This window comes from Paenibacillus sp. VTT E-133280 (assembly GCF_002264385.1).
Lineage (GTDB): Bacteria > Bacillota > Bacilli > Paenibacillales > Paenibacillaceae > Paenibacillus_AQ > Paenibacillus_AQ nitricinens.
In genome coordinates, this window is record NZ_NFUX01000018.1 from 1 (window position 1) to 57,671 (window position 57,671).

Genomic DNA, 57,671 nt, shown 5'->3' on the forward strand with positions numbered 1-57,671 from the left:
TCCAATGTCTATTCTAAGGGGTGCACTTCAATTTAATCTCAGGAGGTTTTTTGTTGTTACTCTTGATTATTTGAATATTGATAATTCGGCTGTTGTTGTACATAAGGCTGTTGGCGATAGTGCTGTTCATAGCCTTGAGTGTAGTATCCTTGCATTGGGTAAGGCTGATAATTAAATGCTTGCGTCGCTGGAGGCATTTGTGAAGCTATAGGAATGGGCTGAGCTTGCATATGAGTATATGGCTGCATGTTTGGATGCATGTTAGGTTGCATATTTGGTTTCATATTTGCATGCATATTCATATTAGGAGCCATATTCGGGGCCATATTATTGACTCCCTTTACTTTATCTTCCTCACAGCAGTCGGCAGGTGGGCCGATAAAGGTGCCAGGTTTAATAGGAGCTAACGCTTCCTTTACCAATGCTTCATTCAAACAGTAAGTATGGGCCAATACATTTGCCGGAGTTTTGCTCAAAATATCCGAACCTAAGATAACCTCAGGAATAGGTGCGTCAAAAATGGCAAGCAGATGTGTATTATCGACAGTAGCTACTTCATAATGCCACCAGCCTTGCGGCACATTCGCCACTTGACCTGGACATATTGGGAAATGAAGAAGTTCATTTGTAAACGGATTGAGTATAGACACTACTGCTGAACCGCAGATACAATAGACAAGCTCTGCCGCATTTTGATGATAATGAGGCTCCACCACATTCGATTTGCTAAGAAAAATATCAAGGAGTGAGGTATTCTCCAGTGTGTTCAACTGCTTAACCGACAGTAAATTAATGTAGTTGTTGGCATCCTTTTTAAAGAGAGTATTAGTGTTCACATCGAAAGTAAATTGTGTATTAGGGGACGTATAATCCATGTATGAAGTCACTGTTTATTCCTACCCTTCTGTTCCCGTAAATTTTTGATTTCCTAGAACAACATATGCATTTGCCTATGCCTAGGTGCCGGAGATTCACTGACTCCAATAAAAATTCATCTTTCTCTGTCAATCGGGGCATCCTCTATAATGTTAAATTCTCACACTATACAGGAGGCAAAGTATGAAATCGATTCACATTAAAATAGTATTAGCGTTATGTATCTCTATCTTCACCATTATGGGGTTGCAGCCTTTGAATCAACACTCCACGGTTGCAGCCGCTAACCACAAATCCTCTACTAAACAGACTCCATTAACCTTTGTTCTGATTCATGGGTCTTGGGCTACTGCAGGTTTTTGGGATGAAACAGCCTCTGAGCTTCGTAAGTTAGGGCACACCGTCTACACACCGGAATATGCAGGACATGGCGCTGATAAGAATAATAATGTAACACATGAGCAAATCACAAAGTCCGTTGTCGACTATATTAAACAAAAAGACTTGAAGGATTTTATTCTGCTCGGACATAGCTTCGGCGGATCAGTCATTCAAACAGTTTCCCAGCAAGTACCTGATCGGATCAAACGGATCGTGTTCTTTGATGCCTTCGCGCCGCTTGACGGGCAAAGTGTGGCAGATCAATTTCCTGCTGAGTCACTTAAATCCTTTGAACAGCTAAGAGACGCTTCCGGTAATAACACCATCACGCTCCCTTTCCCGCTCTTCCGGGATACCTTCGTCAACACTGCCAGTCTTGCGCAAGCACAAGCCTTTTATAAACAAGCTCCGCCTGAACCAGCTACCCCACTGTTTGAAAAGCTGGATCTCAAGAAATTCTACAGTCTCCAAATCCCTAAAAGTTATCTTTATCTGACGGAAGACACGGCTATCCCACAAGGTCCATATGGGTTTCACCCAACTCAATCCAGTCATTTGGGCGTTTTCCGCTTCATCGAGGGCAAAGGTGATCATATGACCACTGTCCGAACCGAGCCAAAAATGATGGCGGAATTGATGGTCAAGGCGGGTAGAGATTAGAGGGTAGCTCGCTTCGTTGACCGACACAAAAACACCTCCAAGAAATCATTCTCTTGAAGGTGTTTTGATTTTTTCTCGTGATAGGGCTGTTACGTAGATAAAATTATTAGATTAGGATTACTTCAAATGATTCAACATCCTCTGTAGTAGAGATCCATGATAAAAATACCCTTATTCAAAATATAAGATCTCACCACTCTTTGGAAAACTAAAACAAGTTCATCAAGATCAAATCCATGTCCTAGGCGTCGGCATAATGTAATACATTCAGGTCTTATCGATATTGGTTAGGCGGTCACGTAACAAGGGATTATTGATGATGTGACAATTTCAATAGTTGTTTTTATACTCATGTCTGTCTGGTGTGATTATGGTCTGTAGAGTGTCTAACCTATTAGGGATGACAATTACGAAAGGAGCGATCATGAATGAATCATCCAGTTAACGAATGCATTCAGAAATTTCTGATTGGATTCACATTATCGTTGAAATGAATAACTGAAATAGCTTGGCTTCGTCCTCTCCTGCCCGTCTGAAGATCGATGCATGGTGTGCCGGGTGAACGGTATTAAAAAAGACAAAATAAAAAAAACACAGAGCTATTACACTCGTATGTGGCTAAAGCTACTATTCTTCCAAACAAGGTGATTCAAAATTCTCAACAATTAAACTTGAACTACTGATTTTTATTAACGAATCATTACATTCCTTCACACTTCCAATATACACGTAATTATCAAATCCAAAGGGAACAAACATCTCCCTACTTTGAAATTTACACCAAATCCTTTCTCTTAATATTAATTGAGAGAGTTTCTCCAATTCAGTTTCTAAATAATGTTCTAGCAGAAATTTCTAAGTTGAATATACTCTTCCCACTTCACTTATTGAAGTCCATTCTACATTTTTCTAAACTCCTTTAATACGATTAGTTGGATCATATTTAGTAATCCTCCAAGAGTATTTGTACATTTTAATCTCCGATCCTATTTAATAGCGAATCATAAGTACCCAGACGAGTTTTTACTAGGTAGATATTCAGGTTTTGTCGCTATTTTCCATACCCTTCCGATATGCGAATCAAGATCTAAGACAATATAGTTTTTACCATCAGTATTCACTGGTTTATCCTTAATTATTTATTTTTGTCTTTGTAAAACCCAAATATTACGCTAACATATCTGTTTCTTTATTTATTAGTTTCAAGGCTTGACCTTTTAATTAGTTTTAATGAAATAAGATCACTACGAGTATCCCAATAGAGTTGTGACTTACTCCAAGTAATTCATGCAGTTGTAAGCATCAAATTCACGTGGTTCTCAGTATTATATCCCATTAGATCAACACGAGTTAACGAATTATTCTCCAAATACGTATACAGATTCAAACTCAGCGGATTATTAATCTGGGCTTCATACGTATCCTAGTATATAAAGCGACTATTCACCCTTTCTAAAAAGTGCTGTTATATGATTCAAGACTATTCTTGGTTGGTTTTGCTTGATGTGGGTCGGGGTATTCTCTCAGCCACCACGATGGTGTAAACGAAAAGAAAATAACCACAGGCAGAAGAATTCACCTGTGGTTAGATATTCTTGCTTTAATTCACGTCATATTTAAGTAGCTAGAAGTGTCCTGATCATGGATAGAACTCTCACTTCTACTATACCATGTTTCTTGGGTACAGCTACATTATTCAACATCCCAAGAATCATCTATTATGTTACCTTGAATATCAAAGACAAGTTTATAAACTCCATGTTCTTTTCCTTTATACATTATAGTTGCATAACTAATCAAATAGACATTGTCCTCAATTAACCATTGGCTTAAATAAGCACCAATCTTGAAACATTCAACAACCATACTCTTCTTATCAAAATTACTCTCGAAGTATTTGATTAGATTTTCCGATTGTTCCATTTCCATACTCTCAATATACTTCCACCAACTTTCAATTGTTTTTTCAGAAATTTGATGATGATTTGACCATTCTTTTATATTAGTTTGAAAATTCATTCTTACCTCCTATTTATGTAGTCCCTTAGCAAAATAATCAAATATATATTGTCCAGTACCTTTATCCTGATAACCAAAAATTCTGTAGTTACTCAATTCTTTGGTAAAAACTTTGACTTCGTGTGTGTAATCAATACCATTTTTCGAAAATCCCTTACTCAAAATCTTTATCCCGCTTTGTCCTTCAGGTCCTACAATCCCTTTTTGCATTGCCTTTACAAACTCATATGCAGCATCTTGATTCCACTTATCTCTCACAGCACTAAATGCTGAATGCTTAATATAGGGTAACAATTTCTGGCCATTTCTAAATCCAATCGACGCTGAATTATTACCACCACCCAAAAACAGGCTGCCAGCAAACGACATCAATTCAACTTTACTATCAAATGCATCCTGTGATGCTTCCAAAGAATTTAACAACTGCCCCTTTGCCCAAGAAGCCTTGCCCATTGAATTTGAATAGGCACTCGTCTGTGTTACTAAGCCATATAAATACTTAAATTGATTTCCGTTGTCGCTATATACATTACTGAAAAGATTTTTCAAATTAGATTGGTAGTGATGATCACCATTCATAGAAGCTTTTAACATCATTTCTATCTCATAATATGATTCCGTTTTCCTATGACCAGTTGGATCAAAATACCGCTGCGGATTATTCTCCACATACGTATACAAATTCAAACTCAGCGGATTATTAATCTGACCTTCATACGTATCCTCATTTATAAAGCGCCCCAAACTCGGATCATACCAACGAGCTCGAAGGTATTGCAAGTTTGTTGTATCATCCCACAGTTCTCCTGAATAGCGGAACGGATTATGAACCTCCTCTTTCTTGCTAGTGATTTTTCCCCACATATCATAAGTGTAACTATTGAGTAATGCTCCCTGACCATTGCGTAACTCTACGATATCTCCATGTCCATTATATACTGGGTAAGCTTTTGATCCGTCAGGGTATTGGATGGCTTCCAGCCGGTTGCCACGGATATAGCTCGCGACCAATTGTGGTGTTCCGTTCACAACTTTTGCTTCAGCTATAATTTGATCACCGTCGTAATAATAGCGTGTGATAACCCCATCTTCCGTACGATTAACCAATAAACCGTCTCCGTTATAACCGTACTTCACAGTTTTACCATTTATCTTCGCTTGTACTAGGCGGTTTTGCTTGTCGTATTCATACTCGTATTCCTGAATAGATTCTGGGTCATAAGATTTCATGCTCTGTCGGTTACCACGGTTGTCATATCCGTAACTTTCATTATTACTACCCTTAGATGTGGATATTCGATTTAACCTATCGTATTTTAATTGTTCTCCTATGCCATTTTGCGACCAACTTGTAATATTTTTGTTTCTATCATATCTATAATAGTACTCTAAGGTATCTCCTGCATTATTATATTTAAGGGTACTTAAATCCATCCCTATATGCTTATAACTACCAATAATCCCACCATCTGTTATGGTTTCTTTTATTAGTCCGTTATTATAGTAATTATAACTAGCTGTTGGTGTTACAGGAGAAGTTCCTACATTCTTTAATTGATTTAACGTATCATAAGAATAATAAGTGACTACTCCAAATGGATTAATCATTTGTTTTCGATTCCCATTAGCGTTATATTCAGTAATTTCTAAATCCAAACCATCTGGGTATTTCATACTTGATAACATTCCAGTATTAGGATTGTAATTATAATCAGTTGCACCAGTGTTGTCAGTCATTTTTGTTCGTCTTCCAGCTGTATCGTAAGTAAAACTCACAGTTTCATTGTCATTCGACTTTTCTGTCAGTCGATTCATACTATCATATGAATTAACTGTCATATTTCCATTACGATCTGTATAAGTTGTTAGATTTCCGTTTTTATCATAGCTATAAGTTTCGTTCCTCCCAAGCTCATCAATCGAGCGAATAACTGTGCCCAATTCATCATATTCTTTCGTTATTGTTGATCCATCAGCAAAAATTGTCTTAATTTGATTGCCAAGCATATCATACCCATATTGCGTTACTTCACCCATTGCATTCGTCACAGATATCAAGTTACCGCTATAATCATAATTATAAAGTGTCCCATAACCTTCACCGTCATAATGTTCAGTGACCATATCTCTAGTGTCGTATACAAAGCGTTCCAAAGTAGTTTTGTAAGAATCGTTTATGTGCAACTTTTCTTCTTTTCTCTCTAAACGCCCCCACTTATCATACGTTTTTAATGTCGAATAACCTTCGGCGTCTGTTGTAGTAACGATATGAGACACATCGTTATACACGTTAACGACTTCCGACATATCCTGACTAACCGTTGCTTTAAGACGACCCCATGCATCAAAACGATTAATTGTTTTATTGCCTATAGCATCTTCATTAACGACTACTCTTCCGAATTTATCGTATTCTGATTTGGCTGTTGCCTTGTAACGACCATCATCATAGATACTGGTTTCAGTCTGCATCCCCATAGCATTCCACTGAGTACGAGATTTAAGACCTGTTTCGTCCGTGACAGTACTTGTATTATTCACATCATCATAAGCAGCTTCCAAAATAGATTTATCAGGGTGAGTTACAGTTAATATTCGCCCCAAATTATCATATTTATATTCTGTTCTTAGATTCTTCCCGTCAGTAAATGCTGTTATAAGTCCTGTTGTGATATCATATTCTGTTGCATTCAAAGTTTGGTTGATTTCACCTTTATAATTGGTAACATTGACTGATTGTAAGGTTGGAAATGCATATATCCCCTTAGCTCCATATTCCGTTGTAGTGGTAATTGTTTTACCATTATTCGAAATTTTTTGGACTGTCGGATTTCCATATATGTCATAACCCTCAAAACTAGTTTGCTTTAAAATTTCTCCTAACGTATTGTCTTTTCTGACAGTAATTTGGCTAATACTGCCCTTTGCGTTTCTAGTGTAATCAGTGTACTGATATTTACCAGAATTAATTGGTTCCAGTGCGGTTTTTAACAAATGGTTAATAGAATCATATGTAAAGGTGCTAGTCTGTCCTTTATCATCTGTAGTAGCTATAATATTTCCGAAATCATCGTAACTTCTGTTACTTGACAACAAGTCCCCATTCTGATTATTTGTCAAAGAAATTATCGTTGGTACCAAGGCTGGATAAGAACGACCATTAACATATTTATTGTAACTATAGGATGTTATCTTGTTTACACTATCAGCACTTTCAACTATTGATTCCAAATAAAATCGAGCTGATATCTGATCATCAATATAATCTTTCTTATATGAATACGTAGTCTCCGTTAACCCATTATTCAGTGTCGTTGAGAATTTAAAGTCCTGATTATACGAACTTCCAAGATCGGTATTGTTATAAAAGAAAGTATGTCGGTTATATTCTGCAGATCCGTTATTATCATAAGTCACATTATCTGCTCTTGAAAATATACGATATGCTTCGTTAAAAGAGTCTGTCCCTATATAACGCTTAACAGGCTGAGGTTCATAAACGTATTTAGTAGCTGCACCTGTAGGATGCTGAATTTCAGACAACAATGCGTAAGGATTAGATCTTGCTCTCTCTGGGTAAGAATTGAAAAGGTTGAACTGGGCATTCTTAATTAAATAGCTATATGTCGTTTTTCGTCCCTGCGTATCTGTTACAGAATCTAATAGCTCCTTACCGTCTTGTGTATGCTTCTTATATACGACCTTCTGATTTCCTTTGCTAAGAGTAACCTCAGTAGCAGAATAAGTGATATCTATAGTGTTACCTATTGGATCTTTCACTTGTCGAAGCAACTTCCTGCCGTAATAGCTATTATTTTCATATAAAAATTGAATTGTATTTTCGTAAGGATCAGAAATTTGCAAAAGTAATCCGTCATTCGAAAAATACTGGCGTCTTTGTCCATCAGGAGATGTCATGACGTACTGTGAGGTTTCACCGTTCAAATGAACTGAGGAATCTGAATTAAAGGTTGTCCCTTCCCAATCATCCCCCTTTAATTTATTTCCCTCGACTTCATATCTACCACCACCAGCTATATGGACGTAAGTCTTATTGTCTTTAGTCTCAATAAAAGGTAGACTCCATGACCATCCCTTACCAATAGGATATAATTTTTCATATAAAGGCTGATTTATATCATTGTAATACTCCACACCTTGGGCTGTGCCTGTCATTACAGCTTTTGTAGATGCACCTGGACTAGAGGAAATATAATAATTGTAAGTTACCCCGTTGGTATCTGTTTGAGTTGAAACCCGAGTTCCTGCATTATTGTTAATCCAATTTTTATGTGCTTCAGCATCTGTGTAAGACTTAAATAAGCCATCATAAAGCTGTATTGGTGTTCCACCACTTTCTACAGTTATAGGCGTAAGATAGATCGCGCCAAATCTCGTATATACATTCCGGCTCCGATCATTCCCCATAGAAGACCAACTATCATAACGGCTAGCGCTAGTGAACCCAGGCTTTGTGATTGGACCAGAATATTCTTGTCTATAATATCTTGTATCTTCTGTCGTCATAGACGGCGTTCCAGAATAATGAGCAAGGTATTGTTTGGTACAAACACCATTTGTCGCCGTGCTTGTTGGCGAAGGGCATTCTTTCAATGGATCAGTCACAGCTGTTCTTGTCAGTGTCCCCTTATAACCATTTACGTCATAAGGAATACTACTCGGACAGGGAGTTCCGGTACCAGTCGCCTTCCAAACACCTTTCGTATATAAACCAGGGATATTATTTTGGCAAGTATCTGTCTTATTAATATATTTTGTTTGTGGAGCTTCACCAGATATAATTGTAGAAGCACCAGTCCGATATAAAGTACCCGCGTATCCATTTGAGCTATAATCAATTGAATAATTAAACGAGGGAGATCTACTTTCAATAGAACTTCTACCAGTAATTGTATCAGATGGTGTAGTATATGTTGTATTTAAAAGTAGATTAGCTCTGTTCCGTGCTTCTTCTTCTGTATCGTATGGACCCTCTTTTCTCGTCTGTTGGGGAAGATTACCTCTGGAATTAATGCTCCCATCACTATTATTATCGTATTCAACTTCTACTGTTTCATTGATGTTGACATAGTACTTGTTCAATACGCTTTTCTTTATTCCATTATAATCGACTATCCATTCATAGGTATCATAATCAAATGTGCTGTAACCATAATCTGATTCATAAAACTGTGAATCTGCAGTATTATACTGTCTATTTAAACTAAAGGAAAGTCCGTTTCTACCCGGTAAAGTAAAATCAGTGTTTTGTAAGGATAAGCCTCCAGAAAGCGTCGAAACGGATTCGTCATTTATTCCAACCGAGTACGGCGCTTCATTAAAGGATGATTTATTATATACTGGTGGCTTCTCTATAACCGGTGTATCCCCAGGAGAAAGTGAAAATCTCATGATATCCGAAGTATTATAAACTTCTTCAGTTACCGAAGATTGCGAGATGTCCTCTCCTTTGTTAGGAAAGATTGGTTCCCCAGTAAGCGAATCAAATTCAGTTGGAGTAAACATATAAACATTTTGACTTACGCTTTCTGCTTCCATTACATTAATATCACGAATCATTGATGAAGGAAGTTCACTGTAGACTTCTGTAGTGACACTCGCTGATGTGTTAACTTCCTTTGGAAATAACAGGAATCGCGATTCATCATAGCTAATCTGCTTTTTGTTAGCTTGATAAAAGATGTGATAGATATCATTTAAGGAAAGTCCTTCATCTAACTGTTGCTGCACAAATACTTCAGACGTTTGAAACTGATCCACTAAATCTAGAATAGATAAAGGTTCATACTCCGTATCCTTAATGTCATAGTCTATCTCACTTTCTGATTCTGTGGATGCCGCTTGGGCAGTCTGTATTAACGCATCCGTGAAGATGCCCAAACATAGACTTATGCAGAGAAGAATTGCTGTAAACCCTCTTAACTTTTTCATCATTAACTCCATCGCTCCATTGTATTAGTAATTTAAATATTTATTGTCTAAGATTATTGCTCTTAATTACTTTCAAATAAAATGATAACCACTAGATCTACCAAGTAAAATCCACTATAATTTTACTCAGAAGTGACTTTCTTAGATATAAGATTTCCATTTTTGTCATATTGAAAAGTTATTATAAATACTTTACTTCCAAATGAAGTTTTGATAGTAGAAAGTCTCCCTGATTTATCATACGTATATTGAGAATCCTTAATTTGTAAGAATTCTAAGTTGGAAAACTCCTCACTACCAAACTCAGATATCCATACTTTATCATTGTTATCAGTTAGTGCAATGATTCCATCTCCGGAGGAAACTACAACAATATTCTGATCTAAGTTTAATTGGAGTGGCAGGTCGCCCCAAGATGCACCCCACGCCCAAACAGAGCCATCACTTTTTAAAGCGACTGCCTGACTAATTCCCCCTGCACTTACATCTACAACATCAGTCATTACTCCAGATCCTCCACTAAAATGGCTGTCTTTTACTTGTACTGGGGCATCTTCTGAAGAATCAAACCAACGAGTTCCATTCCCTAAAGTTCCATAATGATTAAATCCCCATGCCCATAACGTTCCATCCTTATGGACTGCTAACGTAAAGCCTCCACCAGAACTAATTTGATCAACGTTATTTATTAGAGCGAATTGCGGGAGAGTTGTATTCCCATATATTCCACCTACTCCTAAAGCACCATAGTCACTTTTCCCCCATGAAAGTACAGATCCATTATTATTAAGTGCAGTACTCGTTTCGTAACCAGCGCTTATAGATTTAATTTCTTTCAAATATCCTGAACCTGTTGTATCTAAAACTTTCACAATTTCATTTCTATCTATTCTTGTTCCATCTCCTAGTTGTCCATAAGAGTTAGCCCCCCACCCAAGGAGACTTCCATCTGAACAAAGCACCAATGTATACTCAGACCCTGCACTCACAGCCACTATATTATTTAGAGGATTATTATTTGTGTTATTTTTTACCAATTTTGGTTTTAATATGGATTTTTGGCTAGATCCGGTCAATTGTCCTCTTTTATTTGCTCCCCATACTAGTACTTCATGATTAGTAGTTAAAGCTACAGTATGATACGCTCCGACACTTACTGAAATTATATTACTAGCAACCCTCACTGGAACAGTACTACTAACAGTAGTTCCGTCCCCTAATTGCCCTTCACTATTATCCCCCCACATCCATAGCATTCCATTTTCATCTATAATTGCATAATGACTCTCTCCGAATGCACTTTTTTTCAAATTTGGTATAAGGCTCATACTTTTCATAGTAATATTATTACTTAATACACTTTTCTTATTATTTTCTATGTATTTAAAATTAATATTAATCTCCTTATTATTTGAAGTATCATCATTGTTTATTAACGCATTTGGAGGAACAATCACGTTATATTCCGTAGATGATTTTAAGTCCCCATTCAACTTGAGAATTAGATTACTTTTATCAATACTAATCTCTGCCGCTATTTTCTCATTCGTTGGAGATACAATAGAAATACTATCGTAATTCTCACCTTCATTTATGTCAGCATTAAAAAAAACTCTCACAGATTCATTTGAATTTTCTAAGATATTTCCATTCAAAAATGATGACCCTATATAATTTAAATCATAATATTCTTCAGGAGCACTTTTGAATTCGATTATTAATTTCTGAGATAATCCCTCACCTTTTACAGATAGAACACTATCTTTCCCTAAAGATACAATATAACTCTTTGACGGGAGCAATGGCTCAGTAGGAGTTATAATTAATTCTTTATTTGATGTAGTAATTGTTACATCTATTAATTCTCCGCTCATTCTAAGCTGTATTTCCTTATTATTACTGATTTTAAATTTTTCATTGAATGTAATCTTAATAATCTCATTTTTTAATACATCAATTTTCCCAGGAGATGGGGAAGAATATTCAACTTGAAACCTTTTATCAATAGTGTGAGCACTTTGAATTTCATTTTTAGATTGGGAAGCTTGCATATGATAGGTAGGAAATACTAATAAACTTATACATATGAATAAAACTATTTTTTTGAAGAATAACATAGAAATCCTCTCCTTTTGACAATGATAGTTGATAATCCAAACACAATATCCGTAATAATTTTATAAATGCCAATAGATTAAACATTACCTCCTCTCAATCATTAAAGATCCACTCCATAATAATTTCTATCCCTATTCTTTAAACATCTAAAAAAACTAACTAACGTAGTTTACAATATTTTAAACCTAATTACCATAATTTTCTTAACTTATGATGTATTTGAGCAAATTAGAGATCTAAGTCAGCAAAGAGAAATAGAGTTAATCAAGTGTCCGTAATCACTTAATTAATCCTATAGTGTTCAATTTCCAATTAAGAATAAAAATAATAGTTGTACGACTATTATTTTGGTCGTAAGAACATGGGAACCAATTGAATATAGATTTTGCGCGCCTCCGACATCTCACACCACACATACGAAATTGAATGGAATACTTCGTGTGCGCCTTCAACACTGTATAGTATCCACACTTGGCACTCATAAAAAAACGGATATTCCAATTAAGGATATCCGTTTTATACTAATTTAAGCTTGATGCTCCATTCTGTTGATCTTGAATTGTAGTTACTCCTGTTATCACCCAACTATCGTGTTCTCGTACAAGAGAAATTTTCAGTAAAGTGGAGGGTTCCAGTCCATTAGAGGTTGCGTTGTCTAGTCGCAGTTCTATAATCTCGGAGTTAGGATTAATTACCGTCTCTTTAATCACCTCGTAGTTCGTGATCCAGGGGCTAGATACGCCCGTTACCCAATTCAGTTCAACAAACTGCGGATACATAACCTTTTTGAGCTCCTTGGAAAAGATCGAATATTGAATTGACGCATTCCGGTGCTGCAAACCGAACCCGTAGAGCTCAGCAGCTTGAAATGCAGAAGGCAATATAATTCGTTTAGACTCCGGGGCTGGCAAAGGCATGGCTGAGAGCAGCTTTCCATTAGACTGGATCACCGTTCCGTTGTTATCAGGCGCACCTATCGCGATTCCCGGCAGAAGCAACAGCCCTGCGATTAGGGTGGCTGCCAATTTCTTTGTGCTAATTAGAATCACCTCATAGAAAGCTTTTTCACCTCATGTAAATTGAATTCTAATTATTCCCCGTCGTCGCTGATAATTATGTATGTTAGGACTACCTGTCTAGATTTTTCATAATATACCCCCCCTGTGCAATAAACTGGTAATATAAAAAGAGAGGTTATTTTAATAACTAAACTTTAGAGGAGATGTCCCTATGAAAAAACACTTAAGGCTCTGTCTATCGGCAGGTCTGCTGCTCGCTCTAGCCATCGGTACCGTAAGTACAGCAAGTGCTGAATCCAAGGTGAAAACCTATAAAAACTGTACAGAGCTAAATAAAGTTTACAAAGGTGGAGTCGCCATTTCCAGCTCAACCAAGAACAAAGGTGGAAAAACGAAATATAAACCTTTTGTATCTAAGGCGCTCTATGAAGCCAACAAAAAAAGCGACCGTGACAAAGACGGAATCGCTTGTGAGAAATAAGATTTACCCCTGACTCCTGCTTCATCTATTGTCTAAGCCGTTGATCAGGCGTGAAAAAGAGTCGGTAGCTCAGTACACTTAGCAGTATACTTGTTATGGCCGCAGAGGCGGTGAATGAGAACACAATCAGAATTTGATAGCGAACAGCGATTACTGGATCAGCGCCTGCTATAATCATACCCGTCATCATGCCTGGAAGCTGAACAAGTCCTACAGTCTTCATTCCGTCGATGGTAGGGATCATGCTGAATTTCACAGATCTTTTTCTAACTTCATGGATCGCTTGTGGAACCGTTGCACCGAGTGACAGCAGGGTCTCGATTTCCCCTTTGCTCTGCTGTATTTCGTGCTTGATATGGTTAATGAACAAACCGGAGACAACCATAGCGCTACCAATGGTCATGCCACTAATGGGAATGATATATTGCGGAGTTGCTTCAATAATATGTAAGCCGAGTAGAATCCCCATCATTAGGAGCTCCATAGTAGCGATCGCAAGTCCAATTCTCCAGACTAATCCATGCAGTCCTTTGCCTCTTTTCGCTGCATTCCATGCGGCTACACATATCATAAAGATTATTATCAAAACAACATAGATCATCTGATCGGTTTTAAAAATAAATTGCAGTACATATCCGACCGCAAGCAGTTGAATCGCCGATCTTATAGTGCCTACAATAATATCTTTTTCTAGTCCGAGCTTTTGCCATACCGAGAGCAGCATCGTCCCTAACACAAACAGCAGGGTAAAACTCAGCGCAGTATAACTCATATGAATGACGCTCCTTCTAACGGTCGGATAAACCTTTTCGCTAAAGCTTCCGCAGATTCAGCAAAAAAAGCTTCACTCAAGTGTTGTTCCAGCTTCCCTTTCCCCATAAACCATGTAGTTGTGCTTATTCGGCTAGCCTGCTTAAGGTCATGGGTCACCCAAATCATTGAAGTCCCTTCTTCTGTATGCCATTGTTCTAACAGATCCTCAACCCTTTGAGTGCTGTCAATGTCTAGTGAAGCAGTGATTTCATCAAGCAGTAGCACATTAGGACGCAATAGCAATGACCGAATCAGGGATATACGCTGCTTCTCACCGCCAGAGCAATCTGCTGCTTTTTTACTTAAATCCAATTGCTCCAGCCCTAGTTGTTCCAATAGCCGCATTACTAATTTAAGGTCATAGGGTCTGTCATGCAGCTTGCTGACGGTTCTAAGGTTATCCTCCACACTGCCAGGCAACATAACCGCTTGTTGTGCCACAAACCCGATTTTCATTCTCCACAGCCTTGAATCCATATTTTTGAATGAAGAGCCCTTGACAAGCATATCCCCTTCATCTGGAGCATCCAGCAGAGCCATTATTCTAAGTAGTGTGCTTTTACCTTGACCCGAGGCACCAATCAGAGCAATTCGGTCCGATTCAGATATTTCAGCAGAGATGTCCGAGAATAGATATTTCGAAGCTTGTTCACTGCTTTTCCAGTTCAATTTTGCAAGTTTTTGAATTTCAAAAATACTGTTCAATGCCATACCTCCTATTGCCAAACGAAAAAATATCATACCATTTCGTATTATAGCATTTTAGCTGCATAAAAAAAGAGAAAGGCATCTCCCCCATGAGACACGCCTTTCCCTAATATTAATTAATTTATTGATTAAATCGAGCCGTAACGAACACTGCTGGGGAATTCCAATAGATCGTTACCTCATTCGTAGAATAACTAAGCTCATGATCTGCAAAGCACTGAGCAGCAGGTTTCCCTTGTAAATGCTCTACAACATATTCATCATGAAGCCCACGATCTGGCCCCCCAGATACAAGGCCCGGCACAGGATCAGCCACATGGTCACCAACAGATGGACGATGATGCGGATGCATCACTGGATGATCGCCAAATCCGGTAACATAACTGATATCCAGTACATTGCGACCCATCAGATAGTGCAAATGATCTAGCGCACAGTCCGCAAAGCTCATATCGTCACTAAAATATTCAGCCACAACTAGCAGCATAGCATTGTTCATTACGAGCATGTTGCTTCCCCAAATATAGTCGTCCTCTTTTAAGGAGATCCTATAACCATCCCCACGACTCTGTTCCACTAACCGATCCGCTTCTGCTAGAAGTCCTTCTCTTAAGGAAGCATATAAAGCACGGTCTGACAGATCTTCACCATTTAACAGATAGGCAAGTGTGCCATAGCCCCCCATATCCGCCCAGCCTAGACTGTATTTTGGAAAAGATAATTCCACCAGCTGCATAACAGCATGATGGTATTCTTCTTTCCCCGTCGTACGATAGAGCTCCGCAGCTGCCCAATACCGCTCATCCTTGTCGTTCCCATCTCCATATTCCCCGGTGCTGATTTCTGGCGGATTTATAAACCCTGGTGCATCTGGATGTTGAACAAGCCATTCCCAAGCTAATGTTGCGGCATCCAGACATTTCTTCGCATAGGCTGAGTCAAAGGGCTCATATATCCGTGCTGCCATGGCCATGACTCCAGCAAAATCGCCAGTGGCGGTGGATGACACCGGTGAGAAATATAGATCTGCTGTATCAGCCTCTGGCATTACATCCAAGCCGGGAAAGCTCAGTGTAGTCAGTTTATGATACACTCCACCTGTTCTATAGTCTTGCATTTTGAACAACCAATCCAGCTCCACTTTGCATTCCAGCAGTACATCTGGAGTTATCCCCCCACTTTCAGGAATCGGGATAGCGCTTACAAAAGCAGAAGGATATAACTCATACGCTAGGAATAGATCAGCGATGGCCTTGGCTCCAGGTCCGCTGTATTTGCCATAATCACCTGCATCATGCCAGCCCCCAGAACAATCTAGCCTACGCTCCGTTTCACCATACACAATACCCTCTGCTGTATGACATGCCTTATGCTTCCATTCGCCAGCATACTCTTCAGTTAACTCAACCCCGCAACGATAATAATAAAAGGCCTTCAGCAAGCCCTGTTGAAGCTCGTGATAAGGTTTATCTGAAATAATAAATGATGCCGAAGCTATCCCCTCACCTTGCTCAATCCGGTATCTGCCCACTGCATGAACCTCAGAAAAATCACCTGTATGTACAGTTACTCCGCTTGCCTCATCAAATCTGGGAGCACCTGTCTGCCCTTCAAATATAACATTTCCATGATCAACATCAACAACCTGAAAGTCATGTTCTGCACCAGTAAACACTGCAATCTTTTCTCCACCCACCGGATATCCGATTTGATTTACAGTGATGGTTCGGAGTCTACGCTCACTCATCTTCATTCTCCTTCATATCAATTTGATGAAGCCAATGATTACAAGTCTCTCTTTCAAGTTGAGAATACTCTATTCTAGTTGTACGTGGCAATGATAACTACAATAAAAAAACCTAGAGTTAACCAGAAACGGTAACTCTAGGTGATGTGATCAGCTTATTTGTCTCCAAGCAGCTTAATAAAGTTAGCCGGAAGTGTGAATTGCTGATTGTGAATCACTATACGGCGAAGCTCCTCAAAGGAACTGAGATCATCATCTTCATCGTCGTCTTTGATTTCCTTAATGTCCCGATGCAGTCGCTCCATTTGCAGATCAAGTGCATGAGCGGCATCCGCTGCATTTTTCAATTCACGCGTCATACTCTCTGGTACTGACTTATTATATTTATAGAAAATTTTATGTTCGAGACTTGCCCAAAAATCCATAGCAATGGTACGAATTTGTACCTCAACGCACACTAACTCCTGACGATCTGACATAAACACAGGTACCTGAATCAGCAAATGTAAACTTTGATATCCGTTAGGCTTGGGGTTCTTAATATAATCCTTCACTTCAAGAACCGTTAAGTCGTCCTGCTTCTGAAGCATTTCACTTACATGATAAATATCTGAGATAAAAGAGCAGGTAATTCGTAGACCTGCAATGTCTTTAATACAATTTCTCACAGAATCTAGAGATAAATCTCCATTTTTACGGAGCATTTTGTTCATAATACTCTCGGGAGACTTGATTCTCGATTTAGTATGTTCAATAGGACTGTAATCGTGAAGAGACTGAAACTCCTGTTTGAGGATCTCAATCTTCGTCTCCATCTCATCAAGTGCAAATTTATAAATCAACATAAATCGGGTGATCTCGTGCTTAACCTTCTTAAATTGTTCGATTTGATTCTCGGGGGTCATTATCCATTTCTCCTCTTGTAGCTTTTCTCTATATTTATCATAGCCAATCCACTAGTGAAATTCAAATTCAGCAAATCCCATATTTCAAATGGGGTATTCACCTACCCATATTCTACCACAACAAATGATTAGCAGAAAAAGAGCTCCCTCTCGGCAGCCCTTTCATCTGTTACAGTAACTGTTCTCTAGTTAAGCTGTTTCCACTTTTGTTCCAACGTTTGAGGGACATAGCTTTCTAGTTTTTTTAATAGTTCCGAGGGTTCTTGGTCTATATTTAACAAGCTAAGATGTGAAGCGTTAGAGTATCCCTCGTTAATGCTGTGTTGAATCAGATTCATCAGAGGATCAAAATAATTCCTGATATTTAAAACCCCTACCGGTTTCTTATGTATACCGATTTGTGACCAGCACAAAACCTCAAACAGCTCTTCATACGTCCCAAAACCGCCGGGTAAAGCAATAAAGCCATCTGCCAGCTCCCCCATTTTTGCTTTTCGTCCATGCATATCGTCCACTTCTATCAGCTGTGTTAATTCTCTATGTACCATCTCTCCATTAAACAATCCCCTAGGCATAACTCCGATCACCTCACCTCCACCGTTCAAGACAGCATTAGCGACTTCACCCATTAATCCAATTCTTGACCCCCCGTAAATTAAGCGATAATCGTTCATAGCCATATTGTTACCAAGTTCAACAGCTTTAGCTTTATATTCCTCATGCACCCCTAAATTCGACCCTGCAAAAACACAAATTGATTTCAAATCCTCATCTCCAAACTATATATTGATAATATCCGACATCTAATATACTATATGTTGGAGAATAAATCATATAAAAGATTAAGGAGTGCTACATAATATGGAGATCAATGAAGTGCAGAAATGGATTAAAAGTTATTATGGACAAAGAGGCTGGACCGATTATGGTCCTTTTATACGGGTTGGATTTCTTATGGAAGAGACCGGTGAGGTTGCACGGGCAGTACGCTCCTATGAAATCGGAAGAGATCGCCCAGATGAATCTACCCCTCCACCAGAGCAACTGAAACACGACTTGATTGAGGAAATTGGTGATGTGCTAGGAAATATAGCCTTGTTAGCCGATTTGTATGGTATCACTTTAGAAGAGGCATTTACTGCACATAAGGAAAAATTAGTTAAACGCTTTAATTCCTAAGGAGAAGTAGGAAAAGGGCTACAATCGGCATTTAAAAAAGGCTACCCCACGATCTTAGTGATCGAGTGGATAGCCTTCCCTTTATTTTCGTAACGAAAATATTTATTAAATAAATACTTCCTCAACGGTCAAATTTCGCTCCTTGGATAAATCCCTAAACGTAGATTCATCTACTTTCACTAACGGTTTAAAAATATCCAAAGGATTGTTCATAATAATCGTACCTTGCTCTCCGTTGCTAAGCTGAACACTTTTACCTACAAAGTTCGGCAGTAAATGTCCAATCAAAGCTTGTACCGCATTTCCATTCAGCTTTCCAAAGCCCAGCTCATGCACCTTGCGCAGAACGGTTATCAGCCCTTGTTTGGGTTGATTCACTCTTGCAGAGGTCATCCCAACATAGGCATTAGCAACAGCCACAATCAGTGTATACGGGTGCAGGTCCGCCTTACGAAGCATATTAGGATAACCGGTCCCATCCTCGAATTCATGATGCTGAAGCGCCACCAGAGCGGTCTTCTCGTCATTCATAGATTTAAGAATAATATCGTATCCATACGAAGTGTGACGCTTTAGTTCTTCAGTTTCTTCAGGGGTTAAGATCCCCGTCTTATTTAAGATAGAGGGGTCGATCTGACTTTTTCCTATGTCGTGTAAATACCCTGCCCGGCTAATCTCGTAGCGTTCTTCTTTGGTATAACCTAACCAAGTCGCTATGTAAAAGGATAGCAGTCCGACCTGTAATGAATGATTGTATGTACCAACGTCTTCCCGTTCAAGCAGCAGCAATAAGGAAACTACATCCTTATGTTCATCCATTTTTTCCAGCAAGGGCTGCAACGTAAGATCTACATCTGACTGCGTGAAACTGCCCTTGCTGAGTGCCTCTAGAAAAATAGATTCATAGTTTTGGATCGCTAGATCAAAGTTTCCATTTAGGCTTTGTTCCAGATTCGTTCCCTCATTATCCATCGCAATGCTGCGAGGTTCAATATCAACATAATCGATACGATGTCTCATCAGGAGGGTGATTTCTTCTTGGTAAACAATTGTCCCTTTTGGGAGCACGTGTAAACCAACACTATTAAAAGTGTCCAACATAAGACAATCGCCATGTTTGAGATCCGTGACATGAGCTTTCAAAATTCTGCACCCTTCCTATCAATAGGTATATTTTACCTTAAGGATAGCTAAATTATTCCAAAGTCACAATATGGTTAAAGTCTCATTAACACTCACAATTAGTTCAAAAGACCCCCGCTACATCACCTAAAAAGGAATACTAAAGTCCGCTATCACTTTTCCGATCAACTGATCCTTCGCTACAAAAGGAGTAGCCCAGAGATGAGCATCATTGCTTATATTCCGGTTATCTCCGAGAAAAAAGTAATGATCCGCCGGAACTGTAACGGGCCCAAAAGTATAGTCCATCCGCTCATTAAGATAGGGTTCATTGATCTCCGTTCCATTTCTGTAAAGGGCTCCATCTTTAATTTCAATGGTATCACCTGGCAACCCTATCAACCGCTTTACATATCTTTTATGCTCATCACCCGCTACCGGGGGCGTAAACACGACGATATCTCCATGATTGAGTCTCGTTATCCATAACATTTTTTCCACGATTAGACGGTCATTAATTTCAATTGTAGGAATCATAGAGCCAGTAGGAACCCTCATGGCTTCAGCAACATAAGTTCTTACAAACAAAGATAGGACCACTGCAATAGCAACACTTGGCAAATATTGTTTGATAAATTTCAACATAATTGCTCACCTCATATTCATTTTATAGACACTTTGATCGGTGCAGAAGCTTTTTACGCTCGTTCATATTCAGTTCATATTGTCGTCATGTAGGGTTCACCTTCATGGGGTAAGCTTCCTTTAGCAACTCATTAAGATAGCTAGAATAAACCGATTAGAACAGGAGAAGATGCAAGTGAAACCAGAAGAAGAGGTTATTAAAAAAAAGATGAATAAACCGCTTAAAATTATACTTATATCCTTAGGGGCTTTAGCTACTGCAATAGTACTTTTTCTAGTGACTGTTTTTGTAGCTAATATTTTCTTAAATAAATCGGACCAAGCTAAAATAAAACCCTATGGTCAGTCTGTAAGCGTCGATGGTAAAAAAATGAATGTTTTGATTCAAGGAAATGGCGAAGAGACAGTCGTGCTCTTACCTGGTTATGGAACGGTGGCACCGGGACTTGATTTTAAGCTGTTAATAGATGAACTATCCCCATTTTACAAAGTTGTCGCGATTGAGCCTTTCGGTTATGGATTAAGTGATAGAACTGAAAAAGAACGAACCACGGAAAATATTGTAAGTGAAATTCATGAAGCTGTAAAACAGCTTAATATTGACCGTTATATTCTAATGGCACACTCTATTTCCGGTATGTACAGTTTGAATTATGTGAACAAATATCCAAACGAAGTGAGTGCATTTGTCGGGATTGATAACAGTATTGCAACGGAAGACAGAATAGATGTTAAAATACCAACAGGAAAATTAAAACTACTTAGATCATCGGGCTTGGGCAGATTGGTATTGAAATCTAGTGGAAATCCCTATGCTGGATTGCCGTTTGATGAAGAAACTAAAGAACAATTGAGATTGCTTACGCTTAGAAACACTTATAATTACACTAACTTAAATGAAGTGGAACATATGGCTTCTAATTATAAAGGGGCTCTAAATTCAACTTTTCCAAAAGATCTTCCTCTTTTGCTCTTTGTACAAGGGGATGATACTCTCTTAAAAGATTGGATATCATTGCATGAAGAGCAAGTCAAAAACTCCGTACAAGGAAAATTGGTAAAACTTGATGCAGGTCATTATCTGCACCATACCAAATCAAAAGAAATCGCAGAAAATTTCAAGACATTTATGAAAGAAATAAAATAAGTATAGATTGTATCGCTCAGATTGTCTAAACCGCGTTCCACCTATTCTCCGTGCTGCAGCATCATGTGCAAGCTTCCTTGCATTTCATGCCGCAGCATTTTTTTCTTACTCATACTTCATTAATATTTACGTACCCACACTTCTAAAACCGCTCAATAATGCGATTCATTTCCCCATCCACATCGATCAATGTATTCTTAGGAATATGAATGACCAACAAACCGCCAAAGATCTGTTCACATTTCCCATCATTCTCTGTGATCCGTTGTTTAAAAGCAGAAATGGCTGTTGAATCAACAGCCTCTTTACTGAGGAGCCAAGCGTACCTTTTGAAATGAGATTTCTGTACCGTTTCCTGATAGTAATAGATCCCTAGTTCTTCTTTCACCCGTATAATATCACCCATTGTAACACTTGGATTAAAAATTGGAGTCTCTTCGATGCGGTATTTATCTTTACCAACTGGAGTAACATCAAGGATTTCAATTTCACGGCCTGCTGGATCGAAGCAAATATGTAGTCCTGACGAATCTAGCATCGAAACACCTCAATTCTATTCAAAATCTGATCTTGATGATTCTAATTAACGCAAAACACAATAAATACATTAAGCTTGTAATCCCGAACAACCTGAAGATTCCCGGCGTTAAAAACATATATATACTGTACGGAAAACTCCAAATAAAGGCGAGAAGCATGAGAGGACTTCTGTTTAAAGAGATACCTATCGCAAGTAATCCGGCAGGCAACACCAGCATTACCAAACTTATTATAATACTGGATTGATTCGTAACCTCAGCATATGGATTAATGAATATAAATATAAACCATAAAAAAACGGTCATCAAACTGGATACATATCCAATAAGTTTAATGATTGTTAAGTTTATGGATTGCTCCATTCCATCACCTCAATTCTTTCGCAATCATTCTCTCCAGCCATTTCCACGGGAGCAGCGTTTTGCCTAAGATCAAGATCCGGGTGCCTTTGCCGATAGGATACCGAAGCCTTGGTGACTTCATTTCAGTAATTCGACCGATGAGATCTGCCACTTGCTTTGGATCAGGTGCAGTTTCAGCGGTATGCTTGGAATATCGTAGCACAGCATCCAGACGATCTCTATAAGGAGAATCCTCGGCTGGACGAATTTGTTCCATTCCTTTTCCCCAAATCGGAGTACGGAATGAGCCAGGTTCAATTAATACTACACGTATTCCATAAGGAGACATTTCATGACGCAGACTTTCACTGAATCCTTCTACTGCAAATTTGGAAGCTGCATATGGAGCATACCCCGGAAACCCGGACAACCCGCTTATACTCCCCACGTTAATAATCGTACCACTTTTCTGTTCTCGCATAACTGGCAGCACAGCCTTTGTCACCGCGACTAATCCGAAAAAATTCGTCTCCATTTGCTGGCGCCATTCCTCCATACGTAGCTCTTCTATGAAGCCACCTATAGCAAAGCCTGCATTATTTACCAAAACATCAATTCTTCCGAATGTTTCGTGTACTGAGGATATAGTCGCCTGTATAGACTCACTATCGGTAACATCCATAGTCATAAAATGAAGCTGCTTTAAGAGTCCTGCTTGCTCTGCCTGCTGCTCAAGCGCGCCTTTACGACTCAAATCGCGCATGGTTGCTACAACTTTGAATCTCTGTCCAGCCAGTTTCAAGGCTGTGAGCAGTCCAAATCCACTAGAGGTTCCGGTTATTAAGGCCACTCGATCATGCATTCGATCTAGATGTGAATTCATCTTTGACTCTCCTTATGTTTCATTATTCCAAAAAGCAAACAAATGTTCTTTTTCAGATTGACTATCCATTAATTTCAAGTTATAGTAAGTGTATCATTTATATTTCTGCGAGAGAAGCACCTCGCAAGATAGGCATTCATGCCTATCTTGGAGGTGCTTTTTTGCGCGCATAGACTAATTAAGGAGCTGAAATGAATGTTTATTCACAATTTTAGTTATTTAAAGCGGTTTGTCCAATTCATTCTAGTAGTAGCCCTCCTCAACATCAACCTAACATTAGCTTCAGCAGGTACAGATTGGGAGTCAGCCTTAGATGACATTAACGGTCTCCATGCTAATTATACCTCACTTCAAGTAGCCCTCAAGTCCTATAGCTCAAAAATTCAAATGTTACGTAAGCAGAATAATGAAACACTGAAATCTATTCATTCTGTCATAGAGTCAACAGATAAGGTTCTGCTGAGTCGTTTATCATCTGAAGCTACGTCAGCTCAGAAGAAACATGCTCCCCTGCTGGAACAATACAGCACTCTCAGTAAGCAGTGTACCGCAGCCAAGAAAGCTAAGGATTTTAAGACAGCCACTCTCCTGGATCTAAGACGCAATAAACTCAAAGCTGCGGTAACACTCGCTCGCACTGAAATGAAGGCGAAGACAGACGCATTGGCAACTGCCCGCAAGCAAACCGCTGCCAAGATCAAGCCTGTCAAAGATGCTCTGGCCCCGATCACAGCTTTGAAGAAGCAAATCACCGCCGAGAACAAGAATATCGCTATAGCACAGAAAGTTCGTTCAGAAGCAGATAAACAATATAAATCGGCTGTAAAACAAGGGGATGCGATTACGGCAGCAATAAAAATGAAAGCATCCTTTGAGCAAATGAAACGAATTCATGACATGCATCAAAATATTTACAGCTGGGAGCAGAAGATCTCCCTAGCTCTACGATCTGCAGAGTCTAAGCTTCCATAATGATTCGCTCCCACCGGCTCATATCAGCTTCACTAATATACTGATTAGTTGGGCTGCGGGCACAATCAGGAGCTGAGCAAATATAGTACCTAGAAATCGTGAACCCATCAATACCACATATATTTTTCCTAGCTGATCACGGTATTCTACATTTTCAGTGGCTTTATGGGTAATAAGACCAAGCTGTGGGTCGATAAATATGGTCAGCAGTATAGTCGCCATTCCATTAATCAATCCAGAGGCTTGAGAAGCAGTCGTGCTATATTGAGGCATTAGATGAGCAGCATACAAAGATGAAATGACCCCTACGGTGTAAAAGGCTGTAACAAAAACATTCATAACAATAAAACGTTTAGGAATCCCCAGGTATCTGAAGTTATATAGATTCACTTTTGGTTTTCTTATGTATTTTCTAGTATTTTTTAACTGCCCGATCGTTACGCTCGTAAGCAGCTTGGGAATAGAACCTTCAATTTCAAGCTTTGAGATGATTCTCCCAAACAAGCCTACGAAGGTTGGAAAAATAGCAATGGCTATTAATGTCCCTAATGAAGAAGCTAATAATATAATTCTCAGGTAATTAAGTAGTGGGAAATCAGAATGTATTTTGGCATAATCTACGAATTTAGCCGTCAGTGGAGCTTGAATCATGTTTGCAGTTCTTGACACGAGAACAATAATGCCTGTCAAAGACAAAGCAATAGCTATCTTGTTCAGCTTCACCCCGGCGTATCTTACCGAATAAGATAACGTTTCTGCTGTATGAATAATCATTGTAAGCAAGCATACTACAATCAAGCTATTTACCATTTGTAGGTTCATCTCCATTGAGAACTATTTATCTATTCGGTGCAGTTTTGAGCGAAAGTATTGATCCAGTCCGTAAGAAAGCGTAATTCCAACGGTATATCGTACAAGGTCAATCCATAGGAATCCCTTTCCGAGAATCAACCCGCCGGGTACGGTAGCACGGATGCTGTTGATCCACTCTGCTTGATACAGTTGGCTAAATTCTATACCGAAGCTAAACATCAGGCTCCACATAAAAGCGATCCACAGCTTCCGGTTCACTAGCAGAACGCGAAACATAAAGTAAACCATACTGCCCCACAGCGCGTCTCCAAAATGTCTCGTTACAAACAAGGGTAGCTGTTCCGAGAATGCTCTAGAGCATAACCCCAGTACAATAACAATTAGGCAGATGCATCCATAAATAACTCTTTCTTTTAAAGCCTTGACTCTCATTTCCATCCTCTATCCTGCGTCTGACTTGAAGTTTATGCTTGCTATAATATTTATCATCACGATATAAAACGGATAAATAATCATAGCCCCTATTATGATTAACCCTGTTACTGGTACTGGTTTATCCGCAGCTTCTGTAATCGGGAACCATGCTGCGAATAAATTAATGAACAGATTCAAATATGGATACCACAGGATCGTAGTGAAATACTTGAATTTTTTACCGTTCAAATATTTTTTTGTCATCCAAACAAACCCAATAGAACAAAATATAAATAACACAAATATGAAGATAAGCTCTAAGTTATTTACTTTATCCAGCTCCAAGCCAGAAATTCTACTAATACGATAAATATTCACTAGTAGCTCTATTACGACAAACAACATAAAGGCATAAAGTACGCTTAACGAATTAAGCTTAATAAAATATTTCATTTACTCAGTACTTCGGGGTTCCACATTCGTTCCACACTAGTAAGCTCTAATTCATCAAATTCCAGCCTATAAATATCTGGTTTCGAAGTCTGCTCAAAGAACTCATAACCATACTCTTTATTGAAGTAATTCAGGATAATGGTCATGATATTCCCGTGGGTACCTAGTGCAATTTTGCCGCCTTTATTTTGCTGGATCAATTGCTTCATGATGGGGATCGCACGCTCTTGCGCTTCCTGAGTACTCTCTCCATTCGGCATTTTATATTGTAAGTCTGTGAATGATGTCCGGATCGCCTGAAGAAATTCTTGTTCACTGATCTCGATCTCCATGCTTGCTATGGCTCTTTCTCTAAATTCCTCATACAACTCAATTTCTTGCTCCGAAGCTTCAGCCAAATATTTAATGGTATCTATCGCTCGTCTATAAGGACTGGAGACAAAATGTGTGATCTCTTCCTCCGCCAACAGTTCTTTAATTCTAAATGCGTCCTCATGACCTTTATCAGATAATCCTCGTTCTCTCTCATCCCCAAGCACAAAAGGTGATACGGCGTGTCTAATCATATAAATAAAAGTCTTCATGAATTACTCCTCTCCAGCTCATTCAAATATCGTCTTTGTCACTTCGCGGTCTTTCTTGAAAATCTCCACTGGATAGGGAATGGCCATCTCGGGCAGCTCACTCTCTTTAAAGAACTTAAATTCTTCGACTTCTCCATCCATTGCTCTCAGCGTTCCACGGATGATAGAACACTCAAATACGATGACTGTATATTCCACCTGATCTCCATTGTTATATTCGTATCTATATTTCCCTCCGCCAAATACCCCAAGAATGGTAGTAGGATGCACCATTAATCCAGTCTCTTCATATACTTCTCTGCGCAAAGTTCTTCCCGGTCGTTCCCCTGGCTCGATGGCGCCTGCTGGCAATCCCCACAAGGACTCTTCAGGTTTTCGAATAAACAGAATTTCATCTTCTTTATTTCTTATTACTGCAGCTACGGAAGGCATCATTAATAACTCTGAACCCACTTTTCCTCGGATCTCCTGATAATACTCAGACATCGGCACGTTATTCATCCACCCTCTCACACTGTTTTATAGAACATCATCCATTTTCCTCCGGCTTCCCAAAAATCCACATTATGTATATATTAGACATCTCTGTGATGGAATCCTTTAGATTCGGCAATATGCTTAGCGCAGAACAAAAAAAGCTTCCGAACGGCTCAATACTTTCTGAGGTCCGGAAGCAGTTACAATGAGGTGAGACTTTGAGCTTAATGTTTCCCTTTGTAGCCGGCAAGCTGTACGATCATGATGACAAGAACAAGCAATGAAATGAGCTGGTCAATACTCATCTGCGTCCGCCTCCAATCCCAAATGAAGGATGGCTCTTCGGACGGCATTTCCTCTCCCAAGGACACTGCTTCGTTCCCCTTATACACACTATGTAACATGAGTTCCAATTATTACTTCCACATCATCTAGTTGATCTTCGCCGAACACTTTAAAGCCATTTTTGGACAAGACGTCCTTCCTCATACCACTTCAAGAAATGAGCATCCAGACACGGCACATCACCATTATACAAAACTGATATGTTTGTGCTTCATATACAAAAGAATGCTTATGTTGTTCATATAGACATCATTAATCTTGATATTGGGGGGTCTTCTCACTTCTATACCGACTCCAGCAAGTCCACAATAAATCAGCCATAAGATAGAGTCCCACGAAAGGATAAATAATTCCCCAAACGTTATGGACTTGTGAATATAAAAGCTCCATGAACGGCTGAATCCCAAATACACAAGCTACCGATAGCGCCCACCAATATAGGGAGAATCGAAGGCAAATATGCCCTTGCAGTTGATAAGACATCCCTGAGTAATCCCACCATTGCTTTTGAAAGACAGTCTTCAGCAACCAACCACTTACATATTCAACAGCTGAAGGAACGACTAACGCAAGCAGGAGGAAAATTGGGAAAGGCAGGGTTAAGTCTCTGGCAATCAGTAGAAGCAGTGGTGCAAATCCATACATTGGTTTAAAAGGACCTTTTAGAAAGCCTTCTTTGCGAAAGCTTCCATTACTATATAAGTTATATGTACCCTCCAATACCCAGCCTAAAAAAGAGTAGATCATAAAATAAAAGAAATATTGGCCCGCCACTGCCATCGCAGGTTCTCCGCTTGAAGAAAATATAGAAGTCATCATGTTTATACACCGCTCCTAGTTGTCATTATTTTCTTAAATATCCATCCGGCCCTATTATGCCTCAATCCTTCAGGAGATATGCGCAACAAAAAAGACATAACCCATAGGTTATGCCTTCATTACAAAATATAAGGAGTAAAGTGGATTCTCTAGCCTTCCACGCTTATGGTTTAAGTTGTTCTTCAGGATTCTGAGCCGGGATCAGCGACTGATCGTCGTATTGTTTCTTTAATGTATCCATTGTAAGCTCACTTCTTACGCCAAAGTTTGAACCATATTTTTTCTCAGAGTTACCTGCTAGAGCCTCGCCACGTTTTTGCCGATATCGGCTGTTCTCGTTCCGACTACGCATTTCATTTCCTCCCTGCAACAAGAATGGCTGAGATCTGTGGAATTAGCGAAAAGCAACGACGAACTTGGATAAAATACTCTGATGAGGTTGTACTTGATTCCATTATACAATAATTACTAAAATGATCTCAAGAAAAAACAGACTGTCCGATGAAGGACAGCCTGTCTTCCGAATCATTTAGTCTAAATCGTTAGGAAGCGGATCAGGATGAGAGGACTCTGCAGGCTTGGCTACCCAATCGTCTGCTTCTGGCTCGATGTCCACGCCATTCTCCATCTTCTTAATTTCAGCTAATGAATCGCCGTCTTTATTTTCCTTGTTGCGGATTTCCGCTTCATCTTGAGAATAATCTGACATGTGAAATCCTCCTCAGGTGCTTTGCTTTATTTGTTCCTTAGTTATAGTTACCCGATGGAGTGTTTTGCAAACATAGTTATGATGATTGAATTTAAGGGTACATGATCCAAGCTACCACCGGACCGATACATGAACCGACAATAGCACAGACGGTCATCGCTACGGAGCTCATTGAAACTGATTGTTCTCCATATTCCAGTGCCTTTGCAGTTCCAAGTGCATGAGAACCCGTTCCTAACCCGATCCCAATCCCAACTTCGCTTCGAATCTTAAACAGCTTAATAATGAGAGGACCGCCAATCGCACCTGTAAATCCGGCAATCATTACAAATACGGAGGTTAGCGAGGAGTCCCCGCCTAAACCATTCGAGATCTGTATCGCTACAGGTGTGGTGATCGACTTTGGCAATATGGACAAAACATATATTTTAGAGAATCCTAGCCCTGCCGCCAAAAGCAAACCACTAAACATCCCTATTAACAAACCTACAATAGCGCCCCCTAGGATCGCCGGAAAATTCTCAACTAACACATTACGTTGTTTATATAATGGATAGGCTAGCGCCACTACAGCAGGTCCCAGTAGCTGATTAATCCACTGACCACCTATCATATATGTATCATACGGAATATGAAAGTATAGAAGTAGTGCTACAACAAGGGCTGTGGCTGTTAGCGCGGGAATAAGAACAGGAAACCGAAAACGTCTATATACCACAGACATCAATAAATAAATTGCAACATTAAGCAGGACAATTCCTGTCGCGATAAAAAACATTATATTTCCTTCCCCTTTTCGCTTAAGCTCTTGCTGTTCCAGCCCGCCTTACTCTTGTCTTTCAAGGTTGAAAGCCATTGACTGGTATGTGCTGCGACTGCAATAGTGAGCACGCTGCTAACGATAAGAATCAAGATTAACAGCAAACCTCTCCCACTAAAAATATCCATATGCTTCACGATCCCAGCCGTCGCTGGAATAAAAAATAACGGAAGATAAGCTAATATTGTTGTTGCACCCTCTTCAATCCACTTCACTGGTACAACCTTGAATAGCAATAAAACAAAGAGCAGAAGTAATCCGACGATACTCCCAGAAACAGGAAGATGCAGCTGCTTTTGCAGGAAGTCTCCAGCCAAGTAGAACAAATAAAGCAGGAACACTTGGATAATTATGCGAATGATTTTCATGATGCAGGATCCCTTCATTATTAAATTAACTCGATAAAGCTTAAAATGGGTCACCTCAATAAGAGTATCAGAGTTTTCATGAAAATTTCAATTACTTTTCGAATCTTGTAAGAATTAAACAAAAATAACCTGTATGATCTCCAGAACGCCGGAGACTTTACAGGTTAGTTATTTTCGTTATGCTGCTCTAAATTGAAATCCCAGCTTATTTAAACCCACTGAATGACTTGCTCTGCGCTTTGTCGTGTTTTTCCACGCGGTTCATTCAAACGATATCCAAAGGCTACCATGCAGGAGATTCCAAAATGTTCGGCCTCCATAATCCCCTCTTCGGTAAGAATCTGCTCTAGCTTCGCCTTATCGAAACCTTCCATTGGGCAAGAATCGATTCCGATTAAAGCGGCTGATGTCATCATATTACCAAGGGCTATATAAGTCTGCCGGCAGCTCCATTCGAACATTGCCCGCTCATTCTCCATCAATCCGAAATCAACCTTCAGGAACTTATCGTACATATTACCTTTCCCTTCCATCACTTCTGGAGGCAGCGCCTGGACATGCTCCATCATCCCTCTAATATAGTCGGAATCAGCAGACATATCTTTAGGAAGACGGGAGAGAATCAATACAAAGTGACTTGCAGTTGGCAATTGCTTTTGTGCTCCCCAGGCATGAGTTCGTAATTTCTCGCGTATTTCCGGACTTTGTACTACGACAAAACGCCAAGGCTCAAATCCGAATGAACTTGGTGACAGACGTCCTGTTTCCAGAATAAACTGAAAGTCTGACTCACTAATTTTCTTATGACTATCAAATTCTTTAGTTGCATGTCTGAATTGGTAGGCAGACAGGATTTCATTTTTGTTTAATGATAAAGTATCCATATTTAACACTCCTTTTGTTTGCTTAGAACCAACGACCTATTTGACTGTTTGCCGTTCTCATGCATAATATTAGAATATATATCACTTCTTTAAAAGTACGCACATTAATGTTATGTAGTATACAAAATGATACTATGGGAGTTGAACGGCTATGCGTGATCGAAAAGGTGGATTCGGAGATCACCCAGAAAGCAATAAGGAAGCTTGCCCTGTGGAATTTACGCTCGATGTTATAGGAGGAAAATGGAAGGGGATCCTCATCTATCACTTGATGGATGGAACGAAACGCTTTAACGAATTTCGACGGATATGCCCAGGAATCACTCAACGCATGTTAACCTTGCAGCTTAGAGAGCTGGAAGAAGATGGAGTTGTTCACCGTGAGGTCTACCATCAGGTTCCCCCGAAAGTCGAATACTCGTTAACTGAATTTGGCAAGACGCTGACCCCTATTATTAAACTCATGAAAGACTGGGGAGAGGTTTACAAAACAAAACAGCTTTCCGCAGAAAGCTGTCCAGAAGGTATGGATATTACGGTGTAGCTCAAAGCTGCACCTTCTATTTTTCAAAAAATGCTTCAGCCTTTTCCTTATGTTCATCCGTAACCTGACCTGAGATCGCTTTGATTCCTGCTGCAATAATTGCAGCATCATCCGTAAATCCAAGTCCGAGAATCGCATCCGGTATCGCATCAATCGGGGAGATGAAATAAGCCAACGCTCCGAAGGCAATTCCTTTTGCCCATAAAGGGGTCTTTGCGTCGACTGCGCAATAATACATCGCAATAGCATCTTTAGTAAATGGGATCTTGCCTGCGAACTTTTTAGTTTTTGTCCAAAAATTCCGCGTCACCATCTCCTCGTTCTCTTTACTGTATGGAAACTTCTCTGCTGTGAGTTCCGTGGTGATCTTATCATCATCTTTCTTCATTAGAATTTCCCTCCGCAAGGTTCATATGAAGTTCATACAGTCAGTATACCCTCAGCTATTATTTATATCTTTAAGATAAACTATAGCTCGTTCTATGAAACTTACAGAATATCATTTAATTTCTTTGATTTTATTCAAATCACTGCTGCATAACGCTTCAAGATTCTTAAAGATTCGCTCGGCATCCCAATCCCACCACTTAAGCGCTTCTAAATATTCGATCAATTCGTCATCAAAACGTTGTCTAATTACTTTACATGGATTTCCTCCAGCGACACTATAAGCCGGGATATCTTTCACAACTGTTGAATTGGCCGCGATGACGGCTCCATTTCCAATATGTATACCCGGCATAACCGTAACATTCTGTCCAATCCACACATCGTTGCCGATCACCGTATCTCCCTTTATGGGTAGATCTGATAGTTCTGGAACCGCATGCTCCCAGCCATTAGACATGATATTAAAAGGGTAGGTCGTAACGGAATTCATTCGATGGTTCGCACCATTCATGATAAATTCAATACCTTTAGCAATCGCGCAGAATTTCCCAATAATAAGCTTATCCCCAATAAAATCATAGTGATGAGTCACATGCTCCTCAAACTTTTCCGCACCGTCTATATCATCATAATACGTATAATCGCCAACCGTAATATTGTTTCTTGTAATCACATTTTTGATATAACAGATGCTTTTGATCTGTTCATTTGGATAGAGCGCATTCGGATCGGGTCCATATTTCTCCATAATAAAGCCTCTCTCTCTTTTTTTGATAAAACATACCAGAGATCAAAGATCTTTTCAAATAAGTACGAATCATGAACATAAAAAGCGGCTACCGTGTGGTAACCGCCATTACAAGTACTTTATCGCTTTGATAAAACATCTACTTCGTATTGCTTCACATCGCTCAGCCAGCTTTCTCGGACAGGCACACCATTCGTCGCACAATAATAATCCCAAATAGCTCCGAATGGATAAGATTTCAATTCCTCTACCAGTGCAAGTCTAGTAGTATAATCTCCATCCAGTTCAATTTGCTTCAATAGCTCTATCGGTTCCAGCATCGCACGTAGCAGGGCTTTGATTGTGTTACGTGTTCCGATCACCCAAGCGGCAATGTGATTAATACTTCCGTCAAAGAAATCAAGTCCAATATGAGTTCTTTCTAGGAATTGACCTCTAACTAGTTCACGAGCAATCTCCAGCAGTTCATCATCCATAGTCACCACATGATCACTGTCCCAGCGTACTGGACGGCTAACATGCAGCAACAATTGATCACCAAACATCAGCCAAGAGGATAATTTATTCGAGATAGTCTCGGTTGGGTGGAAATGCCCAGCATCGAAGCATACCGCTTTGCCCCGGCTTAGTGCATAACCCATATAAAATTCATGCGAACCTACCACATAACTTTCCGAGCCAATTCCGAACAGCTTACTTTCTACAGCATCAATGTTATATTGCTGATCGATCTCCTCGCTGAAGATCTCGTCCAGTGATTGCTGAAGTCGCACTCTCGGTGACAGACGGTCGATCGGTGTATCTTTATATCCATCTGGAACCCAGAAGTTGGTTACACAAGGCTGACCCAGTGCCTGACCGAAAGATTCGGAGATTCGGCGTGAAGCCTTGCAATGAGCAATCCAGAAGTTGCGGATTTCAGGATCCGAGTGACTTAGTGTGAAGCCATCATTAGCTTTTTCATGAGAGAAGCAAGTGGGATTGAAATCTAATCCTAGTCCCTGCTTCTTAGCCCAGTTCACCCATCTTTCAAAATGCTTAGGCTCTAACGCATCAAGATCTACTGTTTCTTCCGTATCGGCATAAATAGCATGTAAATTAACTTTATGACGTCCTGGGATAAGTGCTAGTGCTTGCTCCAAATCACGGCGCAGTTCCTCCGGATTTCTAGCTCGCCCCGGGTAACTGCCCGTGACCGCGATCCCGCCACTTAGTTCCTCTTCCTTATTCAGGAAGCCCTTTACATCGTCTCCTTGCCAGCAGTGCAATGAAATTTTGATTGCTGCAAGCTGCTCTAATACTTTATCTACGTCAATGCCGTGCAGTTCGTAGAGCTTTTTCGCCTCATTATAGCTCGTCTGAATGCTCCTTAAGCTTTCTGTATTCTGCTCCATGCTTGAGCCTCCTGTTATTGTCTTTGTGATTTCATTTAGGGGGATTTTTGCTCCACTTTGGCACGTTTTCCGCTTTTTGCGCCCGATGAGAGGGATTTATACCCCTTTTCACTCACTTTCCGCTTTTCACTCCCAATGTGGGGTATTTTCGCCCTTCACCGCTCACCCGCAGCTATTTCACCAAATCAAAGTTACTCTTAAACGATCTGCAGCCGAGCAAACTCAGCCAATGCCGCGGTTTTTAGGGAAGCGTCCATCTCATGTGGAATGTAGATTGTTACATCAAATGAACGATATATAATTTCTCTTGCTTCTTTAATATTTGCGACCGTACCCACACTGATCATTTGCATAACTACATTACCTAATGCGGTGGATTCCGTCGGACCAGCGTAAATCTCCATCGCTAGCAAATCCGCCGCAACTTGGCATAGCAAACCATTATTCGCCCCTCCGCCTACAATGTGCAGACGCTCCCACTTCTCACCGGTTAATAGCTGAAGATCCTGAACATAGAAATAGTAAGAAAGAGCAAGACTGTCAAACACACATCTGGCAATCTCCCCTGGTGTCTTTGGTACCAACTGTCCGACTTCCGCACAATAGTCCTGTATCTCGCTGATCATGTTGGATGGATTCATGAATCGTTCATCATTGCAGTAGATGATTGATCTAAAAGGAATCTCTTGCTCTGCCAGCTCCACCAGTTCGCCAAAGCTGTATTGACCACCATATTCCTCACGAACCTTTTGGATCAGCCACATCCCCATAATGTTCTTAAGAAAACGGAACGATCCGAAGGCTCCCCATTCATTTGTATAATTGCGCTCCATCGCTTCTGGACTTGTGATAGCTGAAGCTCGTTCCACCCCGATGAGTGACCAAGTACCACTACTGAGAAATCCCCATTTGTCGCTACTTGCAGGAACGCCTAGTACAGCTGATGCTGTATCATGAGTGGCAACTGCTATGAACTTACAATCTGGAAGATCACCGCGTGCCGCCAGGTCATCAGTCAATCCGCCAATTTGTTCCCCAGGTTCCGTTAAGGGGGGGAATTGCTCTTTTGAAAGACCAAGCAGTGCCAGTAAATCAGTATCATAATCCCGAGTTTGCAGATTCAGCAGACCCGTGGTTGAAGCATTCGTGACTTCACTAATTCTGCGTCCCGTAAGCCGATAATAGAGATAATCAGGGACCAGCAGGATTGAATGTGCTGCTTCAAGATCTGCCTGATCATGCACAAACAGCTGGTACAACGTATTAATCGGGAGAACTTGTATCCCCGTCTTACCGTAAACGCTTACAATTGATATATTACGATGTAGGCTTTGTACCGCTCTATCTGTTCTGGAATCACGATAAGAAAAAACTTCATGAATTCGTGTACCCTTCTGATCCAGAAGTACGTAATCCACGGCCCAAGTGTCAATTCCGATGGTACACTGCTCAATTCCTTTTGACTTCGCCTTCTGCAAGCCTTTTACTATTTCAGCAAATAAATAATCGACGTCCCAATAAAGATTACCATTCTTCTCAGAGAACCCATTACTAAAACGGTGGATTTCTGTTAATGATAAGTTTCCTTCCGGTTCTTGCAAGGTTCCGCAAACGACTCTCCCACTAGAGGCTCCAATATCAATAGCAATATGATTCTGACCCTGTTTATGCGCCCCAGCATTCATTCTTAAACAACACTCCTTATCTCCTCATCAACCTACCAGCAAGGCGAATACGATTCCCGGGCCATGCACACCTATCGTCAGATCATTCTCAATATCCGCTGAACGGCTGGGTCCAGAGATAAAGTGAATACCTGCGGGGAGACCCGATTGTCCCGCTTCATCAAAATCAATAAGCACCTCACCCAGACGAGTCTTCAGCCGTTCGAGCGGAATGATGGCAATTAATGCGGTGGGCAAAAGGCTGACAGAGCGCCCTTTATCCGCAGAAGATAACACTGTAATTGAGCCGGTATAAGCAACTGCATAATCCGCGAGCACAATCCCAATATCAGCTTCCGCCGCCCTAGCTTTCCATGCTTCTTGCATATCCGTATTCCAGACAGATACCCGAGTATTTTCAAGCTCCTCTTCTAATCGAAGTGCCGCAAGCTCAGCTACATTTTGCCGAAGAATATAACGGGCGAGCATCTCACTCGCTTTATTGACGATAAAAGCTTTAGCTTCATCCATCGTTGCCACGCGAAACACATGTCCACCTGCACTTTGAAAATTCGCAGTAAATTGATCGATGCGTTCTTCTGGACTCCACTGGAATTCTTGCCAATAATCTGGAGCGCCGCGAAAAGGATGTGCAGGAGCCGTAGTCGTTCTTGGATGCTTCAAGCGACGAGCGATATCGTTCATGAATACCTGCTGTTTCTCACGAGAATCATGGTCCATACGCTCCAGCCATTCTATGTGCGTTTCCTCAGTCATATCCGGGCTCTCCTTTCAGCTCTTCACGCTTTCGCTTCGCTAATAAATCTTCCATCCGTTTCTGTATCGACGGGTCCATCTCGCGAATATTATTGTCTAACTCCTCCTGCAGCCCTTTCCAGCTCTCGCGGAAGGATTCATCCGCCAGCTTCGGAGCGATCCGATAGTTATTCCAGCCTTTCAGCGGCCCAAGCTTAGACGGAATTCCGCCGTCTCTCACAAGCAGCTTTTGTCCGATTCTGCCTACTTTCATCACATTACTGAATCGCTGTGACTTCGCCATAATCGCACCAAAGCCTTTCATGCCAAGACCTTCCGCTTTGTCTCCGTAACCTCGCTCTACCTTACGCCGACGTAAATAGATAAGCATATCATGCAGAGGGATTTTGACTGGACAAGCTTCATAACACGCACCGCACAGACTTGATGCACCCGCGATATCATCCCATTGATCTACATTTTTGTTTAGCGCTGGGGTCAACACCGCTCCGATCGGTCCACTATAAGTCCCACCATAGGCATGACCGCCAATATGACGGTAGACAGGGCAGGCATTCAGACAGGCTCCACAGCGGATGCAGTTCAGTAGCTCCTGAAATTCTGGATCGCCTAGCTGCTCAGATCGACCATTATCAAGGATAATAATATGCTGCTCTTCCGGCCCGTCCCCGTCATCCCTCCTACGGGGTCCCGAAATACCGGACATATACACTGTTAGCTTCTGGCCAGTTGCTGAACGCGGCAATAACGTAGCCATCACCTCAAGGTCGCTCCAGGAAGGAATAATCCGCTCCATCCCCATCAAAGTGATTTGCGTCTTCGGCAAGGTGGTGACCATACGAGCATTGCCCTCATTCTCGAATAGCACCATGGAACCTGTCTCTGCAATCGCAAAATTGCATCCCGTCATCCCAATATCCGCTTCGAGGAACTTCTCCCGTAGCTTGCGCCGTACAAATCCTGCAAGGATTGTAGTCTCAGGCAAAAGCTCCTCCCCTGCCTCCTTGGACAACAGTTCAGCAATCTGATAGCGGTTTTTATGGATGGCTGGGATAATGATATGAGACGGGGTTTCTCCGGCAAGCTGGATAATATATTCGCCAAGATCTGTCTCAATCGTCTCCACGTCAATGGATTCAAGCGCCGTATTCAAATGCAGCTCCTCAGTCACCATCGATTTTGATTTGACCACGGAAGCCGCTTGTTTCCGCTGCGCAATCTCTAAAGCAATCTTCACTGCCTCTTCACCCGTTGCCGCAAAATGAATATGCGTGCCGTTCGCTCTTGCATTGTCCGCAAATAGATTTAAGTAATAATCCAAATGAGCGATTGTATGCAGGCGAATTTGTCGCCCACGTTCGCGCCATTCTTCCCAGTGCCCATGATCGTTCGCCGCTTTCTGTTTCCCGTCACGCAGTCTTTCCGTAGTAAAGCGAACCGCCTTGCGTAAAAATTCATTATTCAGCGCCAAATCTGCACGCTGTTTTACCGTAGCTGGCTTCACCTTATTCGATTCCGATTTAGTCTGAGCGGCATTCTGACTCATTGTCCACTCACCCCCTCATACAGTAGCTCTGCTAAATGCATGACTCGGACCGGTTTGTGGCGATAACGCAAATTCCCAGCAATGTTCATGAGACAGCCCATATCCAGACCTGTTAAGACTTCAGCTTCCGACTCCAGCACATGATCTGACTTCTCGGTAACCATCGCCCCGGAGATATCAGACATCTTCACGGCAAAGGTTCCGCCAAACCCACAACAGTCCTCAGCAAAAGGTAGTGGTACTAGCTCCATCGCCTTCACATTCTGCATAAGTAACATAGGCTCATCACGAATCCCCAGAATCCGAGTGCCATGACAGGAAGGATGATAGGTAACTTTATGCGGAAATACTGCCCCTAGATCCGTGACGTCAAGCACCTGTACCATAAACTGGCTGAACTCATAGGATTTACGCTGCAAATTCTGCGCCTTGACCAAATTAACCGGATCATCCTGAAACAGTTTCGGGTAATGATGAAGCATCCCGGTGCAAGACCCGGAAGGAGCAATGACAAAGTCACTGTCTTCGAAAGCCTGCAAAATCGTAAGCGCAGCTTGACGTGCCTCATTCCAATAGCCACTATTGTACGCAGGCTGTCCGCAGCAGGTCTGCACTTCGGGAAAATCCAGCTGCACGCCATATCTGGCTAGCAGACGTGCCATTGCTTCTCCGACCTTTGGGTACACAGCATCACTGATGCAAGTAATAAACATCGATACCTTCATGTCTTCACCTCCTGCAACACTATTATCTACACGGTTGTTATTGCGATGTTCAGCTCCTGTAGCTGCTTTAGCTGTTCTGTGGCAGGGCTGTAATCCGTTATTACAACATCCAGTTCACTAGTCGTGGCAACATGTGTGAACGCTTGAATTCCGAATTTGCTGGAGTCACAAAGTAGGATCACCTGCTCCGCAATAGAAATCATCTTTCGCTTTACCATCGCTTGCAGCTCATTCGATTCACTGGCGCCGCGTTCGAGATGAAATCCTTTGCAGGAAAAAAACATCTTATCCACGTGATACAACTCAAGCGAACGCTCGGCTAAATGACCAACAAAGGACATCGATCTTCGGCTCAGCTGACCGCCAGTTGAGATCACATCTATTCGTTCCTTCCCACTTAACTCCGCAGCTACCTTAATAGAATTAGTCAGTACAGTTAGTGGCATATCCGGCAAATGTGAGGCCATATACCATGCAGTTGTGCTAGCATCCAGCAAAATTCGATCTCCCGGCTTTATCATCAGCACTGCTTCACGAGCAATCTGCTGCTTCTCCGCTGCGTTCATAATTTCACGTTCAGCATAGGGCGTCTCTGGCTGACGATCACGCAGACTGACTGCACCGCCGTGCGAGCGTAGCAGCCTCCCCGCCTTTTCCAAGCGATCAAGATCACGGCGGATGGTCTCCTCCGTCACTTGGCATAATGTACTCAGTTCCGAGACACGAATGCTGCCACGTTCATTCACTAGTTCTACGATTCTTTCATATCTGTCTGCAATCAGCATGGCTTCCCTCCGTTATATCTATCTATATTCCATCTTCCACTTATCTAGTAAAAGCTGCCGGCACTCCACCATCAATCGTCAGCATGCAGCCCGTCGTCTTCTCTGACTTGGATGAAGCGAAAAAAGCAACGCCTTCAGCAATATCACGAGGATAAATATTTACAAGCAGTGTTGTACGTTTACGATAATGTTCCTCTAGTTGATCCGGTTCAATCCCGTAAGCAGCCGCCCGTTCATTCCGCCAGTTCGAATTCCAAATCGCTGAGCCTTGTAGAATGGCATCCGGCAAAATGGTATTGGCGCGAATACCGAACTCTCCACCTTCAGCTGCAATACAGCGAGCCAAATGTGCTTCTAGTGCTTTGGCAGAACTGTAAGCCGATACGCTCTTTCCAGCAAATATGGAGTTCTTAGAACCAATAAATACCATGCTACCGCCGATTTTTTGCTCCTTCATCACCTTGAAGGCTTCGCGTGCAACGAGGAAATAACCAGTTCCTAGCACGGAAATGTTCAAGTTCCACTCTTTTAATGAAGTCTCATCAAAAGGACTGGAAGTCGCAAGCCCAGCATTGTTAACAATAATATCTACTCCGCCATAAATAAGTGCTGTTTCCGCATAAGCTGCGGTAACTTGCTCCTCCTGCGTTACATCCATTTTAACAGCGAACGCACGATTCTCACCGTATTTATCGTTAATCTCCTCGGCAATTTTCTGAGCACCCTCCAGATTGAGATCTGCCAGCACAACATGCGCCCCTTCGGACACTAGACGACGAGCAGTTTCGCTCCCGATTCCTCCAGCTCCACCAGTAATAAACGCAACCTTACGCGAGAATTCTGCTTCTGCTGGTGCCAGCGATAATTTATATAATTCCAAAGGCCAATATTCCACATTGTATGATTCGTTCTCACTTAGAGAGACGAAATCTCCCAGTGCGGTAGCTCCGCGCATAACAGCAATCGCCCGGTGATACAAGGCACCGCTAATTTTGGAGTTGCTCCAGCTTTTGCCCGTATTAATCATTCCCACTCCGGGAATCAGAATCACACGCGGTGCGGCTTCGAACATTACATCTCCCTCATGCTTATTGCGATCGAAGTACGCTTTATACTGCTCTTTGTATGTGGTAATCGCTTCGTTCAGCTTCGTCTTCAAACCATCAATATCACTGGCATTTGGTTCCCAATTCACAAATAGTGGCAGCATTTTGGTATGTACCAAATGATCCGGACAGGCTGCACCTACACTGGATAATTTCTCCGAGTTAACTCCACCTACAAAACGCAGGACATCCTCTGCATCATCGAAGGTCAGTATCATTTTACGTTCATCACTAACTGCGCCTCTGATCAACGGCATTACAGCCGCCGCGACAGCCCGCCGCTCTTTTGCCGAAAGCGCTTCCGATTTACGGCCCCCGAACAGGTTCTCATCTTCAATTCTATCTTCGATGTAACGCTCAGCTTCATTAATGATAGAGATCGTCTTAGCGTAACAAGCTTCCGGCGTATCTCCCCAAGTTACCAGACCATGCTTCTCCATCAACACCAATTCTGCTTGTGGATTAGCAAGTACGCCCTCAGCAATCATTTTGGATAAAGTGAAACCTGGACGGATGTAAGGCACCCATACGAAACGGTCTCCATAAATTTCCCGCGCAATATCCTTACCGTTATGAGCACAGCATAAGCTGATAATCGCATCTGGATGCGTATGATCTACATGTTTGAATGGTAAAAAGGCATGAAGCAGCGTCTCAATAGAAGCACGTGGATGCTTAGGATCAATCATACAGTTCGCGAGGTAGGCCACCATTTCCTCATCAAGCATTTCCTCCCGCTCGAACAAAGGAGCAATATCCTGAAGCCGCAATCCTGTAAAATTCCCTGCTTTCATTGTAGCTAGGTCAGATCCGCTACCTTTTACCCACATGACCTCAACCTCACGACCACGGAAATCTATTTCTATCGTTTTGCTAGAGGTATTCCCTCCTCCAAAATTGCAGACCCTGCGGTCTTCGCCCAGCAGATTGGAGCGGAACACTAATGCATCCAATCCCCCGTTTATTTCCGTTTCCCGAGATGAATCCCATAAGTTTTGTACCATTTGTGAATACCTCCGTTTTTGAATGTTTATTTTCCTGTTTATTTTTCTTTGTTTTGATTTTAATCTATTTGTTTGTGTTTGAATAGAGCGTTTTCAACAAAATTTAAAATTTATTTCACAATTTAGACGAATCTCCATGGCGTGCACTGCAAGTTTTTTTGTAAAAGACAAAAAAGAGCTGCCCATTAGCAACTCCATCAGCAACTCCTTATCCCGCTATTCATCACGCCAGCTATAGACTAACCCAGTAGTTACATTTTTCATCCTCAATGCCGGTTAATATTCCCTTATTCGCTTCAATAACCTTTCTCGAAGATACGTTGTTCGGCTCACAAGTCAGCATGACCTCATTAATCCCCCTATCCGCAGCTCTTTTTAGCAGCTCTGCTAACATCATTGTGCCATAACCCTTTCCTCGTTCACTCGGTCTGATGCTATACCCGATATGTCCACCTGACTTTCTTAATTGATCATTTAAGGCATGTCTTAGTTTGCCAACACCAACAGGATAAGAGTCAATCACTAACCAATAGTTGGTTTGTGGGACATAGTTTGGTAGAAGATTATCACCTCGTGAAAGAGCTATCCGCCCCCTGATGAAATCAGGAAATTCACTGTAAACCATATCAAAACCATTGTTAACGAATCCATTCTCTCCCGGACCGATCTCCGCAATCATCTCAAAAATATCACGATCATCTGATAAACTCGCTTCCTTTAGTTCAATTAGCATCCTTAGCGCCCCCTCGAACATCATAAATAACTTTCCATATCCTAAAATTTACTGCAAAACAGAACCTTCCGCATTATTTAATTGCATATTCTACAACTAAAAATTAATTTCAACGTTCGCGCCTAGTGGTAAGTGTACTTTGTGCAACTAATCCCCTCCAATCTAGCGATATCCGCTAATTTCCAGAGATATAGTTGTACAGAGTGCATCTATATCGCATTTATGCGCGTAAAGTGGCTATTTAGTTGTACGAAATGCACGTATCAGGCTTCGGGATGGACGTTAGCATCAAAAATCAAAAATTCTGTGTGCCGACTCACCTCCCACCTTCTTTTTCACAGTAATGTTTCTATTTCTTTCTCCCCCTTGCGAACTCTCGTAGTATACTAATTGGAATGTTTATTTTGGATATGGAGGTCTGTGATGGTAAATAGCTTTAAGAATACCAAGGCGCAAGAACGAGTGTGGCAATCCTATCAGCAGCTTGTTGAGCAGTGGCCCACTCCACTTGAGGAAATCGATATTCCTACCTCATATGGACTGACACATTGCATCCTTGCTGGTCAAAAGAGTAATCCACCTTTACTCCTGCTCCATGGTGTTGGCGATAACTCGGCGGTCATGTGGATCTTAAACATTGAGGAATTATCGAAGCATTTTTATTGCATTGCTATTGATACTTTAGGCGGACCTGGTAAAAGCATACCTAATGAGCATTTTAACAAACAGAATTTTGAGCAAGTGGCATGGATTAACGAAATAGCGACACATCTGAGGGTTGACGTCTTTAATCTCGCGGGTGTGTCCAATGGCGCCTATATTGCTTTTAATTATGCGACCAAGCAACCGGACAAAGTGAACCGTGTCGTTTGTTTGGAGGGTGGAATGATTAATGCACCGATTAAAGCCATGATCCAAACCTTAATGATGATGTTCCCGGAGATTCTGATTCCAACGGATCGCAATTTACTGAAAGTGCTGAAGAAGTTAAGCGCCCCTAACTCCCCTTTATTTGACAACCATCCAGTATTAGCTGCTCATCTGATCCTTTTAATGCGCACTCATAATCAGCAAGCTATGTTTGTGCATAAGCTTCATCCGTATGATCAAAACGCCGCAGTCGCAGTTAGAGACAAGCTCTATTTTCTAGTTGGAGAACACGCGCTAAAGCAATCGAAGGATTTCATAAATATTTTAGAAGCTGGGAAGTTCTATTACCAAGTCATCCCCCATGCGGGACACGGCATTAATCACGAGCAACCGGATAGAATAAACACTGAGATCATCAATTTCCTGACAAACGATAAGGATAAATCACTTGCATCCAGATGAAAGCGCTACTATTATGTTTGTAATTACACATACCTATCTTAGATAAGGAGATGATTACCATCAGATACGGAACATTAGCGCATACATTTGGTTGTTTACCCCTCAAATCGTTGACAGCAACGCTTCAGAATTATGATATCGATTTTGTTCAACTTGCTTTATCCAAAGCTATTCAGGACATCAACACCTCCACAGGTAAATTAAGTCCAGGCCTCGCAAACTATATTGGTGAACAATTTGAAAGAGCAGGTATACGTATCGGCGTGTTAGGCTGTTACATCAATCCCATTCATCCAGATCCTGTTATCCGGAGATTAGAAATAGATCGCTTCAAAGAACATCTTCGGTATGCCCGCCAATTCGGCGCCCCAATGGTGGCTACGGAGACGGGCGCTCTGACTACTTTCCAAGCACAAGACCCGCTCCATTACGAAGACATCGGCTGGGATATTTTAAGGGAAACTGTACAAGAGCTTGCGGAAGAAGCTGAAAAATGGGGTGTTTTTCTGGGATTGGAGGGTGTCTGCACACATACTCTTTCTACACCAGACAAGATGCGCCGCATCTTAGATGAAATTCCCTCAGGCAATATTGGTGTAGTCTTGGATCCATGCAATTTTATTGGTGACGCTGTAGATATGCAGGATCAAATTGTTGATGACGCCTTCAGGTTGTTCGGGGATCGGATCATTTTGGCGCATTTAAAAGACATCTATCAAGATGGAGAGAGAACTTACCACGGTAAGGCTGGTGGAGGGCATTTCCATACTGAAGCTTTCCTGAGCAAACTCCAGCAATTTAAGCCCATGATCGACGTATCTTTAGAAGATATAACGAACCTCGAGATTAATGAGACCGTTGCTTTACTAAAGAATATCGCTCTTATGGAAAAAAAATGATTTTTAAACTAGATAAATGGTACCTTTCTAAGCGAGTTGAATAAAATAAGAAACAGAACGATTGAGTAACTTCGTTTGACGATTAAGCCCTAACTTGGAAGGGACGGGATTACCGATGAGATTCACATTCCCTATTCTGACCTTATCACATGGTGGAGCTCAACGCATTCTGGTAGAACTCACCAATGGGCTGACAGCTATGGGGCATCAGGTTACTATCCTCATGCCTGTGGATGGTGTTGTTTCCTATGATGTCCGCTCCACCTTAATCCGCTCCACACATATGTCGCCTAAAGAACAGGACTATCCCCCAGGCGATGTTATTGTTTCTAATTTCCATACAACAGTCCCTACCTCTCAAGCAGCTAGCAATCAAGGAAAAGGAATTCATGTAAGATTATCATTATGTTATGAACCCCCCTTTTTACCAGATAGCTCGCTGTCGTTCCCTTCTTATCATGTCACAGAGCATCTAATTGTTTTATCGCATTGGCAGCAGGAGCTGATTCGTTTAAATCATGGGATCACAGGAAAAATCGTGCCCATTGGCATTAGCTCATCCTTCAAGAATATGAATATCCGTTACAGTCTTCAGGAGCCTTTAAACATAACAGCAATATTAAGAAAAGCAGAACGTGGTTTCTCATGGCACCGTGAGCAAGACTATCTTATAGAGCAACTGGATCATGTGAAAAATCAATGTCCCCATGTAAATATTAACTTTATCAGTCCGCCCGACGAGTTCAATACTTCAGAAGTTCTCCAAAGAATGAAAGCTACTGGCAAATATCGATTCTTCACGCCAGCGAATGATGAAGAGCTCTGTTACCATTACAACGGTGCAGATATCTTTGTTAGTTCTAGTATTTTTGATACGGGTTCTTTGCCGGGGCTTGAAGCCATGCGGTGTGGCGCAGCACTGGTCTGTGTTTATTCAGGTGGAAATATGGAATACGCAAATCACGAGAAGAACTGCCTGCTCTCCTATCGGTACGAGAATCGGCTTGGTGAAGATGTCATCCGCCTAATCCGAGACCCAAACTTAAGAACTAAATTGGCCGCACAAGGTGAAAGATCTTCCCACAAATGGACATGGGCAAATAGTGTCAGGTTATTTGAGCAAGCGGTTAGGGACTTCTTGTTAAAAACTAGACGATCTTAAAAATAGTGAAGGCTACTCTCTCTTACGATAGTTGCCTGGGGAGACGCCATAACGTTCCCGAAATACCCTGTGGAAATAGGTGTAGCTTCCAAACCCCGTCTCCTCTGCTATTCGCTCTAAGGTATAATTGGTGTTGTCCATTAATCGAAGAGCCATAGCAAGCCGAATTTGCCCAGCATATTGCATAATAGAGTAGCCGAATTGAATTTTGAATACATGTACGGCCCTCGTTACACTAATTCCTGCATGGGCAGCTACATCCTTTAATCTGATCTCTGATGTAGCATGCTCCTCTACATAACTCTTCATCTTAAGCCCGTGTAGCAGTGAGGCTGATGATGATGCAGGTGCTTCTTCCATAGCCCGATCTAACAGCAGGCATAGCGCTTTAAACAGCGCCTCAAGTATTTCAGGGCTCCCCCCATCTAATCTTCTATTCTCCAGATCAAGCTGTTGCCATATACTTTGCAGTTTGCCGTCATCCGCAATTCTAACCTTCTTCGGTCTTTCGCGCAGGTTCCACCACTGATCTACCCATTCCCCTGTACACATTACAAAATAGTCCACACTATGTCCCAGCTTACTCTTCTTTTCGCCGATTCTCAGATCATATATATCTTGAGGCTTAAATAATAACAGATCACCAGGCACCACGGTTACCATGTCTCCATCGATCAGTACTTCACACTCTCCTTCTGCTTGCAGCCTTATGATATAGGTATCCAGCCCACTACGATATAATTGCCGAAAAGGCTGAGTATGGCGAATAAAGCCGCATAGGCTTATTTGGACACTATTAGTTTCCATAGCATTCACTCCTCTTCCCTAAGTAGTCGATGACCAGATTGTTGAGGTTCTTAGCCATATTGTTTCTTCAAAGAACAGTGAATCTCCTTCTATAATAAAGACAGAATTTATATGTACAGGAGGTTACCAACCACTATGAGTAAAATTGTTCGCGTCATTCAAACAGCAAAAGAAACTACCGACCGACTAACAGAAAAAGACCCTCTGATCTTCCTCCCCGATACGTCAGGCGTCGAATCAGAGCTCATCAATATTTATGATGATTTGGAGTATCAGGAAATGGAAGGTTTCGGTGGTGCACTTACCGAGGCTTCTGCTGTTACCATCGCTAAACTAAGTGAAGCTAAACAGAAAGAAATCATCGACGCTTATTTTGATCCTAAGGATGGTATTGGATTTACTCTTTGCCGTTCGCATATCCAAAGCTGTGACTTCTCACTGGGCAACTACGCGTATGTAGAAGAAGGCGATGCAGAGCTCCGTTCGTTCGATATTTCCAGAGATCAAGAGTCAATTATCCCCCTAATCAAAAATGCTGCAGCAGCTGTTGGCGAAGATTTCCGTTTGTTCTCTTCTCCTTGGAGTCCACCAGCTTTTATGAAAACGAACGGTCAAATGAACGGTGGTGGAGCTCTTAAGCCTGAATACCGTGAGGCTTGGGCCAACATGTTCGTAAAATATATTCAGGCTTACGCTGCGGAAGGCATCGATATTTGGGCCGTTAGTGTTCAGAACGAAGCAAAGGCTGTACAAATATGGGATTCTTGCCTTTATACTGCCGAAGAAGAAAAAGATTTTGTTCGTGATTACTTGGGACCAGCCTTGGAACAAGCCGGTTTGGCTCATGTAAAGGTTATGATCTGGGATCATAACAAGGAGCGCGTGTATGACCGTGCCAAGGTTGCCTTTGAAGATCAAGAAGCTTCCAAATACATTTGGGGAATTTGCTTCCACTGGTACTCCGGCGATCACTTCGAAGCCCTATCGGCCGTTCATGATCGCTTCCCAGACAAGAAGTTGTTCTTCAGCGAAGGCTGCCAAGAAGGTGGCGTTCATCTCGGCTCATGGAACACAGGCGAACGTTACGGCCATGATATCATTGGCAATCTGAACAATTGGATGTCATGCTGGACAGACTGGAATATTGTGTTGGACGAGCAAGGTGGACCTAACCATGTGGGTAACTTCTGCGATGCTCCAATTATCGGGGATACGAAAAACGATGAAATAATATTTGAGAGCTCCTTCTATTACATCGGACATTTCAGTAAATATATTCGCCCAGGTGCTAAACGAATTGGACATTCCAAATATACAGATAAGCTTGAAACTACAGCTTTCCGTAATCCAGATGGTACTATTGCTGTTATCGTTATGAACCGCACGGAACAAGAGCTTCCTTTCAGCCTGCGCTTCCATAACAGCTTGGCTGAGAACATGATTCCGGCTCATGCTATTCAAACCCTGCTCATTAAATAGAAATTTCGAAAGCAAAAAACACAGCATGTCTCTGAGGGATTGGAGACTTGCTGTGTTTTGTTTTAGTTGAAATAGACCGTGGAAAGGTTCTTATTCTACATTCACATAACGACTGTAAGCATCGGTACGAATTTTAACCAGCTTCTCCAGTCCCATTCCCCGCAGCTGTTTCACATAATCAGCCCAGCCCTCGTCAATTTTACCTGTAATTATAAACTGAGCACGCATTGTATTGACGTAACTATCGATGTCCGTAGTCAAAGCCGGTAGCATCTGAAACTCTTCAGCGGTGTACATTACATCAGGGAAAGGCGGCGTTGTATAATCACTTCCCAGCTTGTCGAGCTGCAGCTTCAGTCCATCTCCGGTTTTTGGGTTAAGCAAGATGGATTTCTCAAACACTGGACTGACATATTTCGGCCCGAAATCCCGGAGTGATTGATCCCAATACCAGGCATCAGCACTGGTACCCATCGGTGGGTCCATTAATGTATAGGAACCATTGACATTTTTCTCAATAACGGTGTCTATCGCTCCCCAGAAATTTTGAATGCTTGCTTCATTGGTATAGAACTGGTCAGCCCAGCGGGCAGCAATCTCTGGATATTTACAAGAAGTAGAAATAAGCAGCTCGTTGCGCTCCAGATTCATTCCATACGGATTTCCTATGGTGTAGCGCTTACCCTCCGGTCCTGCAATCGGGGGAATCGTGATATATTGATCACTCCATTTACCAAACACGGCATCTGGCGTCCACTGATACGAGAATCCTACAATAGGAGCATCCGGATTAAGAAACTTGGCTGATCTCATCGTTTCATCTTGGGTGAATAACTCTTTATCAAGCAACCCGTCAACAAATAATTTATGCTCCCATTTAAGCCCTTCTTTGTATGCCTCTGAAACAGGGTAATATACGGCATTTCCGTCTTGGACAACCATAAAGTTATTGTTCAGATCCGTAATTCCAAAGGGACTGATGAGATCATTACTTACTTCAATAACAGGTATCTCATCCAGTCTTCCATTCCCATTAGGGTCACGTTCTTTAAAAGCTTTTAGCACGTTGTATAGATCATCAATCGTACCCGGAACCTTCAATCCCAATTTATCCAGCCAGGTTTTGTTAATCACGGGTTGGCGCGAGCTTTTAGGGCGTAAAGGTAATCTTGCAGGCAAAGAGTAGATTTTCCCGTCCGGAAAAGTACTGATTTTTTTCAATTCAGGTTCTTCCTGCATGGCTGCTTTGAGGTTAGGCATATACATTTCGATATAGTCATCAAGCGGCCTGAATAAGCTTAAATTATTGACGATATCTGAATCTCCGAAGGTCTCACTCCCTAAAATGATATCTGGAAGTGTACCGCTTGCCAGCAAAATAGACTTACGTTCACTCCAATCATTCGCAGACATCACCTGCCATTCGATTTTGACATTCGTATTTTTTTCCAAATCCTTCAGCCATTGATTCTGTATAAAGTTATCTCCCATGCTTCCCCACCGAACCGTTAGAACCTTCAGCGTCATGGGCTTATCCACGATTGGCAAACCTTCTTTATGAAATTGACCCGGATCAGATTCAACAGAGTTTACCCCTTTATCCCCATTACAGGCTGTAAGGCCAGCAAGCAACGTTGTCACTAAAAGAATGACGGTGATTGTTCTATTGATACTGTTTTTGGGTTGCTTTTTCATTACGGTCTTGCTCCCTCACAAATGTTAGTAGAAAAGCAGAAGAGCTTATTCCTTCACTGCGCCGATCATTACCCCTTGATTAAAGTATTTTTGCACAAATGGGTATACACACATAATTGGAACAGTTGCCACGATAATAACTGAATACCGCATCATATTAGCGAGCCGTAACGCGATTTGTGCGGCTTCTCCGGTCCCCATACCAGACTGCATCTGATTGGTAATCAGAATATTTCGCAGGATCAGCTGCAAAGGATACATATTAGGATTCTTCAAATAAATCAAGGCATTAAAATATGAATTCCAATAACCTACAGCGATCCATAAACCTAACACTGCAATAATAGCCTTCGACAACGGTAGAACGATCTGTGCAAAATAACGGAGATTTCCACAACCATCAATCTGCGCTGCTTCCCATAAATCGCCCGGAATACTAGTCTGGAAAAAAGTTCGTGCCACTATGATATTAAAAACTCCAACTGCGAAAGGCAGTACCATAACCAAGAAAGTATCATAGAGATGGAAATCACGAACCGTTAAAAAAGTAGGAATCAAACCCCCGTTAAAGAACATTGTAAAGATGAAAAACAGCGAAATATATTTCCGCCCCACAAGGTCCTTTCTTGACAACGCATAGGCAGCTGAGATATTAACTACTAAACCGATTGCAGTCCCAACCACCGTGTACAGGATGGTATTCCAATATCCGATCCAAATATTCTCATGACGAAGCAGCTCTTTATAACCATCAAAAGTAAACCCTTTAGGAAATAGCCAAACTTGACCTCCTGCCACCGCGGAAGGATCACTGAACGAAGCAATGACGATAAAATACAGCGGATAGATCAGGATGATTAGAAAAATTGCCGATATTACGTACATCACAATTTCCATTATAGTATCTGATGAGCGATTCTTCTTTATTTTTCCTACATTTCCTTTTGTCGCTGTCTCTAAACCTCCCATTTCAATGCTCCTCCCTTCTACCACAAGCTATTTTCGCTTAATTTTTTAGAAATCTGATTGACCATGATCAATAAAATAAAATTAATGACCGTGTTGAACAGGTTGATCGCCGACGAAAAGCTATACTGACTGCTGAGCAGACCAATTTTGTAGACATATGTAGACAGAATTTCACTTGAAGTGATGTTCAAGTCATTTTGCATCAGATACACCTTTTCAAATCCAACCCCAAGCAGCCCCCCGACCCGCAGGATAAGCAATGTTATCGCTGTTGGCATCAGCATCGGAATATCGATGTAACGAATTTTATGCATCCGACTTGCGCCGTCCACGGTTGCAGCCTCGTACAAACTAGGATCAACAGCAGAGAGAGCAGCGATAAAGATAATACTGTCCCAGCCGACATGCTGCCACACATCCGACCAGACGTACACACTGCTGAATAATCCGGCAGAGCCCATCAGATCAGGAGCTTCTTTCCCAAAAAGACTATATATATTGCCCAGTAGTCCGGTGCTAGGTGAGAACAGAATCATCATTAAGCCCACCATAACTACGGTTGAGATAAAGTGAGGCATATAGGACACCGTCTGAAAAAAACGTCTGAAACGGTTTGGTCTCATCTGGTTAACCATCAACGCAAGTATAATCGGAATCGGAAACGTAATCAGACTGTACACACTGATGATTAGTGTATTTTTAATCGTTGCTGAAAATTGATAGGAATTAAAAAACTTCTCGAAGTATTTGAATCCAGCCCATGGACTTCCGCCAATTCCTAATGCCGGGCTATAATCCTTAAAGGCAATGAGCACCCCATACATGGGTTTATATGCGAACAATAACGTAAGGACTACTGCAGGAAAAAGCAACGTATACAGACCCCAGTTTTGTTTGATTTGTCCGAGTTTCCTACTCAAATGAATTGGATTAGATTTCATAACATCCCCTCCTTATTAAAAATAGAGAATGCTACCCCACAGATTTATGTAGGGCAGCACCTTTTTCGAAAGACGAATAGGTTATTTTACACTCATATAACGACTGTAAGCATCTGTGCGAATTTTAACTAATTTTTCAAGCCCCATTTTATTAAGCTGTTTGACATAATCATCCCAGCCTTCGTCAATTCCGCCTTTGCTAATAAATTGAGCGCGCATTGTATTCACATAACCGTCTATATCCGTGGTCAAGGTTGGCAGCTCCTCGAACTCATCGGAGGTATACATAACGTTAGGGAAAGGTTCTGTTACATATTCACTGCCCAGCTTATCCAGCTGAAGCTTCAGTCCATCTCCACTTTCAGGATTAAGGACAATTTTCTGTTCAAAGGATGGGCTCACATATTTGGGTCCGAAATCTCGAAGAGACTGATCCCAGTACCAGGCATCTGCGCTGGTTCCAGCAGGTGGATCCATCAATGTATAGGTGCTGTCATCATTCTTTTTAATTACAGTTCCAATCGCACCCCAAAAATTCTGAATGCTCGCTTCGTTCGTGTAGAACTGATCTGCCCAACGTGCAGCAACCTCTGGATACTTACTAGACGTAGTAATCAGCAGTTCATTACGGTTAAGATTCATCCCAATAGGATTCCCGATGGTATAACGCTTACCATCCGGTCCGGCAATCGGTGGAATCGTCACATATTGATCGCTCCATTTACCAAACACAGCGTCCGGGGTCCACTGGTAAGTAAAGCCCACAATCGGAGCATCCGGATTTTGGAACTTCGCCGATCTCATCGTATCATCCTGAGTGAATACTTCTTTATCTAACAAACCTTCCGCATACAATTTATTTTCCCATTTGAGTCCTTCTTTGAACGCCTCCGAAACAGGGAAATAGATCGCTTTTCCGTCCTTGATAATCATATTGTTGTTATTCAAGTCGGCAATTCCGAAAGGACTGATCAAGTCATTCCCAATTTCAATAAAAGGAATCTCATCTTTTTTGCCATTTCCGTTTGGATCTTGTTCCTTGAAAGCTTTAAGTACGTTGTATAACTCATCAATCGTTTCAGGAGTCTTCAGACCCAATTTATCGAGCCAAGTTTTGTTAATCACAGGCTGACGAGAGCTTTTAGGACGCGATGGAAGTCTTGTTGGCAGTGAATAGATTTTCCCGTCAGGAAAAGTGCTGATTTTTTTCAACTCAGGCGTTTCTTCCATGGCCGCTTTAAGATTTGGCATATTTTTTTCAATATAATCATCTAACGGCCGGAAAAAGCTTAGATTATTAACGATATCGGAATCTCCGAAGGTTTGATTTCCGAGGATAATATCTGGAAGTGTACCGCTAGCCAGCAGAATGGACTTCTGTTCGGCCCAATCATTGGAGGACATCACTTGCCATTCGATTTTGACATTTGTATTTTTTTCAAGATCCTTCAGCCATTGATTCTGCGTAAACGTGTCTCCCATGCTTCCCCAACGTACGGTCAGCACCTTAAGTGTTACAGGCTCATTAACAATTGGCAGACCTTCTTTGTTGTAACTGCTCGTCTCACTAGTTGCAGCATTATTCCCGTCTTTTCCGCCGCAGCCAGCAATACCAAATACCATAGCAGCCGCCAGCAGACCCACAGTCCATTTCTTTGCCGTCTTTTGCTTACTGTCTTGGCTCATCCTCTTAATCCCCCATTTCAATTAATCAAAGTTCATCGGAATAGCTTAATCATAGCTTCTTATTTTTTCGTATTCCGGACTCTTTAAGACGGTTATCCAGACCTTTGAATTCGCTTACAAAATCAAATATCCTCGCTTGAAGAGACTTAATAACAGTATCCCGACTTCTGTATGTGCTTTCCGGACTTTGCGGTAAATCGCTAGTGAGTTCTCCTGTATTTTTCCTGCAGAGGTCTTATAATGATTTTATGAACAAAAAAACAGCGGAACACAAAACCTACCCCATTCGTCATTATATAAAAGTCATGATGGCGGTCTCGTTCACAGTCCTCATTCTGGATTTAGCGATCAGCATTACTTCCATTTCTATCGTTAAGCAGCAGTCCACTCGAAATTTACAGGATACTGCGGCACTCTACATTAATCGCATCAATCATGATTTTGCCTACATTAATCACTATATGGGCTGGACGCTCGGGAACGATGAGAGCTTGCTTGCGATGAATACTTACGGGGTCAACAGTATCGAGTTCTTGAAAGCAAATGATAATCTGCATAAACGCTTTACCGAGCTGCAAAAAAACTACGGACATGAGTACAACTTTTTTTACTATTTGAAAAATGAGAACTACTTTTTAAATTGTGCACCGATCAGTGTGACCTATACAGATTACAGGCAGCTCAAAACGAAGATTATTTCTTATATTGATGATAAGGAGATGTATGAGAAGTTTTATTCCAAATGGACGCCAATCCTTGTTAACAACCATTACTACGTGATTAATATCGTTCCCTATTACAATCGTTATTTAATTGGACTGATCTCCGCCGATAATTTGATCCGCCCTTTACGCCAAATTAATCTGGGTGCTAATGGTTATGTTTCTCTAGTAGATGAGAATGAACAGCCTTTATCAAGTCCCATATCGAACAGCGGAAAGCTGATAACGGAAAAGGGAGGCTTCTCTAATCTTTTGCAATCGCGTACAACCATCAACAGCGCCTTCTCGGACACCACTTTCAGCACCAAAATGGTCATAAAATATGGCATATTTGAAAAAATAATCATTGCTCAGCTGCTTATAATGTTACTCTTCTTCATTGTGACGTCCACTTTATGCATCGTTCTGCTGTTTTTCAAGAAAAGAGTACTAGGCCCGATTCAAAGCTTCTCTGAGAACCTTGCTTCAATTAATGAGGCTGGGCAACCCGCAGATTTCAAAAGCAGTGAGATTATAGAGCTGGAACAAGCAAACACACAGTTCAAAGATTTAGTTGAACAAATCAAAACCTTCAAAATCACTATGTACGAGCAGGAACTGGAGAAGCAGCGGATACAACTGGATTATATGAAGCTACAGATCAAGCCCCACTTTTTCTTGAATTGCCTGACTAGCATCTATAGCATGGCCCAAATTGAAATGTATAAAGAAATTGAGAATATGACGTTGTCTACGTCGAAATATTTCCGTTATATTTTTCAAAATGGTGAGAATTTTGTCCGGCTGGAGGATGAAATCGAGCATGTCCGAACCTATCTGGAGATTCAAAAGCAACGTTATCAGGATGCATTTATTTACACTATTGAGCAAGAGGATCAGGCAAGCTGTGTAGAAATTCCGCCATTAGTGCTGCAAACCTTCATTGAAAATTCTATTAAATATGCGATTTCACGAGAACATGTAGTAGAGATCAGGCTTACAGTCCAGCGACTACGGATTGAAGAGGAAGATATGCTCGTTATCCAGCTCACCGACACCGGTCCCGGTTTTCCACCGCAAGTGTTAGAGAAGCTTAATCTTGGTGAGCCCTTGGATCAAAGCAACGGTATGCAGATCGGCATTATGAATACGCTTAAACGACTGGAATATCTCTATTTAAAAAGAGCAACTATCACCTTTTCCAATTTGGGGAGCGGCGGCGCTAGTGTAATCTTATCTCTTCCGGAGCTTCCTAAAAAATCTAAATGAATGGAGAGCTAACTATGAATGTACTGCTTGTTGATGATGATTTTTATGTTATCGCTGCATTGCAAAAGAGAATTGATTGGGAATCGTTACACATTGATACGGTCTATACAGCAAATAATGTCGCTCAGGCACGTGAAATAATAGAAAAGCATTCTATTCAAATTCTGATTTCGGATATTGAAATGCCTCAGGGTAGCGGATTGGAATTACTGGCATGGATTCGCGAAGGGAATTATAGTATTCAGACTATACTTCTTACTAATTATGCCGATTTCAACTATGCGCAGAAAGCGATTGAATTGCAAAGCTTTGAATATTTTCTAAAGCCCATCGAATTTGATAAGCTGATGCTGATTATCCACAAGGCTGTCACACAGGCAAAAGAGCAGCAAAGAAATGAAAAAGCCATTCAAGGCGGTTACTTTTGGCAAAAAAACCAGGCGAAGATTCTCGAACATTTTTGGCGTAAGCTGGTTAGTGGAAGCACATCATTTCCGATTAAATTAGCGGACATTACCCTTGCCATTGAGGAACAGAACCTTTCCTATCAAATGAGCGACACTCTGCAGCCTTTAATCTTCAACCTATTTCCATACAACGGTAGTATGGGAAAAGAAGAGAAGGATCTTTTTGATTTTGCCCTGCTGAACGTATTATACGAATTGTTACGGAGTCCTTGCTTTACCATCGAGAGCATTCTGGAATATAAAGATTATAATTGGATCGCTTTATTAAAATGGAACCAGACACCAGACACGCCCTTGCTTGAAGAATTATGCTCTTCCTTTATTCAAAAGGCGATTCCATATTTAAAATGCGACGTCTGCTGCAATATTGGTTTATCCGATAAACTGACTCATGTGGGGAATGTTCTGAAACAATCGCTTCGCATGGATGAGGAAATTACGAGATGCAGAAATCAGACTTTTTTAGTGGAAGCCTACCTCTATCAAAATAAAACAGGCTATACACCACCGGATCTTGCCTATTTGGAAGAGCTCCTGAACCAGAATCAATTCACTACTTTTCTTGAGGAAGTTACGAAATCTCTAAGGGTTATGCTTAACAATAGAACACTGGAGACCTCTGTCCTTAGCTTGTTCCGCTTAGATATTGTTCAGCTGGTCTATTCATTTCTCAACCTCAAAGGGATACGGTCACACAAACTTTACTCCGGCAAAACTAACGATAAATTATCCTTGCACTCTTTGAACTCGATTGAGGATATGGAAGAATATCTTAAATATCTAGTGACTACAGCCATGAAATACCGTGAGTTTGCCGCACAGACCAAATCCGTCGCAGAGGAAATCAAACAATACATTCATTCGCACTACGGTGACGATCTATCGCGAAATGATTTGGCCGAAATTGTCTACCTCAATCCTGATTATCTGGCAAGAATATTCAAACGAGAAACTGGTGTTTCATTAGGCAGCTACGTCATCCAAGTCAGAATCGCGGCTGCAAAGCATCTTTTGGAATCCACAAATATGTCTGTTTATACAGTCGCAAACAAGGTTGGCTATAACAACTACTCCTACTTCTCTAAGCTGTTTAAGCAAGAGGTCGGACTCCCTCCCAACGATTACAAAAAAGAACAACAATATAATCCAGCATATTAAAAAGAGGGATTATGCCACCGGCGTTGTACGCATACATCTGAACAGCAAAACCCCCAATGTCATAATCATGACTTTGGGGGCTCTTTGGTTAAGCTTGAAACGCTACATATTTGTCACCCAACAGATTTTTGAAATACGTGCGATTATATAACATGCTAGGATGGGATGGGTAAAAACTCAGCGCCGTTTCATTATGCTGGTTTGCTAACTCATGTTGGCCGAGCCGATCGTAACAGAGAGCCAATTGAAGATGCGGGAGCCAGGTATAAAAGATCCCATTCTTCATCCCCATCGAATCAACATCCCGCGGCAGCTGTATCGCAAGCTCATACCAGTATGCCGCGGGTTGCAATTGACTTTTTTCCAGAAGAAGGGCTCCAATTCGGCAGCAGAACTCTGAACGTGGTTTATCGTATTGTAAGGTTCTGCATAACGCTTCAAATGAACCCTCTTTATCCCCCAGCCGTTCCCGGCATTCAGCAAGCCTTAGGCAAGC

The 57,671-nt window shown here is 41.3% G+C and carries 55 protein-coding genes (1 of these 55 running past the window's edge); 12 read left to right on the forward strand and 43 right to left on the reverse strand.

The features are described from left to right. Nucleotides 1–56: 56 nt before the first annotated feature. Nucleotides 57–875 carry a cupin domain-containing protein gene (locus CA600_RS10355; protein ID WP_094870113.1) on the reverse strand — a complete coding sequence of 273 codons (819 nt, stop codon included), beginning with the start codon at nt 873–875 and terminating at the stop codon, nt 57–59. Between the two features lie 184 nt (nt 876–1,059). On the opposite strand from CA600_RS10355, the gene CA600_RS10360 reads away from it, so the two are divergent. Further along, nucleotides 1,060–1,917, forward strand: a complete 858-nt coding sequence (locus CA600_RS10360; RefSeq protein WP_076283022.1) for an alpha/beta hydrolase — start codon at nt 1,060–1,062, stop codon at nt 1,915–1,917. 1,001 nt (nt 1,918–2,918) lie between these two features. Here CA600_RS10360 and CA600_RS32180 read toward each other — a convergent pair. The 5 genes from CA600_RS32180 to CA600_RS10380 form a co-directional block, all read right to left on the reverse strand. Continuing rightward, nucleotides 2,919–3,038: a toxin C-terminal domain-containing protein gene (locus CA600_RS32180; RefSeq protein ID WP_179281585.1), complete on the reverse strand. Its 120-nt coding sequence runs from the start codon at nt 3,036–3,038 to the stop codon at nt 2,919–2,921. Between the two features lie 571 nt (nt 3,039–3,609). Beyond that, a complete protein-coding gene (locus CA600_RS10365; protein WP_094870114.1) occupies nt 3,610–3,936 on the reverse strand; it encodes a hypothetical protein in 327 nt (108 codons plus the stop codon). Between the two features lie 9 nt (nt 3,937–3,945). Then, nucleotides 3,946–9,891, reverse strand: coding sequence for an RHS repeat domain-containing protein (locus CA600_RS10370; RefSeq protein ID WP_179281586.1), 5,946 nt, complete (start codon nt 9,889–9,891; stop codon nt 3,946–3,948). A 119-nt stretch (nt 9,892–10,010) separates the two neighbouring features. Beyond that, nucleotides 10,011–12,005 carry an RCC1 domain-containing protein gene (locus CA600_RS10375; protein ID WP_094870116.1) on the reverse strand — a complete coding sequence of 665 codons (1,995 nt, stop codon included), beginning with the start codon at nt 12,003–12,005 and terminating at the stop codon, nt 10,011–10,013. A gap of 522 nt (nt 12,006–12,527) precedes the next feature. Continuing rightward, the gene (locus CA600_RS10380; protein ID WP_094870117.1) at nt 12,528–13,055 is read right to left on the reverse strand and encodes a hypothetical protein; all 528 of its coding nucleotides are present in this window, start codon (nt 13,053–13,055) and stop codon (nt 12,528–12,530) included. A gap of 181 nt (nt 13,056–13,236) precedes the next feature. On the opposite strand from CA600_RS10380, the gene CA600_RS10385 reads away from it, so the two are divergent. Further along, the gene (locus CA600_RS10385; RefSeq protein ID WP_094870118.1) at nt 13,237–13,506 is read left to right on the forward strand and encodes an excalibur calcium-binding domain-containing protein; all 270 of its coding nucleotides are present in this window, start codon (nt 13,237–13,239) and stop codon (nt 13,504–13,506) included. Between the two features lie 25 nt (nt 13,507–13,531). Here CA600_RS10385 and CA600_RS10390 read toward each other — a convergent pair whose 3' ends face one another. The 5 genes from CA600_RS10390 to CA600_RS10410 all read right to left on the reverse strand — a co-directional run bounded on the left by CA600_RS10390 (nt 13,532) and on the right by CA600_RS10410 (nt 18,443). Continuing rightward, nucleotides 13,532–14,278, reverse strand: a complete 747-nt coding sequence (locus tag CA600_RS10390) for an ABC transporter permease (RefSeq protein ID WP_094870119.1) — start codon at nt 14,276–14,278, stop codon at nt 13,532–13,534. Next, on the reverse strand, nt 14,275–15,024 hold the full coding sequence (locus tag CA600_RS10395) for an ABC transporter ATP-binding protein (RefSeq protein WP_094870120.1): 750 nt from the start codon (nt 15,022–15,024) through the stop codon (nt 14,275–14,277). The genes CA600_RS10390 and CA600_RS10395 overlap by 4 nt, the downstream gene beginning before the upstream one ends. Before the next feature lie 124 nt (nt 15,025–15,148). Then, nucleotides 15,149–16,774, reverse strand: a complete 1,626-nt coding sequence (locus CA600_RS10400) for a glycoside hydrolase family 9 protein (RefSeq protein WP_094870121.1) — start codon at nt 16,772–16,774, stop codon at nt 15,149–15,151. A 155-nt stretch (nt 16,775–16,929) separates the two neighbouring features. Beyond that, nucleotides 16,930–17,679 (reverse strand): GTP pyrophosphokinase, encoded by a 750-nt coding sequence (locus CA600_RS10405; RefSeq protein ID WP_094870122.1) that lies wholly within the window; start codon nt 17,677–17,679, stop codon nt 16,930–16,932. 185 nt (nt 17,680–17,864) lie between these two features. After that, a complete protein-coding gene (locus tag CA600_RS10410) occupies nt 17,865–18,443 on the reverse strand; it encodes a TIGR00730 family Rossman fold protein (protein ID WP_094870123.1) in 579 nt (192 codons plus the stop codon). A 97-nt stretch (nt 18,444–18,540) separates the two neighbouring features. Here CA600_RS10410 and CA600_RS10415 point away from each other — a divergent pair, with 97 nt between their 5' ends. After that, nucleotides 18,541–18,858 (forward strand): MazG nucleotide pyrophosphohydrolase domain-containing protein, encoded by a 318-nt coding sequence (locus tag CA600_RS10415; protein ID WP_094870124.1) that lies wholly within the window; start codon nt 18,541–18,543, stop codon nt 18,856–18,858. 105 nt (nt 18,859–18,963) lie between these two features. On the opposite strand, the gene CA600_RS10420 is transcribed toward CA600_RS10415, so the two are convergent. Together CA600_RS10420 and lepB are read right to left on the reverse strand one after the other, a co-directional pair. Next, nucleotides 18,964–20,001: an HD-GYP domain-containing protein gene (locus CA600_RS10420; RefSeq protein WP_094870125.1), complete on the reverse strand. Its 1,038-nt coding sequence runs from the start codon at nt 19,999–20,001 to the stop codon at nt 18,964–18,966. 126 nt (nt 20,002–20,127) lie between these two features. Beyond that, nucleotides 20,128–20,625 carry a signal peptidase I gene (gene lepB / locus CA600_RS10425; RefSeq protein WP_094870126.1) on the reverse strand — a complete coding sequence of 166 codons (498 nt, stop codon included), beginning with the start codon at nt 20,623–20,625 and terminating at the stop codon, nt 20,128–20,130. Nucleotides 20,626–20,794: 169 nt separating this feature from the next. On the opposite strand from lepB, the gene CA600_RS10430 reads away from it, so the two are divergent. After that, the gene (locus tag CA600_RS10430; protein ID WP_094870127.1) at nt 20,795–21,772 is read left to right on the forward strand and encodes an alpha/beta hydrolase; all 978 of its coding nucleotides are present in this window, start codon (nt 20,795–20,797) and stop codon (nt 21,770–21,772) included. Nucleotides 21,773–21,914: 142 nt separating this feature from the next. On the opposite strand, the gene CA600_RS10435 is transcribed toward CA600_RS10430, so the two are convergent. Further along, nucleotides 21,915–22,310 carry a DUF4265 domain-containing protein gene (locus CA600_RS10435; RefSeq protein ID WP_094870128.1) on the reverse strand — a complete coding sequence of 132 codons (396 nt, stop codon included), beginning with the start codon at nt 22,308–22,310 and terminating at the stop codon, nt 21,915–21,917. A 368-nt stretch (nt 22,311–22,678) separates the two neighbouring features. Next, on the reverse strand, nt 22,679–23,536 hold the full coding sequence (locus tag CA600_RS10445) for an SDR family oxidoreductase (protein ID WP_094870130.1): 858 nt from the start codon (nt 23,534–23,536) through the stop codon (nt 22,679–22,681). A 195-nt stretch (nt 23,537–23,731) separates the two neighbouring features. Between CA600_RS10445 and CA600_RS10450 the strand changes: the two genes are divergently transcribed. Beyond that, a complete protein-coding gene (locus CA600_RS10450) occupies nt 23,732–24,508 on the forward strand; it encodes a hypothetical protein (protein WP_094870131.1) in 777 nt (258 codons plus the stop codon). Nucleotides 24,509–24,526: 18 nt separating this feature from the next. Here the strand turns inward: CA600_RS10450 and CA600_RS10455 are convergent, their stop codons facing one another. The 12 genes from CA600_RS10455 to CA600_RS10505 all read right to left on the reverse strand — a co-directional run bounded on the left by CA600_RS10455 (nt 24,527) and on the right by CA600_RS10505 (nt 31,194). Continuing rightward, on the reverse strand, nt 24,527–25,318 hold the full coding sequence (locus CA600_RS10455; protein WP_094870132.1) for a lipid II flippase Amj family protein: 792 nt from the start codon (nt 25,316–25,318) through the stop codon (nt 24,527–24,529). Nucleotides 25,319–25,342: 24 nt separating this feature from the next. Next, complete coding sequence (locus CA600_RS10460; protein ID WP_256989806.1) at nt 25,343–25,753, reverse strand: ribosomal maturation YjgA family protein; 411 nt, start codon at nt 25,751–25,753, stop codon at nt 25,343–25,345. A 9-nt stretch (nt 25,754–25,762) separates the two neighbouring features. After that, complete coding sequence (locus CA600_RS30905) at nt 25,763–25,999, reverse strand: hypothetical protein (protein ID WP_143812130.1); 237 nt, start codon at nt 25,997–25,999, stop codon at nt 25,763–25,765. Between the two features lie 185 nt (nt 26,000–26,184). Continuing rightward, a complete protein-coding gene (locus tag CA600_RS10470; protein ID WP_094870135.1) occupies nt 26,185–26,772 on the reverse strand; it encodes a histidine phosphatase family protein in 588 nt (195 codons plus the stop codon). Nucleotides 26,773–26,790: 18 nt separating this feature from the next. Further along, nucleotides 26,791–27,264 carry an NUDIX domain-containing protein gene (locus CA600_RS10475; protein WP_094870182.1) on the reverse strand — a complete coding sequence of 158 codons (474 nt, stop codon included), beginning with the start codon at nt 27,262–27,264 and terminating at the stop codon, nt 26,791–26,793. Nucleotides 27,265–27,473: 209 nt separating this feature from the next. Then, nucleotides 27,474–27,620 (reverse strand): hypothetical protein, encoded by a 147-nt coding sequence (locus CA600_RS31190; protein ID WP_156113097.1) that lies wholly within the window; start codon nt 27,618–27,620, stop codon nt 27,474–27,476. A 226-nt stretch (nt 27,621–27,846) separates the two neighbouring features. Beyond that, nucleotides 27,847–28,413, reverse strand: a complete 567-nt coding sequence (locus CA600_RS10480; protein WP_256989807.1) for a putative ABC transporter permease — start codon at nt 28,411–28,413, stop codon at nt 27,847–27,849. Nucleotides 28,414–28,576: 163 nt separating this feature from the next. Further along, nucleotides 28,577–28,765, reverse strand: a complete 189-nt coding sequence (locus CA600_RS10485; protein WP_094870136.1) for a hypothetical protein — start codon at nt 28,763–28,765, stop codon at nt 28,577–28,579. 177 nt (nt 28,766–28,942) lie between these two features. Further along, nucleotides 28,943–29,122 (reverse strand): hypothetical protein, encoded by a 180-nt coding sequence (locus tag CA600_RS10490; protein WP_042126589.1) that lies wholly within the window; start codon nt 29,120–29,122, stop codon nt 28,943–28,945. Between the two features lie 91 nt (nt 29,123–29,213). Further along, nucleotides 29,214–29,900 carry an LrgB family protein gene (locus CA600_RS10495; protein WP_094870137.1) on the reverse strand — a complete coding sequence of 229 codons (687 nt, stop codon included), beginning with the start codon at nt 29,898–29,900 and terminating at the stop codon, nt 29,214–29,216. Next, nucleotides 29,900–30,310: a CidA/LrgA family holin-like protein gene (locus CA600_RS10500; RefSeq protein WP_094870138.1), complete on the reverse strand. Its 411-nt coding sequence runs from the start codon at nt 30,308–30,310 to the stop codon at nt 29,900–29,902. The genes CA600_RS10495 and CA600_RS10500 overlap by 1 nt, the downstream gene beginning before the upstream one ends. 209 nt (nt 30,311–30,519) lie before the next feature. Next, the gene (locus CA600_RS10505; RefSeq protein ID WP_094870139.1) at nt 30,520–31,194 is read right to left on the reverse strand and encodes an NAD(P)H-dependent oxidoreductase; all 675 of its coding nucleotides are present in this window, start codon (nt 31,192–31,194) and stop codon (nt 30,520–30,522) included. A gap of 151 nt (nt 31,195–31,345) precedes the next feature. Here CA600_RS10505 and CA600_RS10510 point away from each other — a divergent pair, with 151 nt between their 5' ends. Beyond that, nucleotides 31,346–31,738 carry a winged helix-turn-helix transcriptional regulator gene (locus CA600_RS10510; protein ID WP_094870140.1) on the forward strand — a complete coding sequence of 131 codons (393 nt, stop codon included), beginning with the start codon at nt 31,346–31,348 and terminating at the stop codon, nt 31,736–31,738. 16 nt (nt 31,739–31,754) lie between these two features. Here the strand turns inward: CA600_RS10510 and CA600_RS10515 are convergent, their stop codons facing one another. The 10 genes from CA600_RS10515 to CA600_RS10560 all read right to left on the reverse strand — a co-directional run bounded on the left by CA600_RS10515 (nt 31,755) and on the right by CA600_RS10560 (nt 42,610). After that, nucleotides 31,755–32,126, reverse strand: a complete 372-nt coding sequence (locus CA600_RS10515) for a YkvA family protein (protein ID WP_094870141.1) — start codon at nt 32,124–32,126, stop codon at nt 31,755–31,757. Nucleotides 32,127–32,237: 111 nt separating this feature from the next. Further along, nucleotides 32,238–32,876 (reverse strand): Vat family streptogramin A O-acetyltransferase, encoded by a 639-nt coding sequence (locus tag CA600_RS10520; protein ID WP_094870142.1) that lies wholly within the window; start codon nt 32,874–32,876, stop codon nt 32,238–32,240. A 119-nt stretch (nt 32,877–32,995) separates the two neighbouring features. Beyond that, nucleotides 32,996–34,270, reverse strand: a complete 1,275-nt coding sequence (gene rhaA, locus CA600_RS10525) for an L-rhamnose isomerase (protein ID WP_094870143.1) — start codon at nt 34,268–34,270, stop codon at nt 32,996–32,998. A 197-nt stretch (nt 34,271–34,467) separates the two neighbouring features. Next, nucleotides 34,468–35,955, reverse strand: a complete 1,488-nt coding sequence (gene rhaB / locus CA600_RS10530) for a rhamnulokinase (RefSeq protein ID WP_094870144.1) — start codon at nt 35,953–35,955, stop codon at nt 34,468–34,470. 27 nt (nt 35,956–35,982) lie between these two features. Next, nucleotides 35,983–36,711, reverse strand: coding sequence for a LutC/YkgG family protein (locus CA600_RS10535; RefSeq protein ID WP_094870145.1), 729 nt, complete (start codon nt 36,709–36,711; stop codon nt 35,983–35,985). After that, nucleotides 36,704–38,257 carry a LutB/LldF family L-lactate oxidation iron-sulfur protein gene (locus tag CA600_RS10540; RefSeq protein ID WP_094870146.1) on the reverse strand — a complete coding sequence of 518 codons (1,554 nt, stop codon included), beginning with the start codon at nt 38,255–38,257 and terminating at the stop codon, nt 36,704–36,706. The genes CA600_RS10535 and CA600_RS10540 overlap by 8 nt, the downstream gene beginning before the upstream one ends. Beyond that, nucleotides 38,254–38,982, reverse strand: coding sequence for a (Fe-S)-binding protein (locus CA600_RS10545; RefSeq protein WP_094870147.1), 729 nt, complete (start codon nt 38,980–38,982; stop codon nt 38,254–38,256). Before CA600_RS10545 ends, CA600_RS10540 begins: the two co-directional genes overlap by 4 nt. Nucleotides 38,983–39,008: 26 nt before the next feature. Next, nucleotides 39,009–39,767, reverse strand: a complete 759-nt coding sequence (locus tag CA600_RS10550; RefSeq protein WP_094870148.1) for a DeoR/GlpR family DNA-binding transcription regulator — start codon at nt 39,765–39,767, stop codon at nt 39,009–39,011. Nucleotides 39,768–39,807: 40 nt separating this feature from the next. After that, the gene (locus CA600_RS10555; protein WP_094870149.1) at nt 39,808–41,877 is read right to left on the reverse strand and encodes a bifunctional aldolase/short-chain dehydrogenase; all 2,070 of its coding nucleotides are present in this window, start codon (nt 41,875–41,877) and stop codon (nt 39,808–39,810) included. A 232-nt stretch (nt 41,878–42,109) separates the two neighbouring features. Beyond that, a complete protein-coding gene (locus CA600_RS10560; RefSeq protein WP_094870150.1) occupies nt 42,110–42,610 on the reverse strand; it encodes a GNAT family N-acetyltransferase in 501 nt (166 codons plus the stop codon). A gap of 423 nt (nt 42,611–43,033) precedes the next feature. On the opposite strand from CA600_RS10560, the gene CA600_RS10565 reads away from it, so the two are divergent. The 3 genes from CA600_RS10565 (at nt 43,034) to CA600_RS10575 (ending at nt 46,003) form a co-directional block, all read left to right on the forward strand. Beyond that, nucleotides 43,034–43,942 (forward strand): alpha/beta fold hydrolase, encoded by a 909-nt coding sequence (locus tag CA600_RS10565; RefSeq protein ID WP_094870151.1) that lies wholly within the window; start codon nt 43,034–43,036, stop codon nt 43,940–43,942. A gap of 50 nt (nt 43,943–43,992) precedes the next feature. After that, complete coding sequence (locus CA600_RS10570; RefSeq protein WP_094870152.1) at nt 43,993–44,841, forward strand: sugar phosphate isomerase/epimerase family protein; 849 nt, start codon at nt 43,993–43,995, stop codon at nt 44,839–44,841. Between the two features lie 115 nt (nt 44,842–44,956). Continuing rightward, nucleotides 44,957–46,003, forward strand: coding sequence for a glycosyltransferase family 4 protein (locus CA600_RS10575; protein ID WP_094870153.1), 1,047 nt, complete (start codon nt 44,957–44,959; stop codon nt 46,001–46,003). Nucleotides 46,004–46,015: 12 nt separating this feature from the next. On the opposite strand, the gene CA600_RS10580 is transcribed toward CA600_RS10575, so the two are convergent. Then, on the reverse strand, nt 46,016–46,810 hold the full coding sequence (locus CA600_RS10580; protein WP_094870154.1) for an AraC family transcriptional regulator: 795 nt from the start codon (nt 46,808–46,810) through the stop codon (nt 46,016–46,018). A 135-nt stretch (nt 46,811–46,945) separates the two neighbouring features. On the opposite strand from CA600_RS10580, the gene CA600_RS10585 reads away from it, so the two are divergent. After that, nucleotides 46,946–48,289, forward strand: coding sequence for a glycoside hydrolase family 30 protein (locus CA600_RS10585; protein WP_094870155.1), 1,344 nt, complete (start codon nt 46,946–46,948; stop codon nt 48,287–48,289). Nucleotides 48,290–48,379: 90 nt separating this feature from the next. Here CA600_RS10585 and CA600_RS10590 read toward each other — a convergent pair whose 3' ends face one another. The 4 genes from CA600_RS10590 to CA600_RS10605 all read right to left on the reverse strand — a co-directional run bounded on the left by CA600_RS10590 (nt 48,380) and on the right by CA600_RS10605 (nt 53,580). Then, nucleotides 48,380–49,984 carry an extracellular solute-binding protein gene (locus CA600_RS10590; RefSeq protein ID WP_094870156.1) on the reverse strand — a complete coding sequence of 535 codons (1,605 nt, stop codon included), beginning with the start codon at nt 49,982–49,984 and terminating at the stop codon, nt 48,380–48,382. 45 nt (nt 49,985–50,029) lie between these two features. Further along, complete coding sequence (locus CA600_RS10595; protein WP_042187073.1) at nt 50,030–50,953, reverse strand: carbohydrate ABC transporter permease; 924 nt, start codon at nt 50,951–50,953, stop codon at nt 50,030–50,032. A 17-nt stretch (nt 50,954–50,970) separates the two neighbouring features. Further along, nucleotides 50,971–51,894 (reverse strand): ABC transporter permease, encoded by a 924-nt coding sequence (locus CA600_RS10600; RefSeq protein ID WP_094870157.1) that lies wholly within the window; start codon nt 51,892–51,894, stop codon nt 50,971–50,973. A gap of 81 nt (nt 51,895–51,975) precedes the next feature. Next, nucleotides 51,976–53,580, reverse strand: a complete 1,605-nt coding sequence (locus CA600_RS10605) for an extracellular solute-binding protein (RefSeq protein ID WP_094870158.1) — start codon at nt 53,578–53,580, stop codon at nt 51,976–51,978. Between the two features lie 248 nt (nt 53,581–53,828). Here CA600_RS10605 and CA600_RS10610 point away from each other — a divergent pair, with 248 nt between their 5' ends. Both CA600_RS10610 and CA600_RS10615 read left to right on the forward strand, forming a co-directional pair. Further along, nucleotides 53,829–55,550, forward strand: coding sequence for a sensor histidine kinase (locus tag CA600_RS10610; protein WP_094870159.1), 1,722 nt, complete (start codon nt 53,829–53,831; stop codon nt 55,548–55,550). Between the two features lie 14 nt (nt 55,551–55,564). Continuing rightward, nucleotides 55,565–57,175: a response regulator transcription factor gene (locus CA600_RS10615; RefSeq protein WP_094870160.1), complete on the forward strand. Its 1,611-nt coding sequence runs from the start codon at nt 55,565–55,567 to the stop codon at nt 57,173–57,175. A gap of 88 nt (nt 57,176–57,263) precedes the next feature. On the opposite strand, the gene CA600_RS10620 is transcribed toward CA600_RS10615, so the two are convergent. Beyond that, nucleotides 57,264–57,671, reverse strand: partial view of a glycosyltransferase family 2 protein gene (locus CA600_RS10620; RefSeq protein ID WP_094870161.1) — the final stretch only. 687 nt of this gene lie beyond the right edge of the window; 408 of the gene's 1,095 nt are visible here — the last part of the coding sequence; its start codon lies off the right edge, out of view — the gene reads right to left on this strand; the stop codon is at nt 57,264–57,266.

Excerpts from the sequence above, each read along its gene's own strand:
- CA600_RS10355 (WP_094870113.1), bottom strand. The coding sequence starts at position 875 with ATGGATTATACGTCCCCTAATACACAATTTACTTTCGATGTGAACACT.
- CA600_RS10360 (WP_076283022.1), top strand. The coding sequence starts at position 1,060 with ATGAAATCGATTCACATTAAAATAGTATTAGCGTTATGTATCTCTATC.
- CA600_RS10365 (WP_094870114.1), bottom strand. The coding sequence starts at position 3,936 with ATGAATTTTCAAACTAATATAAAAGAATGGTCAAATCATCATCAAATT.
- CA600_RS10370 (WP_179281586.1), bottom strand. The coding sequence starts at position 9,891 with ATGATGAAAAAGTTAAGAGGGTTTACAGCAATTCTTCTCTGCATAAGT.
- CA600_RS10375 (WP_094870116.1), bottom strand. The coding sequence starts at position 12,005 with ATGTTATTCTTCAAAAAAATAGTTTTATTCATATGTATAAGTTTATTA.
- CA600_RS10385 (WP_094870118.1), top strand. The coding sequence starts at position 13,237 with ATGAAAAAACACTTAAGGCTCTGTCTATCGGCAGGTCTGCTGCTCGCT.
- CA600_RS10390 (WP_094870119.1), bottom strand. The coding sequence starts at position 14,278 with ATGAGTTATACTGCGCTGAGTTTTACCCTGCTGTTTGTGTTAGGGACG.
- CA600_RS10400 (WP_094870121.1), bottom strand. The coding sequence starts at position 16,774 with ATGAGTGAGCGTAGACTCCGAACCATCACTGTAAATCAAATCGGATAT.
- CA600_RS10405 (WP_094870122.1), bottom strand. The coding sequence starts at position 17,679 with ATGACCCCCGAGAATCAAATCGAACAATTTAAGAAGGTTAAGCACGAG.
- CA600_RS10415 (WP_094870124.1), top strand. The coding sequence starts at position 18,541 with ATGGAGATCAATGAAGTGCAGAAATGGATTAAAAGTTATTATGGACAA.
- lepB (WP_094870126.1), bottom strand. The coding sequence starts at position 20,625 with ATGTTGAAATTTATCAAACAATATTTGCCAAGTGTTGCTATTGCAGTG.
- CA600_RS10430 (WP_094870127.1), top strand. The coding sequence starts at position 20,795 with ATGCAAGTGAAACCAGAAGAAGAGGTTATTAAAAAAAAGATGAATAAA.
- CA600_RS10435 (WP_094870128.1), bottom strand. The coding sequence starts at position 22,310 with ATGCTAGATTCGTCAGGACTACATATTTGCTTCGATCCAGCAGGCCGT.
- CA600_RS10445 (WP_094870130.1), bottom strand. The coding sequence starts at position 23,536 with ATGAATTCACATCTAGATCGAATGCATGATCGAGTGGCCTTAATAACC.
- CA600_RS10450 (WP_094870131.1), top strand. The coding sequence starts at position 23,732 with ATGTTTATTCACAATTTTAGTTATTTAAAGCGGTTTGTCCAATTCATT.
- CA600_RS10455 (WP_094870132.1), bottom strand. The coding sequence starts at position 25,318 with ATGGTAAATAGCTTGATTGTAGTATGCTTGCTTACAATGATTATTCAT.
- CA600_RS10460 (WP_256989806.1), bottom strand. The coding sequence starts at position 25,753 with ATGAGAGTCAAGGCTTTAAAAGAAAGAGTTATTTATGGATGCATCTGC.
- CA600_RS30905 (WP_143812130.1), bottom strand. The coding sequence starts at position 25,999 with ATGACAAAAAAATATTTGAACGGTAAAAAATTCAAGTATTTCACTACG.
- CA600_RS10470 (WP_094870135.1), bottom strand. The coding sequence starts at position 26,772 with ATGAAGACTTTTATTTATATGATTAGACACGCCGTATCACCTTTTGTG.
- CA600_RS10480 (WP_256989807.1), bottom strand. The coding sequence starts at position 28,413 with ATGATGACTTCTATATTTTCTTCAAGCGGAGAACCTGCGATGGCAGTG.
- CA600_RS10485 (WP_094870136.1), bottom strand. The coding sequence starts at position 28,765 with ATGCGTAGTCGGAACGAGAACAGCCGATATCGGCAAAAACGTGGCGAG.
- CA600_RS10490 (WP_042126589.1), bottom strand. The coding sequence starts at position 29,122 with ATGTCAGATTATTCTCAAGATGAAGCGGAAATCCGCAACAAGGAAAAT.
- CA600_RS10495 (WP_094870137.1), bottom strand. The coding sequence starts at position 29,900 with ATGTTTTTTATCGCGACAGGAATTGTCCTGCTTAATGTTGCAATTTAT.
- CA600_RS10500 (WP_094870138.1), bottom strand. The coding sequence starts at position 30,310 with ATGAAAATCATTCGCATAATTATCCAAGTGTTCCTGCTTTATTTGTTC.
- CA600_RS10505 (WP_094870139.1), bottom strand. The coding sequence starts at position 31,194 with ATGGATACTTTATCATTAAACAAAAATGAAATCCTGTCTGCCTACCAA.
- CA600_RS10510 (WP_094870140.1), top strand. The coding sequence starts at position 31,346 with ATGCGTGATCGAAAAGGTGGATTCGGAGATCACCCAGAAAGCAATAAG.
- CA600_RS10515 (WP_094870141.1), bottom strand. The coding sequence starts at position 32,126 with ATGAAGAAAGATGATGATAAGATCACCACGGAACTCACAGCAGAGAAG.
- CA600_RS10520 (WP_094870142.1), bottom strand. The coding sequence starts at position 32,876 with ATGGAGAAATATGGACCCGATCCGAATGCGCTCTATCCAAATGAACAG.
- rhaA (WP_094870143.1), bottom strand. The coding sequence starts at position 34,270 with ATGGAGCAGAATACAGAAAGCTTAAGGAGCATTCAGACGAGCTATAAT.
- rhaB (WP_094870144.1), bottom strand. The coding sequence starts at position 35,955 with ATGAATGCTGGGGCGCATAAACAGGGTCAGAATCATATTGCTATTGAT.
- CA600_RS10535 (WP_094870145.1), bottom strand. The coding sequence starts at position 36,711 with ATGACTGAGGAAACGCACATAGAATGGCTGGAGCGTATGGACCATGAT.
- CA600_RS10540 (WP_094870146.1), bottom strand. The coding sequence starts at position 38,257 with ATGAGTCAGAATGCCGCTCAGACTAAATCGGAATCGAATAAGGTGAAG.
- CA600_RS10545 (WP_094870147.1), bottom strand. The coding sequence starts at position 38,982 with ATGAAGGTATCGATGTTTATTACTTGCATCAGTGATGCTGTGTACCCA.
- CA600_RS10550 (WP_094870148.1), bottom strand. The coding sequence starts at position 39,767 with ATGCTGATTGCAGACAGATATGAAAGAATCGTAGAACTAGTGAATGAA.
- CA600_RS10555 (WP_094870149.1), bottom strand. The coding sequence starts at position 41,877 with ATGGTACAAAACTTATGGGATTCATCTCGGGAAACGGAAATAAACGGG.
- CA600_RS10560 (WP_094870150.1), bottom strand. The coding sequence starts at position 42,610 with ATGCTAATTGAACTAAAGGAAGCGAGTTTATCAGATGATCGTGATATT.
- CA600_RS10565 (WP_094870151.1), top strand. The coding sequence starts at position 43,034 with ATGGTAAATAGCTTTAAGAATACCAAGGCGCAAGAACGAGTGTGGCAA.
- CA600_RS10570 (WP_094870152.1), top strand. The coding sequence starts at position 43,993 with ATGATTACCATCAGATACGGAACATTAGCGCATACATTTGGTTGTTTA.
- CA600_RS10575 (WP_094870153.1), top strand. The coding sequence starts at position 44,957 with ATGAGATTCACATTCCCTATTCTGACCTTATCACATGGTGGAGCTCAA.
- CA600_RS10580 (WP_094870154.1), bottom strand. The coding sequence starts at position 46,810 with ATGGAAACTAATAGTGTCCAAATAAGCCTATGCGGCTTTATTCGCCAT.
- CA600_RS10585 (WP_094870155.1), top strand. The coding sequence starts at position 46,946 with ATGAGTAAAATTGTTCGCGTCATTCAAACAGCAAAAGAAACTACCGAC.
- CA600_RS10590 (WP_094870156.1), bottom strand. The coding sequence starts at position 49,984 with ATGAAAAAGCAACCCAAAAACAGTATCAATAGAACAATCACCGTCATT.
- CA600_RS10595 (WP_042187073.1), bottom strand. The coding sequence starts at position 50,953 with ATGGGAGGTTTAGAGACAGCGACAAAAGGAAATGTAGGAAAAATAAAG.
- CA600_RS10600 (WP_094870157.1), bottom strand. The coding sequence starts at position 51,894 with ATGAAATCTAATCCAATTCATTTGAGTAGGAAACTCGGACAAATCAAA.
- CA600_RS10605 (WP_094870158.1), bottom strand. The coding sequence starts at position 53,580 with ATGAGCCAAGACAGTAAGCAAAAGACGGCAAAGAAATGGACTGTGGGT.
- CA600_RS10610 (WP_094870159.1), top strand. The coding sequence starts at position 53,829 with ATGAACAAAAAAACAGCGGAACACAAAACCTACCCCATTCGTCATTAT.
- CA600_RS10615 (WP_094870160.1), top strand. The coding sequence starts at position 55,565 with ATGAATGTACTGCTTGTTGATGATGATTTTTATGTTATCGCTGCATTG.